This is a genomic window from Kitasatospora sp. NPDC088160 (assembly GCF_044741445.1).
Classification (GTDB): Bacteria; Actinomycetota; Actinomycetes; order Streptomycetales; family Streptomycetaceae; genus Kitasatospora.
Window position 1 is genome coordinate 1 of record NZ_JBIUSS010000016.1, and the last position, 54,984, is coordinate 54,984.

Annotated in this window: 55 protein-coding genes, 2 pseudogenes and 3 CRISPR repeat arrays (1 of these 60 only partly in view); of the genes and pseudogenes, 29 read left to right on the plus strand and 28 right to left on the minus strand. The window is 72.3% G+C overall.

Features of this window, described 5'->3' with window-relative positions; translation table 11 throughout:
• Positions 1-324 precede the first annotated feature (324 nt).
• Positions 325-1,065 (minus strand): hypothetical protein, encoded by a 741-nt coding sequence (locus ACIOGZ_RS24350; protein ID WP_363583301.1) that lies wholly within the window; start codon positions 1,063-1,065, stop codon positions 325-327.
• Positions 1,066-1,389: 324 nt separating this feature from the next.
• On the opposite strand from ACIOGZ_RS24350, the gene ACIOGZ_RS24355 reads away from it, so the two are divergent.
• Positions 1,390-1,695 (plus strand): hypothetical protein, encoded by a 306-nt coding sequence (locus ACIOGZ_RS24355; RefSeq protein ID WP_363583303.1) that lies wholly within the window; start codon positions 1,390-1,392, stop codon positions 1,693-1,695.
• Positions 1,696-1,732: 37 nt separating this feature from the next.
• Here ACIOGZ_RS24355 and ACIOGZ_RS24360 read toward each other — a convergent pair whose 3' ends face one another.
• Entirely contained in the window at positions 1,733-2,173 is a 441-nt protein-coding gene (locus ACIOGZ_RS24360; protein ID WP_363629924.1) for a hypothetical protein, read from the minus strand.
• Between the two features lie 139 nt (positions 2,174-2,312).
• Entirely contained in the window at positions 2,313-2,900 is a 588-nt protein-coding gene (locus tag ACIOGZ_RS24365; protein ID WP_400987241.1) for a TetR/AcrR family transcriptional regulator, read from the minus strand.
• Positions 2,901-2,979: 79 nt separating this feature from the next.
• Here ACIOGZ_RS24365 and ACIOGZ_RS24370 point away from each other — a divergent pair, with 79 nt between their 5' ends.
• Positions 2,980-3,873 (plus strand): NADP-dependent oxidoreductase, encoded by an 894-nt coding sequence (locus tag ACIOGZ_RS24370; protein ID WP_400987409.1) that lies wholly within the window; start codon positions 2,980-2,982, stop codon positions 3,871-3,873.
• Positions 3,874-3,920: 47 nt separating this feature from the next.
• Here ACIOGZ_RS24370 and ACIOGZ_RS24375 read toward each other — a convergent pair.
• A pseudogene (locus tag ACIOGZ_RS24375) lies at positions 3,921-4,364 on the minus strand (amidase family protein); the annotation flags it as partial.
• A 5-nt stretch (positions 4,365-4,369) separates the two neighbouring features.
• Between ACIOGZ_RS24375 and ACIOGZ_RS24380 the strand changes: the two are divergent.
• A pseudogene (locus ACIOGZ_RS24380) lies at positions 4,370-4,618 on the plus strand (TetR family transcriptional regulator); the annotation flags it as partial.
• Here the strand turns inward: ACIOGZ_RS24380 and ACIOGZ_RS24385 are convergent.
• From ACIOGZ_RS24385 to ACIOGZ_RS24395, 3 genes are all read right to left on the minus strand, one after another.
• Positions 4,608-4,988: a CBS domain-containing protein gene (locus ACIOGZ_RS24385; RefSeq protein ID WP_363583313.1), complete on the minus strand. Its 381-nt coding sequence runs from the start codon at positions 4,986-4,988 to the stop codon at positions 4,608-4,610. The pseudogene ACIOGZ_RS24380 and the gene ACIOGZ_RS24385 sit on opposite strands and share 11 nt — an antisense overlap.
• A 222-nt stretch (positions 4,989-5,210) precedes the next feature.
• Complete coding sequence (locus ACIOGZ_RS24390) at positions 5,211-6,782, minus strand: DEAD/DEAH box helicase (RefSeq protein WP_400987243.1); 1,572 nt, start codon at positions 6,780-6,782, stop codon at positions 5,211-5,213.
• 371 nt (positions 6,783-7,153) lie between these two features.
• Entirely contained in the window at positions 7,154-7,357 is a 204-nt protein-coding gene (locus tag ACIOGZ_RS24395) for a cold-shock protein (protein ID WP_030918248.1), read from the minus strand.
• A 513-nt stretch (positions 7,358-7,870) separates the two neighbouring features.
• On the opposite strand from ACIOGZ_RS24395, the gene ACIOGZ_RS24400 reads away from it, so the two are divergent.
• The gene (locus ACIOGZ_RS24400; protein WP_400987245.1) at positions 7,871-9,925 is read left to right on the plus strand and encodes a transglycosylase domain-containing protein; all 2,055 of its coding nucleotides are present in this window, start codon (positions 7,871-7,873) and stop codon (positions 9,923-9,925) included.
• A 306-nt stretch (positions 9,926-10,231) separates the two neighbouring features.
• Here ACIOGZ_RS24400 and ACIOGZ_RS24405 read toward each other — a convergent pair whose 3' ends face one another.
• The 5 genes from ACIOGZ_RS24405 to ACIOGZ_RS24425 form a co-directional block, all read right to left on the minus strand.
• Entirely contained in the window at positions 10,232-11,131 is a 900-nt protein-coding gene (locus ACIOGZ_RS24405) for an LLM class F420-dependent oxidoreductase (RefSeq protein ID WP_363629932.1), read from the minus strand.
• Between the two features lie 177 nt (positions 11,132-11,308).
• On the minus strand, positions 11,309-12,124 hold the full coding sequence (locus ACIOGZ_RS24410; RefSeq protein WP_363583321.1) for an ABC transporter permease: 816 nt from the start codon (positions 12,122-12,124) through the stop codon (positions 11,309-11,311).
• Between the two features lie 13 nt (positions 12,125-12,137).
• Positions 12,138-12,992, minus strand: a complete 855-nt coding sequence (locus tag ACIOGZ_RS24415; protein WP_363630080.1) for an ABC transporter permease — start codon at positions 12,990-12,992, stop codon at positions 12,138-12,140.
• Positions 12,993-13,054: 62 nt separating this feature from the next.
• The gene (locus ACIOGZ_RS24420) at positions 13,055-14,323 is read right to left on the minus strand and encodes an ABC transporter substrate-binding protein (protein ID WP_400987247.1); all 1,269 of its coding nucleotides are present in this window, start codon (positions 14,321-14,323) and stop codon (positions 13,055-13,057) included.
• 62 nt (positions 14,324-14,385) lie between these two features.
• On the minus strand, positions 14,386-15,396 hold the full coding sequence (locus tag ACIOGZ_RS24425) for an ABC transporter ATP-binding protein (protein ID WP_400987249.1): 1,011 nt from the start codon (positions 15,394-15,396) through the stop codon (positions 14,386-14,388).
• A gap of 416 nt (positions 15,397-15,812) precedes the next feature.
• Here ACIOGZ_RS24425 and ACIOGZ_RS24430 point away from each other — a divergent pair, with 416 nt between their 5' ends.
• Complete coding sequence (locus ACIOGZ_RS24430) at positions 15,813-16,475, plus strand: GDSL-type esterase/lipase family protein (protein WP_400987251.1); 663 nt, start codon at positions 15,813-15,815, stop codon at positions 16,473-16,475.
• 129 nt (positions 16,476-16,604) lie between these two features.
• On the opposite strand, the gene ACIOGZ_RS24435 is transcribed toward ACIOGZ_RS24430, so the two are convergent.
• The 3 genes from ACIOGZ_RS24435 to ACIOGZ_RS24445 form a co-directional block, all read right to left on the minus strand.
• Positions 16,605-16,934: a deoxyxylulose-5-phosphate synthase gene (locus tag ACIOGZ_RS24435; protein WP_400987253.1), complete on the minus strand. Its 330-nt coding sequence runs from the start codon at positions 16,932-16,934 to the stop codon at positions 16,605-16,607.
• Between the two features lie 123 nt (positions 16,935-17,057).
• The gene (locus tag ACIOGZ_RS24440; RefSeq protein WP_400987256.1) at positions 17,058-18,497 is read right to left on the minus strand and encodes a carboxylesterase/lipase family protein; all 1,440 of its coding nucleotides are present in this window, start codon (positions 18,495-18,497) and stop codon (positions 17,058-17,060) included.
• A 104-nt stretch (positions 18,498-18,601) separates the two neighbouring features.
• Complete coding sequence (locus ACIOGZ_RS24445; protein WP_363583526.1) at positions 18,602-19,519, minus strand: MBL fold metallo-hydrolase; 918 nt, start codon at positions 19,517-19,519, stop codon at positions 18,602-18,604.
• Positions 19,520-19,741: 222 nt separating this feature from the next.
• Between ACIOGZ_RS24445 and ACIOGZ_RS24450 the strand changes: the two genes are divergently transcribed.
• The 7 genes from ACIOGZ_RS24450 (at position 19,742) to cutA (ending at position 25,946) form a co-directional block, all read left to right on the plus strand.
• A complete protein-coding gene (locus ACIOGZ_RS24450; RefSeq protein ID WP_363583331.1) occupies positions 19,742-20,650 on the plus strand; it encodes a helix-turn-helix transcriptional regulator in 909 nt (302 codons plus the stop codon).
• A gap of 414 nt (positions 20,651-21,064) precedes the next feature.
• Positions 21,065-21,697, plus strand: a complete 633-nt coding sequence (locus ACIOGZ_RS24455) for an HAD family hydrolase (RefSeq protein WP_363583333.1) — start codon at positions 21,065-21,067, stop codon at positions 21,695-21,697.
• Between the two features lie 98 nt (positions 21,698-21,795).
• On the plus strand, positions 21,796-22,980 hold the full coding sequence (locus ACIOGZ_RS24460; RefSeq protein ID WP_400987258.1) for a helix-turn-helix domain-containing protein: 1,185 nt from the start codon (positions 21,796-21,798) through the stop codon (positions 22,978-22,980).
• Between the two features lie 258 nt (positions 22,981-23,238).
• On the plus strand, positions 23,239-23,712 hold the full coding sequence (locus tag ACIOGZ_RS24465) for a hypothetical protein (protein WP_400987260.1): 474 nt from the start codon (positions 23,239-23,241) through the stop codon (positions 23,710-23,712).
• Complete coding sequence (locus ACIOGZ_RS24470; RefSeq protein ID WP_363583339.1) at positions 23,709-23,897, plus strand: hypothetical protein; 189 nt, start codon at positions 23,709-23,711, stop codon at positions 23,895-23,897. The genes ACIOGZ_RS24465 and ACIOGZ_RS24470 overlap by 4 nt, the downstream gene beginning before the upstream one ends.
• A complete protein-coding gene (locus ACIOGZ_RS24475; protein WP_363583341.1) occupies positions 23,873-24,313 on the plus strand; it encodes a hypothetical protein in 441 nt (146 codons plus the stop codon). The genes ACIOGZ_RS24470 and ACIOGZ_RS24475 overlap by 25 nt, the downstream gene beginning before the upstream one ends.
• Before the next feature lie 381 nt (positions 24,314-24,694).
• Positions 24,695-25,333: a CRISPR direct-repeat array (repeat unit 29 nt; unit sequence GGAGCAATCCCCGCGAGCGCGGGGCCGAT).
• 289 nt (positions 25,334-25,622) lie between these two features.
• Entirely contained in the window at positions 25,623-25,946 is a 324-nt protein-coding gene (cutA, locus tag ACIOGZ_RS24480) for a divalent-cation tolerance protein CutA (protein ID WP_363629948.1), read from the plus strand.
• Here the strand turns inward: cutA and ACIOGZ_RS24485 are convergent.
• On the minus strand, positions 25,894-26,472 hold the full coding sequence (locus ACIOGZ_RS24485) for a hypothetical protein (RefSeq protein WP_400987263.1): 579 nt from the start codon (positions 26,470-26,472) through the stop codon (positions 25,894-25,896). The two genes, cutA and ACIOGZ_RS24485, sit on opposite strands and share 53 nt — an antisense overlap.
• 463 nt (positions 26,473-26,935) lie before the next feature.
• Here ACIOGZ_RS24485 and ACIOGZ_RS24490 point away from each other — a divergent pair, with 463 nt between their 5' ends.
• Positions 26,936-27,229 carry a DUF6087 family protein gene (locus ACIOGZ_RS24490; protein WP_363583347.1) on the plus strand — a complete coding sequence of 98 codons (294 nt, stop codon included), beginning with the start codon at positions 26,936-26,938 and terminating at the stop codon, positions 27,227-27,229.
• A 30-nt stretch (positions 27,230-27,259) separates the two neighbouring features.
• Here the strand turns inward: ACIOGZ_RS24490 and ACIOGZ_RS24495 are convergent, their stop codons facing one another.
• Entirely contained in the window at positions 27,260-27,406 is a 147-nt protein-coding gene (locus tag ACIOGZ_RS24495; RefSeq protein ID WP_363629954.1) for a helix-turn-helix transcriptional regulator, read from the minus strand.
• Positions 27,407-27,410: 4 nt separating this feature from the next.
• A CRISPR array of direct repeats spans positions 27,411-29,331; the repeat unit is 29 nt; unit sequence GGAGCAACCCCCGCGAGCGCGGGGCCGAC.
• A gap of 171 nt (positions 29,332-29,502) precedes the next feature.
• On the opposite strand from ACIOGZ_RS24495, the gene cas3 reads away from it, so the two are divergent.
• From cas3 to ACIOGZ_RS24540, 9 genes are all read left to right on the plus strand, one after another.
• On the plus strand, positions 29,503-32,406 hold the full coding sequence (gene cas3 / locus ACIOGZ_RS24500; protein ID WP_400987265.1) for a CRISPR-associated helicase Cas3': 2,904 nt from the start codon (positions 29,503-29,505) through the stop codon (positions 32,404-32,406).
• 225 nt (positions 32,407-32,631) lie between these two features.
• Positions 32,632-34,344 carry a type I-E CRISPR-associated protein Cse1/CasA gene (gene casA, locus ACIOGZ_RS24505; protein ID WP_400987267.1) on the plus strand — a complete coding sequence of 571 codons (1,713 nt, stop codon included), beginning with the start codon at positions 32,632-32,634 and terminating at the stop codon, positions 34,342-34,344.
• Complete coding sequence (casB, locus tag ACIOGZ_RS24510; RefSeq protein ID WP_400987269.1) at positions 34,334-34,972, plus strand: type I-E CRISPR-associated protein Cse2/CasB; 639 nt, start codon at positions 34,334-34,336, stop codon at positions 34,970-34,972. Before casA ends, casB begins: the two co-directional genes overlap by 11 nt.
• Before the next feature lie 51 nt (positions 34,973-35,023).
• Complete coding sequence (gene cas7e, locus ACIOGZ_RS24515) at positions 35,024-36,169, plus strand: type I-E CRISPR-associated protein Cas7/Cse4/CasC (RefSeq protein ID WP_400987271.1); 1,146 nt, start codon at positions 35,024-35,026, stop codon at positions 36,167-36,169.
• Complete coding sequence (cas5e, locus tag ACIOGZ_RS24520) at positions 36,169-37,065, plus strand: type I-E CRISPR-associated protein Cas5/CasD (RefSeq protein WP_400987273.1); 897 nt, start codon at positions 36,169-36,171, stop codon at positions 37,063-37,065. Before cas7e ends, cas5e begins: the two co-directional genes overlap by 1 nt.
• A gap of 4 nt (positions 37,066-37,069) precedes the next feature.
• Complete coding sequence (gene cas6e / locus ACIOGZ_RS24525) at positions 37,070-37,846, plus strand: type I-E CRISPR-associated protein Cas6/Cse3/CasE (protein ID WP_400987275.1); 777 nt, start codon at positions 37,070-37,072, stop codon at positions 37,844-37,846.
• Between the two features lie 3 nt (positions 37,847-37,849).
• Positions 37,850-38,872 (plus strand): type I-E CRISPR-associated endonuclease Cas1e, encoded by a 1,023-nt coding sequence (cas1e, locus tag ACIOGZ_RS24530; RefSeq protein ID WP_363629968.1) that lies wholly within the window; start codon positions 37,850-37,852, stop codon positions 38,870-38,872.
• Entirely contained in the window at positions 38,869-39,147 is a 279-nt protein-coding gene (cas2e, locus tag ACIOGZ_RS24535; RefSeq protein WP_331744407.1) for a type I-E CRISPR-associated endoribonuclease Cas2e, read from the plus strand. Before cas1e ends, cas2e begins: the two co-directional genes overlap by 4 nt.
• 18 nt (positions 39,148-39,165) lie before the next feature.
• Positions 39,166-39,495: direct repeats of the CRISPR family, unit length 28 nt; unit sequence ATCGGCCCCGCACGCGCGGGGATTGCTC.
• Between the two features lie 71 nt (positions 39,496-39,566).
• Positions 39,567-39,956: a RidA family protein gene (locus ACIOGZ_RS24540; protein ID WP_363378571.1), complete on the plus strand. Its 390-nt coding sequence runs from the start codon at positions 39,567-39,569 to the stop codon at positions 39,954-39,956.
• A gap of 86 nt (positions 39,957-40,042) precedes the next feature.
• On the opposite strand, the gene ACIOGZ_RS24545 is transcribed toward ACIOGZ_RS24540, so the two are convergent.
• Positions 40,043-40,669 carry a UbiX family flavin prenyltransferase gene (locus ACIOGZ_RS24545; RefSeq protein WP_400808409.1) on the minus strand — a complete coding sequence of 209 codons (627 nt, stop codon included), beginning with the start codon at positions 40,667-40,669 and terminating at the stop codon, positions 40,043-40,045.
• Between the two features lie 85 nt (positions 40,670-40,754).
• Positions 40,755-42,194, minus strand: coding sequence for a UbiD family decarboxylase (locus ACIOGZ_RS24550; RefSeq protein ID WP_363583365.1), 1,440 nt, complete (start codon positions 42,192-42,194; stop codon positions 40,755-40,757).
• Between the two features lie 214 nt (positions 42,195-42,408).
• Between ACIOGZ_RS24550 and ACIOGZ_RS24555 the strand changes: the two genes are divergently transcribed.
• Positions 42,409-43,467 (plus strand): Lrp/AsnC family transcriptional regulator, encoded by a 1,059-nt coding sequence (locus ACIOGZ_RS24555; RefSeq protein ID WP_400808406.1) that lies wholly within the window; start codon positions 42,409-42,411, stop codon positions 43,465-43,467.
• Between the two features lie 165 nt (positions 43,468-43,632).
• Here the strand turns inward: ACIOGZ_RS24555 and ACIOGZ_RS24560 are convergent, their stop codons facing one another.
• Positions 43,633-43,845, minus strand: a complete 213-nt coding sequence (locus ACIOGZ_RS24560; protein ID WP_363583369.1) for a cold-shock protein — start codon at positions 43,843-43,845, stop codon at positions 43,633-43,635.
• 273 nt (positions 43,846-44,118) lie between these two features.
• Here ACIOGZ_RS24560 and ACIOGZ_RS24565 point away from each other — a divergent pair, with 273 nt between their 5' ends.
• The 5 genes from ACIOGZ_RS24565 to ACIOGZ_RS24585 all read left to right on the plus strand — a co-directional run bounded on the left by ACIOGZ_RS24565 (position 44,119) and on the right by ACIOGZ_RS24585 (position 49,507).
• Positions 44,119-45,132, plus strand: a complete 1,014-nt coding sequence (locus ACIOGZ_RS24565) for a 3-oxoacyl-ACP synthase III family protein (protein WP_400987278.1) — start codon at positions 44,119-44,121, stop codon at positions 45,130-45,132.
• Positions 45,129-45,872: a glycosyltransferase gene (locus ACIOGZ_RS24570; protein ID WP_363583373.1), complete on the plus strand. Its 744-nt coding sequence runs from the start codon at positions 45,129-45,131 to the stop codon at positions 45,870-45,872. Before ACIOGZ_RS24565 ends, ACIOGZ_RS24570 begins: the two co-directional genes overlap by 4 nt.
• Positions 45,873-45,987: 115 nt before the next feature.
• A complete protein-coding gene (locus tag ACIOGZ_RS24575; protein ID WP_363629978.1) occupies positions 45,988-47,460 on the plus strand; it encodes a class I adenylate-forming enzyme family protein in 1,473 nt (490 codons plus the stop codon).
• Positions 47,457-48,596, plus strand: a complete 1,140-nt coding sequence (locus ACIOGZ_RS24580; RefSeq protein ID WP_400987280.1) for a cytochrome P450 — start codon at positions 47,457-47,459, stop codon at positions 48,594-48,596. Before ACIOGZ_RS24575 ends, ACIOGZ_RS24580 begins: the two co-directional genes overlap by 4 nt.
• Positions 48,596-49,507 (plus strand): NAD-dependent epimerase/dehydratase family protein, encoded by a 912-nt coding sequence (locus tag ACIOGZ_RS24585; RefSeq protein WP_400987282.1) that lies wholly within the window; start codon positions 48,596-48,598, stop codon positions 49,505-49,507. Before ACIOGZ_RS24580 ends, ACIOGZ_RS24585 begins: the two co-directional genes overlap by 1 nt.
• A gap of 85 nt (positions 49,508-49,592) precedes the next feature.
• Here ACIOGZ_RS24585 and ACIOGZ_RS24590 read toward each other — a convergent pair whose 3' ends face one another.
• The 3 genes from ACIOGZ_RS24590 to ACIOGZ_RS24600 form a co-directional block, all read right to left on the minus strand.
• Positions 49,593-49,775, minus strand: a complete 183-nt coding sequence (locus ACIOGZ_RS24590; RefSeq protein ID WP_363629982.1) for a hypothetical protein — start codon at positions 49,773-49,775, stop codon at positions 49,593-49,595.
• Positions 49,776-50,069: 294 nt separating this feature from the next.
• Positions 50,070-51,035 carry a hypothetical protein gene (locus ACIOGZ_RS24595; RefSeq protein ID WP_400987284.1) on the minus strand — a complete coding sequence of 322 codons (966 nt, stop codon included), beginning with the start codon at positions 51,033-51,035 and terminating at the stop codon, positions 50,070-50,072.
• Positions 51,032-51,364: a PadR family transcriptional regulator gene (locus tag ACIOGZ_RS24600; protein ID WP_079136622.1), complete on the minus strand. Its 333-nt coding sequence runs from the start codon at positions 51,362-51,364 to the stop codon at positions 51,032-51,034. Before ACIOGZ_RS24600 ends, ACIOGZ_RS24595 begins: the two co-directional genes overlap by 4 nt.
• 249 nt (positions 51,365-51,613) lie before the next feature.
• On the opposite strand from ACIOGZ_RS24600, the gene ACIOGZ_RS24605 reads away from it, so the two are divergent.
• The gene (locus tag ACIOGZ_RS24605; protein ID WP_363629986.1) at positions 51,614-52,126 is read left to right on the plus strand and encodes a GNAT family N-acetyltransferase; all 513 of its coding nucleotides are present in this window, start codon (positions 51,614-51,616) and stop codon (positions 52,124-52,126) included.
• Here the strand turns inward: ACIOGZ_RS24605 and ACIOGZ_RS24610 are convergent.
• From ACIOGZ_RS24610 to ACIOGZ_RS24630, 5 genes are all read right to left on the minus strand, one after another.
• The gene (locus ACIOGZ_RS24610) at positions 52,101-52,274 is read right to left on the minus strand and encodes a hypothetical protein (protein ID WP_400987286.1); all 174 of its coding nucleotides are present in this window, start codon (positions 52,272-52,274) and stop codon (positions 52,101-52,103) included. The two genes, ACIOGZ_RS24605 and ACIOGZ_RS24610, sit on opposite strands and share 26 nt — an antisense overlap.
• A gap of 66 nt (positions 52,275-52,340) precedes the next feature.
• Positions 52,341-52,499: a hypothetical protein gene (locus ACIOGZ_RS24615; protein ID WP_363583385.1), complete on the minus strand. Its 159-nt coding sequence runs from the start codon at positions 52,497-52,499 to the stop codon at positions 52,341-52,343.
• A 2-nt stretch (positions 52,500-52,501) separates the two neighbouring features.
• A complete protein-coding gene (locus ACIOGZ_RS24620) occupies positions 52,502-53,032 on the minus strand; it encodes a GNAT family N-acetyltransferase (protein ID WP_400808386.1) in 531 nt (176 codons plus the stop codon).
• Between the two features lie 109 nt (positions 53,033-53,141).
• Positions 53,142-54,482, minus strand: a complete 1,341-nt coding sequence (locus ACIOGZ_RS24625; RefSeq protein WP_400987288.1) for a hypothetical protein — start codon at positions 54,480-54,482, stop codon at positions 53,142-53,144.
• A gap of 449 nt (positions 54,483-54,931) precedes the next feature.
• Positions 54,932-54,984 carry the 3' end of a class I SAM-dependent methyltransferase gene (locus ACIOGZ_RS24630; RefSeq protein ID WP_363629992.1) on the minus strand. 796 nt of this gene lie beyond the right edge of the window, so only the last 53 of its 849 coding nucleotides appear in the window; its start codon lies off the right edge, out of view; the stop codon is at positions 54,932-54,934.

The following is a 54,984-nucleotide window of genomic DNA, read 5'->3' on the forward strand; positions in this document are numbered from 1 at the left end:
CTATCAGTTCCGAACTGGGCCAACCATCGATTCCTGCGGGATCCTCCACCAGCACCGATCGACGGGTCAGGGGCCAACAACCGATTCCGGTCTCAACGGCGGTCGGCAGGGCGGCGGAGCCCAGCGCACGGGCGGCCAGAGCCTGTTCGAGTGCGGTCGTCAGGCAGGCTGCGAGCCTGCTGCTGACGCCGGCGTGGGCGGCGGGGCCGCGCGGGGAGCGGCCGCCTCCGGCTTCACTCGTTCGGCTGGCCGGGCGGTCCAGGAGGTTTCCGCCAGCGGCCCGCCGGCGGGTTCCTGGGCATTCATAGCACGACCTTGTCATGTTCACATGTTGGCGCTGATCTCACCGCCGGTGCTGAGCACCATGTACACGCCGTTGGCGACGGCTCCGGCGTCCTGCTGGTTCGCCTCCAGCGTGCCGTTCACCGCGCCGTCGTTGCCGAGGATCTGCGCGCGGTAGTGGAGTTCGCCGATCTTCGTGACCTTGGCCGTCCAGCCGCCCGCGAGCTTGAACGTGCCCGGCCCCTGGTGTCCGCCGCCCATCCAGGAGTGGGCCGTGCCGTCCATCGAGAGCACGATGAACATGTCGTTGAAGTCGACCCCGGCGTCGGAGTCGTGCGTCTCCAGCGTGCCGTATTCCGTACCGTTGTTGACGATCTTGGCGACGTAGTTCTGGTTGCCGGTCGCGCGGATCTCGGCCGTGCTGCCGTCCACCAGCTTCTGGGTGCGGACCGGGGACGTCCCCTTGGGCGGGGCGGCCGGCGGCGTGGTGGTGTGGCGCGCGGTGGGCGTGGCAGCCGGTGGGGCGGTGCCGGGCGCGGGGGGCGCGGCCGGCGTGCTGGCCGGCGCGGTGGCGTCGGGAGGGGTGGGAGCGCTGGGCGCAGCGGCCGGTGGGGTGGTTCCCTGCGCGCTGGGCGTGGTGGGCGTGGCGGCCGGCGCGGCGGTCTGGTTCGCGGGGGACGGGCTGGAGCAAGCTGTCGCGGTGGACACCAGCAGGGCGGCCGCCAGGGCGGAACCGGCCAGCGTGCGGACGGCGGACGAGCGGCGGTTCGTTAAGGTCGACATGCGGTGCTCCTGAGCGAAGTACGGGTGAGGAACAGCGAGTTGCCTGTGGCCCCTCCTGCGGGGACAGGAGCAACGTGGCTGTGTACAGGAACGAAGTTAGTGTGAGCAGTCGACGAAACAGACCCTGCTATGTCACCAGACTGCTACGCCCTCCCCGCACCCTCATCTGCACCGCAGGCCCTCACCTGCACTGCAGGTCGACGCGCCACCGAACCGAAGCGGAAGGGTCCGGTTTCGGCCAGTTGTGCTGTTCATGTATACACGCATTCACATCTTCGGAATGCTGACCGCACATGCTGTCGGATCTACGGCAAGGAGAAGGTCATGCGTCGAATCGCAGCCATCGGCACCGGGGCGGCACTGCTCATGGGAGCGGGGCTGATCGCCGCGCCGTCAGCCTCGGCGATCTCCTACTGCGTCACCAACCAGGGCCAGAACTGGGGCTCCGTCAACTGCCAGACCAGCGCCCCGAAGAACCACTGGCAACTTGTCCTGATCTGTGAAAGCGACAGCGTCAAGGGCATCCGGCAGACGGTCAACGGCCGCTGGCACACCGGCGACGGCTCTGACATCCTGTACTGTCCCACGGGCTACAGTGCCGCCCTCGCCAACGTCAACAGCGACAACTGACTGGTGGGGGTGTGTACATGAGTGGCTTCCCGGGCGATCAGCGATCGCGGGCCGGGGCGTCACGCAATCCCTCCTCGAAGGCCGAGTGCGGGTACTGGTCGGTGCCGAATCCGGGCATTTCGAGCTTCTTGAGCTGCCCGCCGACGACGTGGGACACCAGCGGCACGGGCAGGGCGTCCGGCCAGAGGCCGGTCCGCTTGCCCTCGGAGAGGACGCGGCGGAACGCGCCGGTGGATCCCCGCAGGCTGCGGCCGTTCGCCTTGAGCTCCTCTGCGGCACACTCGCCTTCGCCTTCGACGACCTGAAGCAGGATCTGCTGCGCCCGGGGCGGCAGGCGGTCGTAGTACGAGCGGGCCCGCTCCGGTGTCCAGCGGTCATCGGGCAGCGCCGTCACGACGGCGTCCGGCATGGTGGCGAAGGCGAGCAGCTTCTCCAGCGCCTCGGGGGTCGGATTCTCCACGGTGATCGTGATCCTCATGGTTCGACACCCTTGCAGCCCCGGATCCTGAACACAAATAACCGCCGTAGATGTGTTGCAGACAAGAAGGCCCCTCCGAAGGCCCCTTCGAGTTGTCGAAGGGGCCTTCAGCGCGGTTGTGGGGCTGCTCCGAGACGTTTCACGCGCGTCGAGCAGGGCCGGTGACCTCCCAGGCCGCCTCGATCATCCGGAAGATCTCGTCCACCGCGGCCTCCGGATCGGCCGCCTCGCGGGCCAGCGTGTAGGCGTCGATCGCGAACCTCGCGATCGCCCGGCAGGCCGTCGTGGTCTGCGGCAGGCCGAGGTCGGTGGCGATGGCCGTGGCCAGCGAGTCCGCGTGGCGCAGCCTCATCGACTCCTCGTACTCCCGCAGGGCGGGTGATTCCTCGATCATGCGCCAGATCGGGGCGGCGGCGTCCGCCGTGCAATGGCGCACCAGGGCGTGGATCTCGTGGCGCAGCGCGGGGACGAGCGGCTCGTGCGGCGCCCGGGTGGTGGCCGCCCGGGTGAGGCGTTGCTCGAAGTCGTCGTCCCGCTCGAACACCAGGGCCTCTTTCGAGGCGAAGTGGGAGAAGAGCGTGGTGACGGCCACGTCGGCTTCGGCGGCCACGTCCCGGATTCCCACCGCGTCGTACCCGCGTTCCAGGAAGAGCCGCAGGGCGGTGTCGGCGATCTTCTCGCGGGTCGCGGCCTTCTTGCGTTCGCGGCGTCCGGGCGGCACGGTCATGCCCTCACGCTAGCAGATACGAAGGTGGAACAGTTCCTAAACGCTAACCGTTAGTGCTACGGTCGGCCGCATGAAGAACATGAAGAAGGTGAGCTTCGCCGAGTTCGGCGGGCCGGACGTTCTGCAGCTCGTCGACGCCGAGCGGCCCCACCCGGGCCCCGGTCAGATCCGCATCGCCGTACGGGCGGCGGGCGTCAACCCCGTCGACTGGAGGATCCGCGAAGGCCAGTTCCTCCAGGCTCATCCGACCGAGTTGCCCTCCGGCGTCGGGCAGGACGCCTCGGGGGTGGTGGACGAGGTCGGCGAGGGCGTCGAAGGGATCGAGGCCGGCGACCACGTGTTCGGCGAGGGCTTGAGCACCTACGCCGAGTTCGCCGTGCTGTCGGCCTGGGCCCGGATGCCCGAAGGGCTGACGTTCGAAGAGGCGGCCGGCTATCCCTCCGTGGTGGAGACCGCGCTGCGCATCATCCGTCAGGTCGGCGTGCGGCCCGGGCAGACGCTGCTGGCTAGTGGCGCTTCCGGCGGAGTCGGCTCGGCGGTGCTGCAGATCGCCCGCGACCGCGGCATCACGGTGATCGGCACGGCCGGGGCCGCGAACCAGGACTACCTGCGCAGCCTGGGTGCCGCCGCCACGACGTACGGCGAGGGCTGGGTCGAGCGGGTGCGGCAACTCGGCCAGGTCGACGCGGCGCTCGACCTGGCCGGTTCGGGCGTGATCCGCGAACTCGTCGAGCTGACGGGGGATCCGCAGAAGGTGATCTCCATCGCCGATCTCTCGGCGCCGCAGTTCGGCGTCCGATTCTCCGGCGTGGCCGGGAGCATGCCGGAGGCGCTCGCCGAGGCCGTCGACCTCATCGCGCGGGGCAGGCTCCACATCCCGGTCGAGAAGTCGTACACGCTCGCCGAGGCCGCGGCGGCGCACATCGACAGCCACGCCGGCCACACGCGGGGGCGCCGGGTCGTGCTCGTCTGAGCCGATTTCCGCGCAGTCGTACGACCCGGTTCCCCCAGAGGCGTTCGTCAGCGGCCCGGGGCGTTCCCCGCCCACACGGAGGGCGTGCGGTGCGACCACGGGCTCGCTTGTTCGAGTTGTCCGGCGAGGCGGAAGAGGCGGCCTTCGCGGCCGTACCCGGCGGCGAACTGCATGCCGATCGGCAGTCCCGTCTCGGTGTCGGCCGTCAGCGGTACGGACATGGCGGGCGTGCCCGCCACGTTGAACGCCGCGGTGAACGGCGAGCGGTCGAGGAGGCGGTCGATCCAGCCGACCATGGCGGTGAGATTCGCCGCCATCAGACGGGCGTTGGCCAGGACGAACTCCTCCCAGCCGCCCCCGAGGTCGACCTCGGCCTCCTCCACCTGGTGTCCGAGGGATTCGAGCAGGCGCACGGTTCGGGAGAGGGCGTCGGCCACCGGTGCGGTGGTCCGGCGTCCTCCCCACGCCTGGGTGAGGACGCCGATCCGCAGCGAGCATCAAGTCCGTCGCCGAACTGCCCGACCGCTCCGACCCGGCACGGCAGGTGATCGAGGAGCACAAGGCCCGCCAGCTGCGCAGGCTGGTCGCCATGTGCGCCGAGGCCCGGCTGCCCGACCCGGCGCAGACCGCGGCCGAGATCACCTTCGTGCTCGAAGGGGCGCAGGTCTGCGCGCAGAACGGAAGTGTCGACCAGGCGGGGGAGCGCCTGATGAGGATCGTCGAGGGGATCGTGTCTAGAGGCTGAGCAGGCCGATGACGCGGCCGTCGTGGTCCACCACCGGCCACGCGTCCAGGCCGCGGGAGCGCATGGCGGCGGCCGCCGCGGTGGCGGGCATGTCGGTGGTGGCGAAGGGGGCGCGGTCGAGGACGATGTCGCGCACCGGGGTGCGCTCGGTGTACCAGGACCGGGCCTGGAACGGCGCGAGGTGCAGGCGGGTCAGCAGCCCGGCGCAGCGGCCGTCGTCGTCGCGGACGAGCAGGTGGTCGGTGCCGGAGCTCTGCAGGATGTCCATCGCGGTGTCGACCATGACATCGTCGCTGATCTGCAGTTCCGGGCCTTTCATGAGGTCGCCGACCGTGGTGGTGCTTGCGGGGTGGTCGAGGGCGATGGTCATGGGCGGACTCCTTCGTGTCGCTTCCGCCGGGGTCGGCGGTGATCGGGGCACTGGCGGAGGGGCGAGTGGGGGCTGGCGGCGTGCGTCGGAGCGGACCGCAGGGCCGGTTCCGGCTTCCGGGGTCGGCGGTCGCGGGAACCGGCGTGCCTCGGAGGGCCTGGGAGGGCCTGGGAGGGCCGCGCGGGCCCGGTGCGCACCGGGCGTCGGGCCCGCGTCGGGGTGCTACGCGGCGAGGGCGACGCGCCTGGGCGCCCGGCGGCGGCCGGAGGAGCCCTGGTTGTCGCGGCCGGAGGCCGCGCGGGTGTCGCCGCCGGTGGAGGCGGGGCGTCCGCGGCGGCCGCGGTTCGCGGCTGCGCTGCGGCGCGGACGCTCGACGACGGGGTCGGCGATGACGACGGGCACGCCGGTGGGGACGCGGGCGCCGGTGATGAGGGTCAGGTCCTCGTCGCCGGCGAGGACCCTGGTGGTGACGGGGGTGATGCCGGCGGTGGTCATCATGCGGGCCATCTGGCGGCGCTGGCTGGGCAGGACGAGGGTGACGACGGTGCCGGACTCGCCGGCCCGGGCGGTGCGGCCGCCCCGGTGGAGGTAGTCCTTGTGGTCGCTCGGCGGGTCCAGGTTGACGACGAGGTCGAGGCCGTCGATGTGGATACCCCGGGCGGCGACGTTGGTGGCGATCAGCGCGGTGACCTGACCGGTGCGGAACTGCTCCAGGGTGCGGTTGCGCTGGGGCTGGGACTTGCCGCCGTGCAGGGCCGCGGCCTTGACCCCGTTGGCGAGCAGGTCCTCGACCAGCGCGTCGGCACGGTCCCGGGTGTCGGTGAACATGATCACCCCGCCGTCGCGGGAGGCGATGTGGGCGATCGTGGTGTTCTTGTCGTGGTTCTGCACGTGCAGCACGTGGTGCTCCATGGTGCTGACCGCCGCCGCGGACGGGTCCACCGAGTGGGTGACCGGGTCGTTCAGGAACTGCCGCACGAGGCGGTCGACGTTGCGGTCCAGGGTGGCGGAGAACAGCATGGTCTGGCCGCCTTCGGCGACCTGTTCGAGGAGCTCGGTGACCTGGGGCAGGAAGCCCATGTCGGCCATCTGGTCGGCCTCGTCGAGGACGGTGACGCCGACCCCGTCCAGCTGGCAGTCGCCGCGCTGGATCAGGTCCTTGAGCCGGCCGGGGGTGGCCACCACGACCTCCGCCCCGCGGTTCAGCACCTGCGCCTGGCGGCCGATCGACATCCCGCCGACCACGGTCGCCATCCGCAGCCGCACCGAGTGCGCGTAGGGGGTGAGCGCCTCGGTGACCTGCTGCGCGAGCTCGCGGGTCGGGACCAGCACCAGGGCCAGCGGGCGGCGGGGTTCGGCCCGCTGCCCGGCGGTGCGGGCCAGGACGGCGAGACCGAAGGCGATGGTCTTGCCGGAGCCGGTGCGGCCCCGGCCGAGGACGTCGCGGCCGGCCAGCGAGTTCGGCAGCGTCGCGGCCTGGATGGGGAACGGCGAGGTGACGCCCTGGCGGGTCAGCGTCTTCAACAGGGCCGCGGGCATGTCCAGTTCGTCGAAGGACTCGACGGCCGGCAGCGCCGGGGTGGTGCTCACCGGCATCGCGAACTCGCCCTGCGGGGAGGAGTCCTGGCGGCGGCCCCGATCGGAGGGGCGCCGGCCGCCGGCCGGACGGGAGCCGTAGAAGGAGCTGCCGCCGGAGCGGGAGCCGGAACCGGAGCCTGAGCGGGAGCCGGAGCGGGAGCCGGCGGCGGAGCGGGAGTTGGCGTTCTGGTACGAGGAGCGACTGGAGCGGTTCACGTGGAAACCTTCCTCAGGGCGGCGCGTCACGAGGAAGGCCCCGTGGCGCGGGGCGCCGACGGAGACCGCAAGGGAACGGGCCGGAAGTGTGACGGGCGGGGCGTGGACGGTAGAACCGTGCGGCACGTCACCTACGGTCGGCGCTCACCGAGAGGGGTGGGAGCGAACGACCTCGAACCGTGAGCTGTCACGGCAGGGCGCCGATCCGGACGCGGCGCTGTGCGTCTCGCGTGGGGATGGCTGCCGGTGGCGGAGCCAGGGGGCCTGAACGGCCGGGAATGCGTTGTGACGCAAATGCCGAGGGGCCCGCACCGGGCAACATGTACGCGGTGCGGGCCCCTCGCTGCTAGGCGGGTGCCGTGGCAGAAAAACTACAGCGGACGAATGTTCTCGGCCTGCGGGCCCTTCTGACCCTGCGTGACGTCGAACTCGACCTTCTGGCCCTCGAGCAGCTCACGGAAGCCGTTGGCGTTGATGTTCGAGTAGTGGGCGAAGACGTCCGGGCCGCCACCCTCCTGCTCGATGAAGCCGAAGCCCTTTTCCGCGTTGAACCACTTCACAGTGCCATTAGCCATAAAAAAATCTCCTTCAAGGGGCTGTCCGAAGCCCGCACCATGCAGGCTCCGAGTCGCCGCGATGAGCACCCACCCGGGGAAGAGCCGGGAAACAAAAATGCGCCTGCGAAACATCAGCAGGCGCACACAAAGTTCATGGGAACCACTACTGCAACTAAAACGACTCTAGCAGGCTCCGGCCCGCCATGGGCGAATATTTCACCCCGGGTTTCGCGGGAGCCTCCCCCCGGGGGCCGCCGGCTTCGGAAAGACCGCCCTTGCGCTCTCGGGCGCATACGGCAGGAAGTGTCAATTCTGCCGTCTGAATGACGGGCTACGGGGAGTTCGCTCAAGCCGCACGGGGTGTTCCGAGACTTCGCACCTCCGGGTCCAGGTGATCAAGGCGCGGCCGGGTCTGCCGGCGGCGCCGGGAGCACGGGGGCGGTGGCGCGGCAGGTTGTCACGCGGCTGTGACACGGCGGGGCCCACGTCCCAAGGAGTTCCTCATAACGCGCCCGTAGGGTCGCGCACGACATGGCGGAGAAGCGGGAGGCGATGGAGATGCGGAAACTGGGGCACGGAACGCGGCTGATCGGGGTGAGCGTGATCGCCGGGATCGTGGCGGCGGGCATAGCCCTGCCCGCGGTGGCGGCCGTTGGGCTCGGCGCCCAGTCGGCGGCCGACGACTTCCAGAGCCTGCCCGACGACTTCAAGACCCCGGCGCTCTCACAGGCCTCGACGATCCTCGACGCGCAGGGCGGCACGATCGCCACCGTGTACGACCGCGACCGCACCGTCGTCCCGGCGGACCAGATGTCCCCGCTGGTGAAGACCGCACTCGTCGACATCGAGGACAACCGCTTCTACGAGCACGGCGCGATCGACCTCAAGGGCGTGCTGCGCGCCCTGGACAAGAACGCCACCTCCGGCGGCACCGCGCAGGGCGCGTCCACCCTGACCCAGCAGTACGTGAAGAACGTCTTCGTCGACGAGGCGGGCGACGACCCGCAGAAGGTGGCCGAGGCACAGCGCCAGACGATCGGCCGCAAGATCCAGGAACTGAAGTACGCGATCAAGGTCGAGGAGACCCTGAGCAAGGACCAGATCCTCACCAACTACCTGAACATCACCTTCTTCGGGGAGAAGGCCTACGGCATCGAGTCGGCAGCGCGGCGCTACTTCGGCGTGCACGCCAAGGACCTCACCTTGCCGCAGGCCGCGCTGCTCGCCGGCCTGGTGCAGTCGCCCACCGGCTACGACCCGACGGTCAACCCGACCGCGGCGAAGGACCGGCGCGACACCGTGCTGCGCAAGATGGCCGAGTACGGGCACATCACCGAGGAGCAGGCCCAGCAGGCCATCGCGACCCCGCTCGGGCTCAACGTCCAGGCGCCGCAGCAGGGCTGCATCCTGGCCAAGCAGGGCGAGGGCTTCTTCTGCGACTACGTGCGCCAGACGGTGCTCACCGATCCGGCCTTCGGCAAGTCGGCGGCCGAACGGCAGGCGGTGTGGAAGCGCGGCGGCCTCCAGATCCACACCACGCTCGACCCCAAGGCCCAGGCCTCGCTCTACGCCTCCGTCACCGCCCACGTGAACGCCGGCGACCAGGCCGCGACCGCGATGAGCATCGTCGAGCCGGGCACCGGCAAGATCCTCGCGATGGGCCAGAGCCGCCCGTACGGCGTCGACGGCAAGCAGCACCAGACCCAGATCAACTACAACGTCGGCAAGGCCATGGGTGGCGGGCTCGGCTTCCCGACCGGCTCGACGTTCAAACCGATCGTCGCCGCGGCGGCCCTGGAGAACGGCATCTCGCCGAGCCAGAGCTACACCACCGACTACAGCATCCCGTGGCCGGCGATGACGGACTGCTCCGGCGGCCGGTTCCGCTCGGCCGGGCAGGTGCACAACGACAGCCAGAGCCTCACCGGCCAGTTCGACATGAAGACGGCCATGGCACAGTCGGTCAACACCTACTTCGCCAAGCTGGAGGGCGACGCCGGGCTCTGCAACGTCGCTCGGATGACCAACGAGCTCGGCATCACCCAGCAGGCGGGCGGTGAGAAGCTCCAGGTCGTCCCGTCGATGACGCTCGGCAGCAACGACCTGACCCCGCTGGAGATGGCCGGCGTCTACGCGGCCTTCGCCGCCCACGGCACCTACTGCGCGCCGACCGCCATCGCCTCGGTGACCGGCCCCGACGGCAAGCAGCTCGCGGTGCCGCAGGCGAACTGCTCCGCCGTGATGTCGAACACGACCGCCGACACCGTCACCGCCATGCTCAAGGGCGTCGTCGAGGACGGCACCGGCCAGACCGCCGGCCTCAGCAGCCGCGACAGCGCCGGCAAGACCGGGACCACCGACGCGAGCCGCCAGGTCTGGTTCGTCGGCTACACCCCCGAGATGGCCGGGGCCACCGTCGTCAGCGACACCGACAACCCCAAGCCCCTGGACGGCCAGCGCATCGGCGGCACCGTCGTGGGCCAGGCCTTCGGCGGCACCCTGGCCGGCCCGATCTGGCGCGACGCCATGAACGGCGCCCTCGCCGACACCCCGGCCGGCACCTTCACCCCGGTGCAGCTGCCGTAGCGTGCTCGTTCTGAGCGGGGCCGCGCCGCCGGAATCCGGCGCGGCCCCGGCACCCGGCGGCGACCCCCACGGCCGCCTCCCGGCGGGTGGCCGCGCGCCCGCGTGGCGGCGTCGCCCGCCCGCAGGGGCCGAACGGGTCGTAGCGGCACCGGTCCAGCTTCCGGATGCCGTTCTGTCGCCCGTGCCCCGTCGATGGCGCCGGAATCCGTGAGCTCAGGCCCGAGGCTCGCCGGAATCCGTGAGCTCAGGCCCGGGGCTCGCCGGAATCCGTGAGCTCAGGCCCGGGGCTCGCCGGAATCCGTGAGCTCAGGCCCGGAGCGGCAGCCTCTGGGCGATCCGGGCCAGGTGGTCGAGGTGCTCGCCGCCGTGGTACCCGGCGTGCATGGGGTCGACGACCAGGTGTGTGGCGCCCGCCTCCGCCCACCTCCGGGCCCGCTCCTCGATCCCTTCGAGGCCGTACCGGAGTTCGACCGCGCCCTCCACTCCGATGTCGTCGGCCCGGCGACCGGCTCGCTCGGCGGCGGTGGCGATCGCCTCGATCTTCTGGGGGACGTCCGGCTTGAACTCGCCTCCGTGGTACCAGCCGTCGGCCATCCGTCCGATGCGGTCCAACACGATGTCGCTCCACCCGCCCATCCAGATCGGGATCGGTTGCTGGAGCGGCCGCGGTTCGAGGCCCACACCGACGACGCGGTCGAAGTCGCCTTCGAAGTCGACGATCTGACGGGTCCACAGGGCCCGGAGAAGCGACACCTGTTCCTCGATCCGCCGTCCGCGCGTCCGGAAGTCGGCGCCCATCGCCTCGTACTCGACCGGGTTCCAGCCCACGCCGATCCCGAGCCGCAGCCGGCCGCCGCTGAGGATGTCGGCCTGTGCGGCCTGCTTGGCGACGAGCGCCGTCTGCCGCTGTGGGCAGACCAGGACGCCGGTGGAGAAGCCGAGGTCCGGGCAGAGGGCCGAGAGATGGGCGATGGTGGTGAGCGGCTCGTGGAACGCGGTGTTGATCGAGTAGGCCGCCGCCGTCCGTTGCGCGCCGCCCGGGAACCGGGCGCCGTAGTCGGGCCGCGAGTCCGGGTCCACCCCCACCACGTGGTCGTTCACCACGAGGTAGGAGAAGCCGGTCCCGGCCGCTTGCAGGGCCCAATCGCGGATGACCGCACGATCCGAACCGATCTCCTGCGAGGGGAACCTGATGCCAGTCAGCATGGTCACTCCTGAGCGCTTCGTCTCGAAGACGTGCACGCTGCCGCGGAAGCGCGAACAGCGCCGTGACACGGTGAACAGGGCCGGTGGCCGTCGGGGGAGGGCCTCCGACACCCGCAGGCAGCCTGCGTAATCCAGGATACGACGATGTCAACGGCGCCTCTCCTCGGCGGTGCCGACTCAGAGGCCGCGCCCCTCCAGCGGCTCGCCGGACAGGCGCTGCGCCAGGTAGACCGGCACGACCGCCAGGACGATCAGCACCGAGGCCACGACGTCCACCACCGGGCCCTGGTTGGGCCGGGCCAGATTCTCGAAGATCCACAGCGGCAGCGTCCGGGTGCCGGGGCCCGCGGTGAAGGTGGTCACCACGATCTCGTCGAAGGAGAGCGCGAAGGCCAGCAGCGCCCCGGCGAGCAGCGCGCTGCGCACGGCCGGCAGCGTGACGTACCAGAAGGTCTGGAAGGTGTCCGCCCCGAGGTCCGCCGACGCCTCCTCGACCGACGGCGCGATGCGCCGCAGCCGCGCCGACACGTTGTTGAACACCACCACGATGCAGAAGGTGGCGTGCCCGACGACCACGGTGAACAGGCCGAAGCCCACCCCGAGCGGGGTCAGCACGGTGCGGAACGCGGCGTTGAGCGCGATGCCGGTGACGATGCCGGGCAGGGCGATCGGCAGGATCAGCAGGAAGGAGACCGACTGCCGGCCGAAGAACCGGTACCGGGTCGCGGCGAAGGCCGCCATGGTGCCCAGGACCAGCGCCACCGCGGTCGCGCCGAGCCCGGCCTTCAGCGACGTGGCCAGCGCCTCGCGCAGCCCGGTCTCCTGCCAGGCGGCCGTCCACCAGCGGGTGCTGAAGCCGGACGGCGGCCAGGCGAAGGAGCGCGAGGCGTTGAAGGAGTTCACCAGGACCAGCAGCAGCGGGGCGTAGATGACGGCGAACCCCAGGGCCGTCGCCGTCCGGAGCAGGATCCGGGCACCGCGGGAGAGTTGCATCAGGGCCTCGGCCTCACAGACTGTCCAGCGCGCCGGTGCGGCGCACGGCGAGCAGGTAGCCCACGATCAGCAGCACCGGGACGCAGGACACCGCGGCCGCCAGGGGCAGGTTCAGCGTCACGTTGGACGCGATGACGTTGCCGAGCATGGACGTGGTGCCGCCGACGATCTGCACCGTCAGGTAGTCGCCCAGGCTCAGCGAGAAGGTGAAGACCGACCCGGCGATGAGCGCCGGCCTGGCCAGCGGCAGTACCACCGTGCGCAGGGTCCGCCAGGGGCCGGCGCCGAGGTCCGCCGCCGCGGCGAGCAGGCTGTCGGGCAGCTGCCCGAACGCGGTGCACAGCGGCAGCACCATGTAGGGCAGCCACAGGTACGCGAGCACCATGACCACCGCCGGAACGCCGAAACCGGGGGAGTGCCCGCCGAAGGGGGCGGCGACCCAGTCCAGGGCACCGCCGTGGCTGAGCATCACCCACCAGGCGTAGGCCTTGACCAGGTAGCCGGCCCACAGCGGCGTCAGCACCGCCACCAGCAGCAGGCGCCGGCTCCCTGGCCGGGCCACCCGGGCGATGAAGAAGGCCATCGGGAGGGCGGCCACCGCGTCGATCACCGTCACCGACACCGCGATGCCCAGCGTGCGCACGGCGACCGTCCGGTACTGCGGATCGGTCAGCAGCGACCGGAAGTTGTCGACGGTCCAGCGCTGTTCGACGGCGGAGGTGAACGCGTTGGTGCTCCAGAACGCGGACAGCAGGAGGACCGCCAGCGAGCCGAGGTACGCCAGCACCAGCCAGGTCATCGGCGCCGCCAGCAGCGCCGCGAGCCGCAGACCGGGGCGCCGGTCCAGCAGCCCGGCCAACCGGCGCATCGGGGTGCGCGTCGGAGTGCGCGCGTCGGTGTGCGCCGGGGTGCGTGCCGCGGCGGGGGCGCTCACGAGCTCTTGATCCCGTTCCAGGCGGTGACCCACTGGGCGTACGCGGTGCAGTCGTCGCGGCCGCTGCCGTCGGCGCACTGCGCGGTGGGCGTCGTCCAGTAGTAGACGTCCTTCCACCAGTTCTCGTCGGTGGCGTGGTAGTCGGCGCAGAAGCCCGGGTTGTCGGTGATCTGCGCGCAGGCCTTCGAGTTGGCCGGGGCCTCGCCGAAGTACTCGGCGACCTGCGCGTTGGCCGACGGCGAGACGATGTAGTCCATCCACGCGTAGGCGCAGTTGGGGTGCTGGGCGTGCGACGAGACCATCCAGGTGTCGGACCAGCCGGTGGAACCCTCGACGGGCAGGATCGCCTGCGTCCTCACCCTGCCCTCGGCGGCGACCGCCCGCTGGATCACCTCCCAGGTGGTGCCGATCAGGGCGTCGCCGGAGTCGAACGCCGCCTGCTCCTTGGTGTAGTCGCTCCAGTAGGAACCGACCTGCTTCTTCTGGACCTTGAGCAGCGCCACCGCGGCGTCCAGTTGGGAGGAGGTGAGGGCGTAGGGGTTCCTGATGCCGAGCTCGGGCTTGGTCCTCATCAGGTACAGCGCGGCATCGGCGATGTAGATCGGGCTGTCGTACGCGGTGAGGTGCCCGGCGTAGGGCGAGTCCGGGGTGAAGACCGCACCCCAGGAGGTCGGCGCGGGGGTGACCTTGTCGGTGTTGTACATCAGCAGGTTGGCGCCGCGCCCGTGCGGGATTCCGTACGGCACGTCCTTGACCGAGTTCCACGGGCGGTTCTTCAACCCGGGATAGACATCGGCGTAGTTGGGGACGAGCGCGGTATTGACCGGCGCGACGTCGCCACCCGCGATCAGGCGCAGCGTCGCGTCGCCGGAAGCCGAGACGGTGTCGTACTGGCCGGTCTTCATCAGCGCGACCATCTCGTCCGAGGTGCCCGCCACCTTCAGGTTCACCTTGCAGCCGGTCTGCCGGATGAACGGGGTGACCCAGTCGACGGCCTTGTTGTCCTGCCCGTACTCGACGTAGCCGGCCCAGGCGACGATGTTGACGGTGCCCTCGCCCGGACCGAGGGACTTCTGCGCGGGGATGTCCGGTGCGGTGAACCCGCTGCCCGTGCCGCCGCCGCCACCGGAGTTCGACGCGCACGCTGCGGTCAGCAGCAGGGCGGTCGCGGCCGCCAGGGCGCTCAGGGGGCGGCGGCGGACGGGGTGGCGGCGGACGGGGCGGCGAAGCAGGGTCCGGCGGCGTAGGGGGCGTGTGGTGCTCATGAACTCGATCGCTTTCGTCAAGGGTTGTTCGTCAAGGGTTGAGGGTCAGGAGTTGACGCGGGTCAAGGGTTGATACGGACGGTGTGCTGTCGCCGCCAGGCCAGGAGGACGCTCGCCCCCCGGTGGCGGGAGACGTCGGCACCGGAGGCGTCGGTACCGGAGTTGTCGAGACCGGAGCCGTCGTGGTTCTGCCGGACGGCCACCAGCCGCCCGCCCGCCGCCAGGTCGACCAGGAAGCGGGTCTGCGCGCCGGCGTAGACGACCTCGCCGATCGTCCCGGTGACGCCGTACTCGTCGGGCCCCGTCAGGTCGTCCGGACGGGCGATGCGGATCTTCTCGGGGCGCACCGAGTACGTCCCGGGCCGGCCGAAGACCTGCTCGGCGCAGGCGCCCCGGAGCAGGTTCGAGGTGCCGACGAAGCCCGCCACGAACGCGGTGGCCGGTCGCTCGTACACCTCGGCGGGAGTGCCGACCTGCTCGATCCGGCCGGCGTTGAGGACCGCGATCCGGTCGCTCATCGTGAGCGCCTCGTCCTGGTCGTGGGTGACGAGGACGAAGGTGATCCCGGCCTCGCGTTGGATCTGCTGGAGTTCGAGCTGCATCTCCAGCCGGAGCTTCAGGTCGAGGGCGCCGAGCGGCTCGTCGAGCAGCAGTACGGACGGGCGGTTGACCAGCGCCCGGGCCAGCGCGACCCGCTGGCGCTGCCCGCCGGACAGTTCGGCGGGGCGCCGGTCACCGAAGGAGGGCAACTGCACGCTCGCCAGCGCCTCGGCCACCCGTGCGGCCCGCTCCGCCCGCGGCACCCGCTTGACCTTCAGCCCGTACTCGACGTTCTGCCACACCGACAGATGCGGAAAGAGGGCGTAATCCTGGAACACCGTGTTGACGTCGCGGTCGAACGCGGGCAATCCGGTGACGTCGACCCCGCCCAGCAGCACCCGGCCGGCGCTCGGCGCCTCGAAGCCCGCGATCATGCGCAGTACCGTGGTCTTGCCCGACCCGGACGGCCCGAGCATCGAGAAGAACTCGCCCGGCCTGATCTCCAGATCGATCCCGTCCACAGCGCTGACCACGCCGAACGCCTTGCTGACCCCGGACAACGCGACCGCACCGGGCGCGGGCGGACGGCCGGCCGAGCGGCCCGACGAACGGCCCGACGTACGCTCCGGCGGGCTCGGGAAGGAACCGGCGGACGGACTGGGAACTGGGCTGGACGTCATCCGCACCTCGGTCTCGCGGTCTCTGCTGTCGGATCCGCGACTGCTGAATCCTCTGAATCTTCGACTGAAGCAGAAAAGCCACCGGCCCGGGTGGCGGCGGCCCACCGGCCTCGGGGGCCGTCAGCGCGATGACGGTGGCGTGCCGGTGATTGTCAGCCCGATGACGGCGAGGTCCGACACCTTCGAGAGGTCCGGCCTTGCCCCTCCTCACCCGAATTCACGTTCACATCAGCCGAATTCACGTCCACGCCCACGTCCAAGGAGCGCACATGACGATCACCATCCGACCGGGAAGCACCGTGATGTTCACCGGCGACTCGATCACCGACTGCCAACGGCAGCAGAGCGAAGACGGCCTCGGCTACGGCTACCCGCTGCGCGTCGCGGGAGAGTGGGGACTCCGGCACCCGGACCGGCCCGTGACCTGGCTGAACACCGGGAACGCGGGCGACAAGGTGATGAACCTCGAAGCCCGCTGGCAGACCGACGTGCTCGACGCCCGACCGGACGTGGTGTCGATCCTCGTCGGAGTCAACGACATGGGCTGGCACACGCTGGACCCGGAGGGGCGCGTGATCCCCGCGGAGGAGTTCGAAGCGGGCTACGACCGCCTGCTCGCGCCCCTCGCCGAGGCGGGCGCACAGCTGATCCTCATCGAGCCGTTCCTCCTGCCGATCCACGACGTCATCGAGGCCGGCGCCGCCCTCATCGGAGCGGAAGAACGACGGCAATGGCGCACCGACCTGGACCCCAAGATCCAGGCCGTGCGCCAACTCGCCCGCACCTACGGCGCGCACCTGCTCGCCGCCGACGGCATGTTCGCCGAACTCGCCGCCGCGGCCGGCCCGGAGCACTGGTCCGAGGACGGCGTCCACCCGACGCCCGCCGGCCACGCCGCACTCGCGGCAGCCTGGCTGCGCCTGGTCGCCTGACCGCGCCCCGCGACCACCCGCGACAGCGGCGGTCGCGGGGAGATCCAAGGGCTCCAGGCCGGCCTCACCAGAGCCAGGGAGGAACGCCGTTGCTCGCCCAGACCTGAATGCCCGTGCGGGACAGCTTCGTCAGGGAAGCTCGCGGCGCACCAGCACACGGGCAGCAGGCTCCCCGGTGAGCCGGGCGTGTGCCATCCGTTCGCGCACCTCGCCGAGCGTGCGTGGCCGGTAGCCGGGGCCACCGCAGCAGCCCTTGTGGAATCGGACCCCCGCGTGCAGCAGCACGGAGAGCGTCCGCCAACCGGCGGCGTCCCGTCGACGCGGTGCCGCGAAGGCGGACCCGACGTGGATCAGAGCCTCGCTGCAACGCGGGCAGCGCCGTTCGCGCGTCCCGGGGTAGGGCTGCTTGTACGAGGCCCGGCAGGGCAGACAGACGTACGAGGTCCTTGCATGGGCCATGAGGCCAGACTATGCGTCGGCGGCCGTCGAGCCGACCGGATTTCCTCCTGTCCGGCCTCAGGGGAGCCATGTCTCGGGCGGTTCCTGGCGGTCCCCGCGGTCCCCGGCTGTCGCTGGCGGCGCTCAGCCGCCGAAGGCCTCCGCCACGGGTCGCCGCAGGTCGTAGGCGCCCCAGCCCGGGTCCCCGGTGCCGGCGAACGCGACCCAGGCACCGTGGACCCGGGCTGCGAGCCCCGCCGGGGCGGGGTCGGGGCCGAGCAGCCCGGTGTCCCCGTGCAGCCACGGTTCGTCGGCGACGTCGAACACGAAGGGCAGTTCGACCGTGTGGGCGGCGCCGAGCCGCCCGCCCAGAGCCGTCGAGCGGTACCCGAACGAGTAGCGGTGCGTACGGCCGCCCGAGATCCGGGCGTGGGCCTGTGCCAGACGCGCCGTACCGGCCTCGAACAGGGCCCGCCCGAGCACGGCGGAGCGCAGCTCGCCCGGTGTCGCGCCCGGCCGGGCCGCGCGGTGCGCGGCGAGGGCGGCCTCCGGGTCCGCGTGCACCCAGGCGGCGACGGCTAGCACGTCGGCGTCCGTGGTGGACTCCAGACCGCCCTGCGGGACGACGTAGAGGTGCCCCTCCTCGGTGTTGGTGCCGATGAGCAGATCGACGTCGGCGGCCGGGCCGTCGGCGAGGGCGTCGGCGGGCTGCGCCGGCAGGACCAGGCTGAACGGGCTGAGCCCGGCCAGTGGGTCCGAAGCGGTGCCGGTCCGCAGATCCAGGCCGGCCAGCGCGGGCAGGACCGCCACGAAACGCTCGTCCGGGACCAGGGCGAACGCCTCCACGGTCGGCTCGACGCCCAGCGAGGCCGCCACCGCGGCGGTGACCCGCTGCGCCTGCTCCGGGGTGAACGCGCCGCAGCCGTTGCCGCTCTGGACGATCGCCCGCCGGAACAGACCGGCGGCCGCCGGAGTCGCGAGCAGCGCACCGACGAGCGTGGCGCCCGCGGACTGGCCGAAGACCGTGACGTTCCCCGGGTCGCCACCGAAGGCCGCCACCGAGCCCCGCACCCACCTGAGCGCGGCGAGCACGTCGAGCAGCCCGCGGTTGGCCGGAGCACCCGCCAGCTCCAGGAACCCCGGCACGCCGAGACGGTAGTTCACCGTCACCAGGACGACGCCGTCGCGGGCGAACGCGCCGCCGCCGTAGAGCGCCGCGCGGTTCGAGCCGGTGACGAACCCGCCGCCGTGCACGAAGACCATGACGGGGCGCCCGCCCCCGTCGGCGGCCGGCGTGTGGACGTCGACGGTCAGGTACTCCTCGCCGGGCACCCAGCCCGGCCCGAAGTAGGGGCTCATGTCGAGCCGGCCGAAGTCCCGGGCCGGCTGGGGGGCGGTCGGCGAGGGCCTGCCGCCGTCACGGACACCCGGCCAGCCCGGGTGCGGCACGGGCGCGGCGAACCGGCCGGCACCGACCGGCGCCGCCGCGTACGGGAGGGCGCGGAAGCGCTCACCGGACTCGTCGCGGACGCCGCGCACGGCGCCCGCCGGGGTTTCGACGACCGGATCTGCCTGTCGGGGCACGGGATGACTTCCTCTCTGGAAGGGAGCGAAGGGGACATCGATCGGGGGAGCTTCGGACGGGACGTCGGGACGTCGGGACGTCGGGACGTCGGGAGATCGGGAGATCAGGAGATCCGGGAGAAACCCGCCCACTCCTTGACCGCGAACTTCGACCCGCTGCGCGCGACCTCCATCGCCCCCCGGCCGCCGAAGTGCGCCGGGAGGACGAGCGCGTTGTTCTCGGCGGCGCGGCCGAGCAGCTTGCGCCGGGTCGCGCGGGACTCCGCCGGGTCCTCGCAGAAACAGGAATTGGTCTCCGGCTCCGCGATCTGCAACGCGGTGTGCACCAGATCCCCGACGAACAAGGCCTGGTCGCCGCCGGACTCCAGGGTGAGCACGGACGAGCCGGGAGTGTGCCCGGGAGCGAGATCGAGCCGCAGGTTCCCGTCGATCCGGTACGTCCCCTCCCACAGGTGCGTCAGCCCCGCCGCGTGGACCGGCGCGACGCTGTCCTCGAACACGTTCTGGTTCCCCCGGCCGAACACGCTCCTGTGCCCGTTGGCCGGGTCCCAGAACTCGAAGTCCCGCCGGGGCATCAGATACGTGGCGTTCGGGAAGGTCGGCACCCAGTCCCGGCCGTCGAGGCGGGTGTTCCAGCCCACGTGATCGACGTGCAGATGGGTGTTGACCACGACGTCGACGTCCTCGGGCCGCACGCCGGCAGCGGCGAGGTTGTCGAGGTAGCCGGTGTCCAGGCGGCTCCACACCGGCGCGTAAGGGCGGTCCTTGTGGTTGCCCACGCCGGTGTCCACGAGGATCGTGCGCCCCTCGCTGCGCAGCAGCCAGGACTGGATCGCCGTACGGCACTCGTCCGTCTCCGGGTCCCAGAAGTCGGGCACCAGCCAGTCGCGGTGCTCGTCCCACGAGCCGTCGGGGCTGTCCGGGAAGAACTGGCCCGGCGCCAGCCCGGCCGAGCCGTAGAACTCCTTGACGCGGGTGACGGTGACGTCGCCCAGGGTGATCTGTTCGGGGTCCTGGCCCATGTGCTGATCCATGTGCTGGCCCATGCGCTGATCCATGTCGTGATCGATGTTCTGGTTCATGTCCTGATCCATGCGGTCCGTCCTCGGGTCCGGGATACGCGGCCGAATCGGCGGCCGACTGAGACCGATCCTTGACACCCGGACGGGCACCAGCCACTCCCGGCTTGTCCTACCCCTCGCAGGGTGTGGCAGGGACCGGGCGGCCCGTCGAATACTGGGGCGATGAACGGACCAGGCCCACTCGGCGCCTTCCTCCAAGCCCGGCGGGCGCAGCTGCGGCCCGAGGACGTCGGCCTGCGCGACCTCGGGCCCCGCAGACGGGTGGCCGGGCTCCGGCGCGAAGAACTCGCCCAACTCGCGGGCGTCAGCGTCTCCTACTACACCCGGCTGGAACAGGGCCTGTCCCGCGGGGCCTCCGCCGAGGTGCTCGACGCCATCGCCGGCGCCCTCCTGCTCGACACCCACGAACGCGCCCACCTCGACCGGCTCGCCGACACCGCCCGCCACACGCCCCGGCCACGCCGCCCACGGCCCGAGAAGCTCGCCGCCGAAACCCGGGACCTCCTCCGCGCCGTCGACGGCGTCCCCGCGATCGTGCTCGGCCGCCGCACCGACGTCCTGGCCTGGAACACCCTCGGACACGCCCTGCTGGCCGGCCACCTCGACGTCCTCAGCCCGGACGACCCGGCCCGACGCCCGAACATGAGCCGGATGCTCTTCCTCGACCTGCACTGCCGGGAGCTGTACGCGGACTGGGAACGCAAGGCGCGCGCGGTGGTCGGCAACCTGCGCATCGCCGTCGGCAGACATCCGGAGGACGCGCTGCTCGCGGAGTTGATCGGCGAACTGACCATGAAAAGCCCGGAGTTCGTCGCCCTGTGGGCAGACCACCGCGTAGTGCCGTGCGACGCCTCCTCCTACGAGCTGCACCACCCCGTCGTCGGCACGGTCACGGTGACCCAGCAGACCCTGTCCATCGCTCGCTCACCAGACCAGGCGCTCATCGTGTGCACCACCCCCGCCAACTCCCCCTCCGAGCAGGCCCTCACCCTCCTCCGCCACGCGGCCGCCAGTTGGGCACCGCACGCGTGCGGCGCGGGCGCTGCCGAGGAGCCGCGTCGGCAGACGTAGGCAGGGCAGCGCTACGGTAGCCGGGCCCGTTGTAACGGCGCCGCCTCGGCCCCTGCTACGCGGGACGCAGCAGGGCTCGCGGTCTTCCCCAACCGCCAGCACCGACACGGCCAGGCAGACACAGGCCCGCAAGAGCCCGCACAAGGCCAAGGGCACCAAGCGGACCTCGAAGGAGCGCAAGGACCCGAAGGCCTCCTACGACCCGTGGCAGGAACTCGCCAGCGACCGCCCTCATCGGCAGTAAGAGGCACCACTGGGAAGCCGATGACCCCACGCGGACGCCGACCGTGAACAGAGTTGAGCAATTCCCGCCAGCGCGGGGCCGATCCTTCGGTGGTGCAGTACCCGGCGATCGGGCTGGAGCAATCCCCGCGAGCGCGGGGCCGATGACCGGGTCGGGCGTAGGCTCGGTCCATGCCCATCCGCTCTGTGGTGTTCGACATCGGCGAGACCCTGACCAGCGATACCCGGTACTGGGGCGGCTGGGCCCGCTGGCTTCACGTTCCCACGCACACGATGTCGGCCCTGGTCGGGGCCGTACTGGCTCAAGGTCGGGACAATGCCGACGCGATCCGCATCGTACGCCCGGGTGTGGACGTGGCCGCCGAGTGGCGCGCCCGGCAGGCAGTTGGCCAGGGCGACTACCTTGACGAGGCCGACCTCTACCCGGACGTCCGTCCGGCGCTGGCCCGACTCCGGGAAGCGGGGCTGTGGGTCGGGATCGCCGGCAACCAGAACGCCGCGGTGACCGAGCTGCTGTACGACCTCGACCTGCCGGCCGATGCGATCGCCACGTCCGGCGAGTGGGGGGTGTCCAAGCCGAACCCCGGCTTCTTCGCTCGGGTGACGGCGTGGGCGCCTGGTGAACCTCACGAGATCGTGTACATCGGCGACCATCCGACGAACGACGTGACACCTGCCCAGGCTGCCGGCCTCCGAGCCGCGCACCTTCGCCGCGGTCCGATCGGGCTCACGTCGACCGCGCCCACTGCGGACTGGACCGTGAACTCGCTGACCGAACTGGCCGAGGTGCTGGTCGGCCAGTAGCAGGACCGCCCCGGCGGCGTGACCGCCGGGGCGAATCCGCCCGACGCCGTACAAGCGCCGGTACCGTTCCGAGTGCGACCACGGAACGGAGCCACACTATGCCCGTAACCACCGCCACCGCACTCGGTCAGCGAATCGAAACCGCCCGCCTGGCCAGCGGGTTGACGCGTCGACAGCTGGAGACGTTGTCCGGCGTCTCGTACAGCACGATCCGCAAGGTCGAAGGCGGCGAGCGGTCCCCGGGTGACGGAATCCTGGAGGCACTGGCCCGTGCTCTCGACCGCACTCCGGAGGATCTGCTGGACGGCCCCGGTCGTACCGACAGCCGGGTGCACGACGCCATCCCCACCCTGCAGCGCGCGATCGCCGCGTACGACCTGCCGGAGGACGGCCCGGTCCGGTCGCTGCCGCTACTCGCGGCCGACGTCGAACGGGCAGTCGAGGACCGCGTGCAGTCGCGGTACGCACATCTCGCCGAACAGATGCCGCAGTTGCTCAGCGAGTTGTTCCGCGCAGTGGACCAGGCTCGGGGAACTGACCGCGAACGGGCCGCCCGCCTCCTCGCGCTGGCGATCAGGTCGGCGGACGCGGTGGCCTATAAGTACGGCTACGGCGACCTCTCGGGCCGACTGACCGAGCTGATGAGATGGGCGGCATCGATCGCCGCTGATCCCGCCCTCGAAGCCGCCGCGGCGTACGTACGTATGGAGACGTTCTTCTCTGTCGGCCAGCTCGGCCCTGGCTTGCGGTTGCTTCGGACCGCCGTCGACCGGATGCCAGCCCCGACGACGGAGCCGCTCGCTGCGGCTGCTGCCGCCCTGCACATGCGCGCGGCGGTTGCTGCCGGCCGTATGCGGCGCGCGGACGAAGCGCGTGAGCACCTGCGAGACGCCGAGGCGCTGGCCAGCCGGGTGCGGGAGCGGCTCTACGACGGTACGGCGGTCGGGCCTGACAGCCTGGAGGTCCACCGGCTTTCGGTGGCCGTGGAGCTGGGCAAGCCGAAGGATCTCCAGGACGCGGTGGTGGCGGCGGCCCGCTGGGCACCACCGCGCGAACTGCCAGCTGAGCGCCGGTCGCACTACTACATCGACCTCGGCCGGGCCCAGATGCTCCTCGGGCAACCGCAGCACGCGAAGGAATCACTGCTGGTCGCGAGGCAAATCGCCCCGCAACACGTTCGCGAACACGGTCAGGTGCGGACGGAGTTGGCCACGATGGTTCGGCTGTCGCGCGGCCGGGACGAGCAACTGCTCGCTTTCGCTCGGTGGGCCAGGGCTCTGTAAAAGGGGGTGCCACAGGTTGTGGCACTTCCGGGGGTGCCCGACAGGGACGCTTAGAGGCGTGACAGGGACACCGACGCCACAGGTTGTCGAACCGGGGTCAATAAGCCCCGCTCGACTCCACGGAGAAGCGTGTATCGACTGTGGCTCGCCCGAACCGCCTCTGGTAGCGGCTGGTCACGTCTACACGTCGACTGGCCCGACCACGGCGCCGCTCGGCTGGCCGGTCGCGGCTCACCCGAAGTGCAAGGAGACGGCATGTTGACCGACGAACTCACGGTCTCGGTGGACGGCCACTTGGAGCCGGTCACCGCGCCGGCACTGCAGGCACTGGACATCCTGTGGCTGACGGTACGCGAGCTGCCGATGGACAGCCTCCAGATGTGGGCGATGAAGCGGCTGTTTGGCAGCCGCAGCGCGAGCGAGCTGGAACACAGAATGAACGGCGACGAGATCATCGACGTCACGGTCAGCCTGAACGACGGCAGCCTCGTGATCGCGCGGGTGTCGTGCGGCGACGGGCTGACCTGCCGGCAGCGCGTTGCGGCCCGCTACCGCCCGGAGCGGGTGGAGCGACCGGCGGGCCGCCCTGATCAGTGGGTCGTCCTGGACCTGGTGACCGGCTACCCGGCCACCGATTGGTTGTCCTCCGAGTCCGCCGCCCACGAGTGGATCCGCCGAAAGGTGCAGAACGCGAACTACCAGACCGGTCCGGCCCGACGGACCGCCGAGTGAGCGCCGTCGGCGGTACACCGGTCGCGGCCGAGGACCGGATCGAACGGGGTCTGTGTACCGTCTGCGGGCGCGAGGTGGCCGGCCGCGTCCTGCGGGCCCTCACCCCGTACATGGCCGAGGTCGAGCACTGCCCGCCCCTGGACGCCCCGAAGGTTGCGCTGTGCAGGACCAAGACCCGGCGCTGACCGCCATCGACGACCAGCTCACTGCGGCGAGCGCCGATATCGACCAACTGCTCACTGTGGCAGGCGTACGTAGGGGCCCGGCCGTCGACATCGGGGCGGCCCCAGCCTGGGTGCAGACCTCCATCGCGGCCATGGGCCGTGCCATCGACGACGGCACGCTGCAGGTCTGCCGGCACCTCACCGGCCCACAGCCGTGCGCCCTTCAGGCCGAGGTCCCAACCCGCATGATCTGCCTGACCTGCTTCGCGCAGGCGCGGGCCTACCGCACCTGCGCGTCCTGCGGCGCCCCGGCCGGGGCGCCGCCCCCGTACGGCGGGGTGGAGGACCTCATGCGGGTCTGGGTCGTACTGCACTCCCGGGTCCTCTGCATGTCGTGCGCCCGTCCCACCGGGATTGGCGGGACGTTCGGCAGCTAGGCCACTGGCCACGTCACGATGGTGACCCCCAGCAGGAGGAGGACGCGATGGGCGGCACAGTACCCCCAAACGCACAGGGCCGGTGGCAAGAGAAGGGCCGCGGCTCCCGAGGCCCGACCCGGGTACACAAGCGCCCCACCATGCCGCCGGACGATATCCCGGCGGTACCGGAGGTTGAGGAGGACGAGATGAACCCGCAGAAGGACCCCAGCGGTGGCTCGGGCGGGATCGGTGGGCCGAAGTCACCGCCGGCCGCCCCGAAGACCCCGCCCCCGCCGAACGACCCGCCGCCGAACCCCGAGAAGTGACTCCCTGGCCGGCCGTACGGCGGTGCGACCGGCCAGGGCTTACCCGTGGAACAGGCGCCAGAGTGGCACACCAAGAGCAATCCCCGCGAGCGCGGGGCCGATGCCCGTCCCGAACGCGGTTTCCATGACTGCGCGGAGCAATCCCCGCGAGCGCGGGGCCGATCGGGCCCGGGAGGCGAGCATGCCCGCGGTCTCGGAGCAATCCCCGCGAGCGTGGGGCCGATAGCCGGCCCGTAACCGGAGCCCGGCGGGTGGCGGAGCAATCCCCGCGAGCGCGGGGCCGATGAGCTGGAGACCCTCAGCCCGGAGGAGCTGGAGGAGCAATCCCCGCGAGCGCGGGGTCGATCGATCCGGGCCTCGGCCGCGACCGCGACCGGTGGAGCAATCCCCGCGAGCGCGGGGCCGATATGCGGCTGAGGTCAGCCTCGCTGTACGGCAAGGAGCAATCCCCGCGAGCGCGGGGCCGATCGCGCGGCGAACCGTGAAGTCCGAGATTCCTCGGAGCAATCCCCGCGAGCGCGGGGCCGATGCCACCCTCCGCGAGGTCATCCGAGAGAAGTGGGAGCAATCCCCGCGAGCGCGGGGCCGATTTCTTGTGCAGCCGTGCCAGTCGGGCACCGGTGGAGCAATCCCCGCGAGCGCGGGGCCGATAACGCTCTGGTCGAGCGGACGGCAATCGCATCGGAGCAATCCCCGCGAGCGCGGGGCCGATACTTCCTGACCTGCGGTGATTAGCGGGCGAGGGGCCTGATTGATTCAGTTCGATTGGTAGAGGGCTCGTCGAACAGCCGATGCGTTGTTGCCATCTCTCCTTGTCCCAGGGCTGGTTGTCGGTGTCGTGGCCTACGCTCTCGAAGCGTACTCGTACGTGGAGGTTGAGACGATGCTTGAGGACCGTTGGCAGTGGTATCCGCCCGAGGTCAGGGGCTGGCTGGGCGCGTTGTGGGGTAGGTCTGCCGGGCAGAGTGGGGGCGGCGGTTGATGCCGGGTACCGTCACGGTATGACGACCGGTGACTTCGTTGTGGTGACGACGACCCATGACGACGAGACGAAGGCCCGTGAGCTCGCCTCGGCGGTGATCCGTGACCGCCTGGCCGCGTGTGCGCAGGTCTACCGCGTCCAGTCCGTCTACTGGTGGGACGGCAGGGTGCAGGACTCCGCCGAGTGGCGGATCGACTTCAAGTCCCGGGCGAACCTGGCTGATCGGCTGTCCGCGCGCATCGTTGAGCTGCACTCCTACGACACGCCGGAGGTCGTCGGGGTGCCGGTGATCACTGGATCCGCCGCCTACCTGGACTGGGTGGCCGCAGAGACGCGAAGCTGATCGGCAGTTGCTCCAAGGAGGCCCGGATCTCGTCTCGAAAGGCCTGGGCCGCCGGCGATGCCGGGAGTTGGTCGGCCAGTGCGGACAGCCGTACTCGACCCATGGTCGTCTGGGCTTCGAGCGTGGCGGCGAGGGCGCGGCGGCCGATCTCGACGGCCTGGTCGACGGCGCCCGCCGTGAGGTAGCCGGCCGCGACGTCTCCGAGCACTGCGACCCTGATCTTCCGGTCGTCTTCGCCCGGGTCGGCCAGGGTCTGGTCTGCGGCCGCGCCGAGGTCTCGGTGTCGCAGCTTGGCGTAGGTCGCCACCGTCATTGAGCTGAGGCGTGCTTCGCCGAAGAAGGAAAACCAGGCCGGAGCGGTGTCGGGCTCCGCGTAGTCGAAGGCAGTCCGGGCGCGGTCCAGTGCACGCAGTGCCGACTCCCTGTCGTCGTCCGCTGCGGCCTCCTCGGCTTCCCGTGCGGCGAGCCAGGCCCGGGCCGCTTCCAGGCCTCGGCCCCGGACATTCTCCTGTGCAGCGGCGAGCATCTGCCGAGCCGTTGCTGCATCCACCCCGTACGAGGCGTAGCCCAGGGCGAGGGCATGCAGCGGGCCGTGTCCGGCGCGGTCGGCCGCGAGTCGAGCCGTCCGGTAGTAGTGACCGGCGCGCGAGTAGTCGCCGAGGTCCCAATAGGTCCATCCGGCCAGAGCCGCGGTCTCTCCAGCGGCGATGGTGAGCGCGCCCCGGTGGGTGACTGCGTTCGGCAGGACCGCAGTGATGTGGTCGATATGCGTGGACAGGTGCGCGGCGAGCAGTCGAGCCGGGATGTGTTCCTCGTCCCCGAACTGTCGAACGCTGGGAGAAGGTCGGTAGCCCGGGACAGGCCGCGTTCGGCCTCATGGTGAGCGGCGAGGACCAGCGGGTCTGGATCGGGGATCCGAGCGGCCCGAGCTGGCTCCTCCCCGGCTGACTGCCGGTACTCTGGGCTGCCCCGTCGCGGAGGAGGACCAGATGGACGAGGACGAACCCCTGGGGCAGTGGGCAGCGCGGCGGGACGCGCGGCGTCGGCCGGTCGGCGAACTCAAGGCCGCGACCATCGGCCACGAGACCGCACCGGCCCACCTGTACCAGGACGCACCTCGACTCATCTCCTGCTGGGACGGCTACCAGTGGGTACCGGAGACGATCGCGCCGAACTACGCTGCCGCACAGCGCCTCCTGCACGGCATCGACGGCGACGGGGTGATTCCGATGTCTTCGGCTCGACCTCCGAAGAAGCCGGCGGGGAAGCATCGCAAGCCCTGACCGGCCGTACCACGGTGCGGCCGGTCAGCGTCATCCATCACGGAGCAGTCGCCGGAGCGGCACCCCGATCGCACGGGCGATCGCGCTGAACTTGTCGAGCGTGGGCGGCACGGGCCCGTTCTCGAACCGGCCGACGGTCCGCCTGTCCAGTCCGGCCTGCTGCGTCTCTATGGGCACACACGGGGGAGCCCCCGTGAGCGCGGGGTCGACGCCAGCTGAGCCCGGGTCTCCGCGAGTTGCCGGGAGCAATCCCCGCGAGCGCGGGGCCGACGGCTGGCTCGCTGCCTACTCCGACGGCGGCGGGGAGCAACCCCCGCGAGCTCGGGGCCGACGGCGCTGAATGCTGGGGCAGCGACACCGAGCTGGAGCAACCCCCGCGAGCGCGGGGCCGACATGGTCCACGGGGCGAGGCCTGCGCGGCTCAGGGAGCAACCCCCGCGAGCGCGGGGCCGACCGTACGCCACCCGCGCACGCAAGTGGCAGCCGGGAGCAACCCCCGCGAGCGCGGGGCCGCCCTACTCCCGGCTGCTCAAGCTGCTGACCCACCCGGAGCAACCCCCGCGAGCGCGGGGCCGACCAACTGCTGGCGCTGGTGGAGTACGACCGCACGGAGCAACCCCCTCGAGCGCGGGGCCGACTGCCACGGGTACGGCGTCCACCGATCCCAACGCGAGCAACCCCCGCGAGCGCGGGGCCGACCCCGCCTGCTGCTCGCCGCATCGGCCCTCGCGGGAGCAACCCCCGCGAGCGCGGGGCCGACATCCGGCCGCACTGCGGGCACGCGGACGCACCGGAGCAACCCCCGCGAGCGCGGGGCCGACTGGTAGGTGGTGGGGTTCAACTCGGTCTCCCTGGAGCAACCCCCGCGAGCGCCGGGCCGACGTGGTAGCGGACCCAGAATGGGGCCGCGCCGTGGAGCAACCCCCGCGAGCGCGGGGCCGACGGAGTGGCCTCCGCCCCCGATTGCGGGGCGCAGGAGCAACCCCCGCGAGCGCGGGGCCGACGTCACCAGCACGTTCAGGCCCGAACGAACCGTGGAGCAACCCCCGCGAGCATGGGGCCGACTGCTCCACTCCGGGCCCGTAGAGCTCCCACAGGGAGCAACCCCCGCGAGCGCGGGGCCGACCACGGCGGTCCGGTGCCGCCGGAGGTGACCGGGGAGCAACCCCCGCGAGCGCGGGGCCGACAAGTCTCGGTCCCCGGCGGGATCCTGCAACACAGAGCAACCCCCGCGAGCGCGGGGCCGACGCAGGTGGCGACGATGGTGTGGAGCCGGGGGAGGAGCAACCCCCGTGAGCGCGGGGCCGACGCCTCTGCCTGTGACTCCCCGTACGTCAGGTCGGAGCAACCCCCGCGAGCGCGGGGCCGACTCGCGCGGGTTGAACGGCGCGAGGTCGCCCTCGGAGCAACCCCCGCGAGCGCGGGGCCGACGTGCCGTAGAGCGCGCCAAACCGGTCCTTGCCCGAGCAACCCCCGCGAGCGCGGGGCCGACGTCATGCGGTCATCCTCCCGAGTGGGTCGACTGGAGCAACCCCCGCGAGCGCGGGGCCGACTCCGACTATGCGGTGACGTTGCTGCTGACCTGGGAGCAACCCCCGCGAGCGCGGGGCCGACCTTCGGCCGACCATGATCACGGTCATCACACCCGAGCAACCCCCGCGAGCGCGGGGCCGACGAGGTGCTCTCCGCCCTCCAGCGGCACCGCCAGGAGCAACCCCCGCGAGCGCGGGGCCGACGACTTGTGCCTGTCGGGCTTGACGGGCCTCATGGAGCAACCCCCGCGAGCGCGGGGCCGACGCGGCCGGTCCGGCAGGGGCGGGGAGAGGTGGGGAGCAACCCCCGCGAGCGCGGGGCCGACTCATCGACCAGCAGCACGGGCTCCTTCGGCTGGGAGCAACCCCCGCGAGCGCGGGGCCGACCCCGGGTGCTGGAGCTTCCAGGCGAGGACGGCGGAACAACCCCCGCGAGCGCGGGGCCGACCAGCACCGCGGTCAGCTCCGGTTCGCCGAGCGGGAGCAACCCCCGCGAGCGCGGGGCCGACCCGAACCCGGTGACCAGCGAGCCCACTCACCGGGAGCAACCCCCGCGAGCGCGGGGCCGACACTTTCTGACCTGCGGTGATTAGCGGCCGAGGGGCCTGATTGATTCAGTTCGACCGGATGACGGCCCGGAGGGGAGCTGATGTATGACCGTCATATTTCTTTGCTCCGAGGTGAGTTGTCAGTGGGGTGTCCTAGGCTCTCGAAGCGTACCTGCGTGTGGAGGTTGAGGCGATGGTTGAGGACCGTTGGCAGTGGTACCCGCCCGAGGTCAGGGGCTGGCTGGGTGCGCTGTGGGGTAAGTCGGCCGGGCGGGCCGGGGGAACGGCCAATCTCCTGCTGTCGCACATGCTGGACACTGCGGCGGTGGCAGAGATCCTCTGGGACCGCTACCTGCCGCCGGTGACGCGGTGGCGTCTGGACGCTCTCGCGGGGGGCACGGGTAAGGGGCGGCGTCTGTTCGCCTGGTTGTGCGGGATTCATGACTGTGGCAAGGCCACCCCGGTGTTTCAGCATCTCGACGCCGCTGGTGAGGCTGCGGTCCGTCAAGCGGGGCTTACCTGGGACAAGTACGCGGTGAAGGGCTCGTCTTGGCGGCATGACAAAGCCGGTGCCCGGGTGCTGAGGGCGCTGCTCACTGACGCGAAGTGGAGCGAGGAACAGGTCGGCTGGGTCTGGCCGCTGGTCGCCGGCCACCACGGGCTGATTCCGACGTTGGGGCAGCTGAGCCCGCCGAAGAAGAACGAAAAGCTGCAAGGCAGCAGCCGGCCCTGGAAGCTCGCGCAGTCGGCGCTGGTGGAGGTGTTCTCGCGGGAGCTCGGCTATGAGGGGAAGTCGCCGCTGGCCGCGGCGGAGCCGGTGCTGGTGCCGAGCCGTGCGGCGCAGCTCCAGCTGTCCGGCTTCGTGGTGATGGCGGACTGGATCGCCAGCGACGAGCGGCACTTCACGGGTGTGTCCGACCTGGCGAAGGTGACGTTGCATCAAGCGCGGCAGCGGGCTGCGGCGGCGTGGTCGAGGCTCGAACTGCGCGGTGGATGGGGAGCGTTGGCGGCGCCCGGCCCGGAGACGTTTCGGGACCGGTTCGGCCACGGGACCAGGCCCTCGCAGGAGTTGGTCCTCGACGTGGTGCGTCGGATGGGCGGGCCCGGTCTGGTGATCGTCGAGGCGCCGATGGGGGAGGGGAAGACGAAGGCGGCTCTGGCGGCGGCCGAGCTGATGGCAGCGCGTCACGGTGCGGACGGGGTGTTCCTGGGCATGCCGACCCAGGCGACGGCGGACCCGATGTTCACCCAGGTCCGGTCGTGGCTGCGCGAGGTCGGCGATGGGCTGGAGGGCCAGGTCGCGCTGCTGCATGGCAAGCGGATGTTCAACAAGGAGTGGCGCGGCCTGCTGGAGGGCGCGGGGGAGTGGGGGCAGGACGCCGACGACCCCTTCTCGTCGGTGGGAGAAGACGAGTTCGGCATGCAGACCGACTGCTTCGACGGTTGTGTGGACGGGGAGCGCAGGGCCCCCGCCGAGTGGTTCCTCGGGCGTCGCCGTGGTCTGCTGAGCCCGTTCGCGGTCGGCACCATCGACCAGCTCCTCTACGCCGCCACCCGTACCAAGCACGTGATGCTGCGGATGGCCGGGCTGGTGGGCAAGGTCGTGATCCTCGACGAGGTCCACGCCGCCGACGTCTACATGTCGCAGTTCCTGCTGGAGGGCCTGTGGTGGCTCGGGCAGGCCGGCGTGCCGGTGGTGCTGTTGTCGGCGACGCTGCCGCCGGAGCAGAGGCGTCGCCTGGTCGCCGCCTACCTGGCCGGTACGCAGTCGGCGGAGGTCTCGGCGGCCCTGGAGCTTCCCGAGCCGGAGGGCTATCCGAGCGTCACGGCGGCCTGGGCGGGGCCGGACGGGCAGCCGGAAGTGCTGGTGGAGGGCACCGCGTCCTGGCGTGAGGACCTTCAGGTGCGGGTCGAGGTGCTCGACGAGCAGCCGACGCGGACCGACGCCCAAGTCGCGCAGGATGCCGCCGTGGTCGACTATCTGAGGGAGCGGCTGGTCGACGGTGGGTGCGTCCTGGTCATCCGGAACACCGTGGCCCGCGCCCAGTCCGCGTTCGAGGCCCTTCACAAGGAGTTCGGCGCTGATGTCCGGCTCCTGCACGGGCGCCTGCACGCCGGCCACCGGGCGGACCGTACGCAGGAGGTGCTGAAGCTCCTCGGACCGCCGGCCGCGGGATCCGGGCGTCCCGGCAGGATGATCGTCGTCGCGACCCAGCTCGCGGAGCAGTCCTTCGACGTCGACGCCGATCTGTTGATCACCGACCTCGCTCCGATGGACCTGCTCCTCCAGCGCATCGGACGCCTCCACCGCCACGACGGCGCGCAGCGCCCCCGCCGGCTGTCCCGGCCCACCGTCGCCGTCACCGGCGTGCACTTCGACGACGACGGCGCGCCGCAGATCCTGCGCGACTCCGAGGGGATCTACGGCCGCTACCTTCTGCTGCGCACGGCCGTCGAGGTCGAGCGGACGGCGAAGGCCGACGGAGGCGCGTGGAGCATCCCCGGCCAGGTGCCGGAGCTGGTCGCCCGGGTCTACGGTACCGACCCCGTCGTCCCGGCGGAGTGGGGCGAGGCCGAGGCGCAGGCCCGGCAGGACTGGGAGGAACGGCAGGCCAAACGCCGCGAGGAAGCCGCCCAGTACGTCCTGACCCGCGCCGGGGAGCACGGTTCGCAGACTCTGGCCGGTCTGCACTACGGAGCCCACGGCACGCTGACAGAGGGACAGTTCGAGGCACTCGTCCGGGACGGGGACCGGAGTGTGGAGGTCGTGCTGGTGCGCCGCACCGGGGAAGACTTCCACGCGATGACGGGCCGTAAGATCGGCCCCAACGGGACGGTCGCGGCCGAGATGGTGGACGACGTGCTCTCCGGGACGGTGCGCCTGCCCACCAAACTGACAAAGACTGCCGAGCAGGCGCTCGGTCCGCTGTCGGGCTGGCGCGACCATCCATGGCTGCGATACAGCCTGGCCCTCGAACTCGACGAGCACGGCGAAGCAGCCCTCGGTGACTTCCAGCTGCGCTACGACGACCTGCTCGGCCTCGTGGTGATCGGAGGGCCCCAGCGCGCCCCAGTACCGATAAAGGCGAGGGGGTGAGTCGAACAGGCGTCGACCCACCCCCTCAACCCCGCGCCCCCTCAACCCCGCGACCGCGGGGCCGACTTGCGGCCGACCTGGGCCGGAAAACACGGCCACGGGCCATCCCCGCGCACCGAAGCCGCGGGGCCGGGGGCAATTCAAGCATTCACCCCACAACAGGCATCCGCCGGTGCCACGATGCATCAGCAACAAGCTAAACATGGCTAGTTGGGAGATCAGCGCATGCCTGGGTACAACCTTGTCGAGGAACCGTGGCTGACGGTACGACCCGTCGGTGGCGGGCCCCCCGTGCAGGTGGGGATCGCTGAGGCCCTGGCCCGGGCCCACGAGTTCGAGGGCCTCGTCGTGGAGTTCTCCACCCAGCTGCCGGCCGTCCTGCGCCAGGTCCTGCTGCCCGTCGTCGCCGACGCCACCGGCGCGCCCCGGAACCCCGGGGAGAAGGGTGAGCGGCTCACCCGGGGCGGATTCACGAAGGGCGAGCTGGGCAGCCTGGAGACCTACCTCTCCGATCACCACGCGAAGTTCGACCTCTTCGACCCCGCCGCCCCGTTCGGGCAGGTCGCCGGGCTGCGCACCGCCAAGGACGAGACGAAGGGCTCCGCCGCCCTGGTGGCGACCGCGGCGAGCGGCAACAACGTCCCGCTGTTCGGCACCCGTACCGACGCGGATCCGCTCGACCTGACGCCGGCGCAGGCCGCCCACTGGCTCGTGCACGCCCACTGCTGGGACACCGCGGCGATCAAGACCGGCGTCGTCGGTGATGACCAGGTCAAGGCGGGCAAGACGACCGGGAACCCCACCGGCCCGCTCGGCCAGCTCGGCGTCATCATCCCCACCGGGCGCACCCTGTACGAGACCCTCCTGCTGAACCTTCCGCTCACCCCGCCCGACAACCTCGGCCTCCCGCAGTGGAAACGCGCCCCGCACGGCCCCGCCTGGCAGCCCCGCGCGGCCGAAGGCCTCCTCGACCTGTGGACCTGGCAGGCCCGGCGGATCCGCCTCATCCCGCACCAGGACGAGGCCGGGCAGCTGAAGGTGGCCCGGGTCGTCATCAGCGCGGGGGACCGGCTGACGCCCATGCCCGAGCAGGAGCCCCACACCGCCTGGACCTTCACCGCCCCCGCCAAGAAGTCCGCCTCCGCCCTGCCCGAGCGCAGGCCGCGCCGCCACACCCAGGGCAAGGCCGCCTGGCGCGGTCTGGAGGCCCTTCTCACGCCCACTCGCCAGGGCCCCGACGGCGGCTTCGAGACCAGCATCCTGCTCGACCAGATCAGCGCCCTGCAAGAGGACGACCAACTCCCCGCCGACTACCCGCTCCAGGTCGAGACCTTCGGCATGGTCTACGGCACCCAGTCCGCGATCGTCGAGGACGTCATCCACGACGCCATCCCCCTGCCGCTGCTCGCCCTCCAGCAGGACAGCGAGGCCCAACTGCTCCTCCTGGACGTCGCCGAGCAGGCGGAACGACTCGCCCAGGCCGTCAGCAACCTCTCCGCCGACCTGCGCCGGGCCGCTGGAACGGACCCCATCCCGTGGGACAAGGGCCAGCGACCGGGCGAACTCCTCCTTCACACCCTCGACCCCCTGGTGCGCCGCCTGCTCGCCGGCGTCTGCACCGCCGGCGCAGACGATGAGGCTCTGGAGCGGGGCCGGCTCGCATGGGAACAACTCGCCCACCGCCAGGCGTGGGACCTGGCGAACACGCTCCTGCTGGCCGCACCCGCCACCACCTTCGGCGGCCGCACGATCAGCCAGGGCGGCAAGGCGGGCAAGACGCAGACCTACAGGCTCGGCACCGCGGGCGCCAACTTCCGGCGCCGACTCGACGAGATCCTTCCCCGGTACGCCGATGCCCTACGGGAAGCGGCCGCCGCGCGGGCGACCGAGACCGGCCCCGCCCTCGACCACGACCCCGGAGCGGACTTTGACGACTGAGCACACCGCCGCCGCTGAGCACACCGCTGCGACTGGGAACGCCGCCGCCCGACGGCGCCGGTACTGGGACGAGTTCACCGGCCCCGACCACAACTGGCGGTACGACCCCCGCACCAAGCAACCACGCCGGCCGCCCGGCGAGGACCTGGCGGCCCTGCGCTCCGGCCTCGGGCGCCCCGTCATGGACAGCCCCAAGATGTGGCCGCTCTACAGCTGCGAGGTCAACGACGTCCTCGCGCTGCGCGACGAGGTCTCCGACGAGCAGAAGGCCGAGCACGCCGCGCTGGCCCTCTACGGCCTGCACCAGCAGAGCCAGTCCAAGCCGATGCACCGCCGTGGCGTCAAGCTCGGGGAGGCGCTGCGAGTGCTGCGCCGGAGCGGCAAGGTCAGCGAGGAGGCGCTCGACACCCGGGTCGCGCAACTCGCGGGCGCCACCAGCGTGTCCGCGCTGCTGGTCCACCTACGTGGCCTGATCACCCAACTGCGTTCCATCACACAGCCGTTGGACTACAGCCACCTGATGGCCGACATCCAGGCCTGGCACAGCACCGACCGGCGCCCGCAGGTCCGCCTCAAGTGGGCGATCGGCTACCAGGCGTGGAAGGACAAGACGCCCGCCGACAGCTGATCACCCCCCGCCGCACCCGTCGCCGGCACCACCACCCCCGAGGAGAAGCGCATGACCGCCCGCCTCTACATCGACGTCCACATCCTGCAGACCGTCCCGCCGGCCAACCTCAACCGGGACGACAACGGCAACCCCAAGGAGGCGTACTTCGGCGGCAAGCGCCGCTCGCGCGTCTCCTCCCAGGCCTGGAAGCGTGCCACCCGCATCCACTTCGCCGAGAGCCGCGACCGGCAGGACCTCGCCACCCGCACCAAGCGGATCGCCGCCCAGCTCGCCAAGGGCATCACCGAGCGCACCGGCATCGAGGCCGAGGACGCGCAGCGGATCGCCGACGCCCTGATCAAGTCGACCGGGATCTCCGCCGGCAAGAAGGAGGGCGACACCGCCTACCTGCTCTTCTACGGGCGCCGCCAGCTGGACGGCATCGTCGACCTGGTCGCCGACACCGCCGCCGCCCTCGCCGCCCTCGACGCCAAGGCCCTCGACGAGGCCGTCAAGGCCCTGCCGGTCAAGGAGCAGCTGCAGAGCGGCCACCCGGCCGACGTCGCGCTCTTCGGCCGGATGGTCGCCGACATCCCCGGCCTGAACGTCGACGCCGCCACCCAGGTGGCGCACGCGATCTCCACCCATGCCACCGAACTCGAGTTCGACTACTACACGGCCGTCGACGACGAGAACACCGCCGACGAGACCGGCGCCGGCATGATCGGCACCATCGGCTTCAACTCCGCCACCCTCTACCGCTACGCGACCGTGGGCCTGCACCAGCTGCGCGGCAACCTCGGCGACGACAAGGCCGCCGTCGACGCCGTCGACCTGTTCGTCGACTCCTTCGCCCGGTCCATGCCCACCGGCTACGGCAACTCCTTCGCGCACCGCACCCGCCCCAGCCTGGTGGCCGTCGTCGTGCGCGCCGACCAGCCCGTGAACCTCGTGTCCGCCTACGAGAACCCCGTCCCGGCGAGCCGGGGCATCGTCGCCGAGTCCGCGCGCCGCCTCGCCGTGGAGTTCGCCACCGCCACCGAGCAGTGGGGAGACAGCCCGCTGTACGTCGGCATCTGCCACACCCTCGGCGCGGACACCGGCGTCGACGAGCCCGTGCAGCAGCTGGCGGAGGCCTTCGGCGCGAACCGCACCTTCACCGAGCTGCGCGACGGCCTGCGCACCGCCCTCACCGAGCGGGTGAACGACAACTGATGCCCGCCGACCCGACCCCCACCACCACCCCCGCACCGGCCCCGGAGCAGGCGGAGGACCAGGCGGTCCTCGTCCTGCGCCTGGCCGGGCCGCTCCAGTCCTGGGGTGACCGCAGCGCCTTCAACCGCCGCGACACCCCGCCCCAGCCGACCAAGTCCGGCGTCGTCGGCCTGCTCGCCGCCGCCGCCGGACTCCCCCGCGAAGCGGACATCACCGGCCTGGTCGGCCTGCGCCTGGGCGTGCGCATCGACCAGACCGGCACGCTGCTGCGCGACTACCACACCGTCAGCGACTACCGGGGCCGCCCGCTGCCGCAGAGCGGCGTCAACGCCAAGGGCATCCAGAAGCCGACCTCCCCGGCCAAGGACACCCACGTCACCCACCGCTACTACCTCCAGGACGCGGTGTTCGTCGCCGCCGTCCAGGGTCCGGCCGGCCTCGTCGCGACGCTCGCCGAGGCGATCCGCCGCCCCGCCTTCCCGCTCGCCCTCGGCCGCCGCTCCTGCGTCCCCACCCAGCCGATCGCCCTCGGCGCCGTGCGCACCGGAGCCCTGGAGGACGTGCTGGCGGACGAGCCCTGGCAGGCGGGCACCGCCGTCAAGGCCGCCTACCGCCGCCGGGCCGAACGCGGTCCGGATCCGTTCTCGCCGCACCGGATCGACCTGGCCGCGACCTTCGACGACCCGGCCGGCGACGACACCTCGCAGGACGTCCCGCGCTCCTTCGCGCCCCGCGAACGCGGCTTCACCACCCGGCGGATCCGCCACGCCTGGCTCAACGTCCCCACCGGCCTCGCCCCGTCCGCCCTGTCTGCCGCGTCCACCCCGCCCACCACGACCGCCCAACCGGCCACTGCGGCCGGCGGCCACGACCCGTTCGCCCTGCTGGGCTGGTGACCAGATGACCTACCTCTCCCGCGTCCGCATCAACCCCCTGCGCGCCGCCAGCCGCACCCTGCTCGCCAACCCCCGCGCCCTGCACGGCGCCGTCACAGCCGGTGTCCCCGACATCGCCCCCGGCGACCGGATCCTGTGGCGCCTCGACACCGACCACCCGCGCCGCCCCATGCTGCTGGTCCTCACCCCCTCCAAACCCGACTGGACCCACATCGTCGAACAGGCGGGCTGGCCCGACGCCGAAGGCGAGCACTACGCGGTCCGCGACTACAGCCCGCTGCTCGCCCAGCTCGCCGTCGGCCGCGAGTTCGCCTTCCGCCTCAAGGCCAGCCCCGTCCAGAACACCTCCAAGCCCGCCAAGACGAGCCCCCACCGCACCAAGACCGCCGCCGAACTCCACCACCGCTCCTACCGCATGGCCCACCGCACCGCCGCCCAGCAGCTCACCTGGTTCCTCGAACGCACCCAGCGCTGGGGCTTCACCATCCCCGAAGCCCGCACCGACAGCGCGGCACCGGGCCTCGAACCGTCGGCCCCGGACACCCCCGCAGAGGCGCAGCAGCCCGCGCGGGAGGCCCGGATCACCGACCGCAGCCGCAGCACCTTCACCAAGCCCGGCACCCGCACCCCGGTCACCCTCACCACCGCCACCTTCGAAGGCCGGCTGCGCATCACCGACCCAGGCCTCCTCCAGACCGCCCTCCTCGGCGGCATCGGCCCCTCCAAGGCCTACGGCTGCGGTCTGCTCACCCTCGCCCCGCTGTCGACCGGACACCACTGACCGATGGCCGACATCTGGTGGAAAGCCCACCCCCACGACCTGCACCGCCTCGCCGACCGCGTCTCCAGCGTCTACGTCGAGCGCAGCCACATCGACCGCGACGAGAACGCCGTCGTCGTCATCAACAAGCGCGAGACCGTCCGGGTCCCGGCCGCCATGGTCGCCGTGATGCTCCTCGGCCCGGGCACCCGCATCACCCACGGCGCCGTCAACCTGCTCGCCGACTCCGGCACCACCGTGTGCTGGGTCGGCGAGCAGGGCGTGCGGATGTACGCGGCAGGACTCGGCCCCAGCCGTGGCGCGGCCCTCCTCAACCGGCAGGCCTGGCTGGTCAGCCGCACCAAGGAACGCCTCGCCGTCGCCCGGACCATGTACCGCATGCGCTTTCCCGGCGAGGACGTCAGCGCCGCCACCATGCAGCAACTGCGCGGCCGCGAGGGCGCCCGTATCCGCAAGCTCTACCAGGCCGAGTCCCGGCGCACCGGCGTCCCCTGGAACGGCCGGGTCTACAAGGCGGGCGACGCCTACGCCGCCGGCGACGACCTCAACCGCCTCCTGTCGGCCGGCAACGCGGCCCTCTACGGGATCTGCCACGCGGTCATCACCGGCCTGGGCGCCAGCCCCGGCCTCGGCTTCGTCCACACCGGCCTGGCGACCTCGTTCGTCCTCGACATCGCGGACCTCTACAAGGCCGAATACACCATCCCCCTCGCCTTCGACCTCGCCAAGCAGGGCCACGCCGAGGAACGCGACGCCCGGCTCGGCCTGCGCGACCGCATCGCCCAGGACAAGCTGCTCGGCCGCATCGTCCACGACGTCAAGGCCCTCCTCAGCCCGGACGGCACCGACATGCCGGACCTCGAGGTCAACGAACTCTGGGACGAACGCGTCGGCACGGTCCAGGGCGGCGTCAACTGGTCCGGGACGGAAGGCACACCGACGCCCCCAGTCTCCGACCCGGGCATGGGAGACGAACACCTGGCCATCATCGGCCCGGAGTTCACCCAGAACACGGACAGCCCATGACCGTCATCATCCTCATCGCCGCCCCCGAAGGCCTGCGCGGCCACCTCACCCGCTGGATGGTCGAAGTCAACGCCGGCGTCTTCGTCGGCACCCCCAGCCGCCGCATCCGCGACCGCCTCTGGGACCTCCTCGCCACCCGCATCGGCGACGGCCAAGCCGTCCTCGTCGAACCCGCCACCAACGAACAGGGCTGGACCGTCCGCACCGCCGGCAAGGACCGCTGGAAGCCCGTCGACTTCGACGGACTGATCCTCTCAGCCCGCTCCCGCCGATAAACCCGCAGGTCACGAAGCATCGGCCCCGCACGCGCGGGGATTGCTCCCTCTTGACGTCGTCCAGGGCCGTTCGGATCGGATCGGCCCCGCACGCGCGGGGATTGCTCCGCCCCCAGCACCTCGTCCAGGGTCAGCAGGCGATCGGCCCCGCACGCGCGGGGATTGCTCCCCCGAGGGGTACGTGCAGGAGCAGGCCGGAGAATCGGCCCCGTACGCGCGGGGATTGTTCGGTCCGCAAGGCCGCCGACCCGGAGACCGGCGAATCGGCCCCGCACGCGCGGGGATTGCTCGTTCGATACCGACACCGGCTGACCAGCGACCTTATCGGCCCCGCACGCGTGGGGACGGGCTGCTTCAGGGGCGAAGTGCCCGGTGGAGGGCCTGTTTTCAGATGTGCGGTGCTCTGGGAGCATGGTGCGATGGATCATCGGCAGATAGTCAGTTCCGGCTCGCCTCTCGAACCTCAGATCGGCTTTTCCCGGGCAGTCCGCAAGGGGTCACACGTTGCAGTCGCGGGGACTGCTCCCATCGGGGACGGTGGGACGACGGTGGGGAAGGGCGATGTGTACGCCCAGACTGTCAGGTGTCTGGACATTGCGGAGGCCGCGCTGAAGGAGGCGGGGGCGTCGTTGGGGGACGTTGTGCGGACCCGTCTCATGCTCACTGATGTGACGCGCTGGAAGGAGGCCGCGCGAGCGCACGGGGAGCGGTTCGCGTCGGTCCGTCCGGTCTGCACCGTCGTTGAGGTTTCACGTTTCATCGATCCCGAATGGCTCGTTGAAGTGGAGATCGACGCCATCCTCGACTGATTCCGAAGAGCGCTGGTCGCGGCCACACGTGGGTGGCTGCGACCAGCGCTGTGGTGTTTCGTAGCGGGGGGGTGTGCCGCGCGATGCTAGGGGTGGTGGCGGCGGGTGTCGGCCAGGCCCTGCCAGCGTTCCGCGATGTCGGCGGTGCCTGCGGGGAGGTCGAACTGGTCGAGGATGCGCATGACGATGTGGTCGACGAGGTCGCCGATGCCGTTCGGGATGTCGTAGAAGGCCGGCATCGGGGGGACGATGCGTACGCCCATCCGGGAGAGCGCGAGCATGTTCTCCAGGTGGATCTCGTTGAGGGGTGTCTCCCGGGGCACAAGGACCAGCGGGCGCCGTTCTTTGAGGGTGACGTCGGCTGCGCGGGCGATGAGGTTGTCGGCCATGCCGTGCCGGACGGCCGCGAGCGTCTTCATGCTGCACGGGACGATGGCCATGCCCGCGACCGGGTAGGAGCCGGAGGAGATGGTGGCGCCGAGGTCGCCGAACTTGTGTGTAACGTCGGCGAGTTCGGCGAAGCGCCGGGCGCTGTAGGGCGTCTCCACCTCGATGGTGGAGCGGGCCCAGGTGCTCAGGACGAGGTGGGTCTCCACCTGCGGTACCTCGCGCAGGACCTGTAGCAGGCGGACGGCGATCGGGGCGCCGGTGGCGCCGGTGACTCCGATGACGAGGCGGGTGGCGGGGGGTGTGGTGGGGGGTGTGGCGGACACAATGTGCTCCTGGCGTAGGGGGGAAGGGCCGGAGGGGAGGGTGAGGGAGGGGGCGCGCCGCTGCTCCCTCACCGCCCCCGGCGGGCTACAGCGCCAGGACGCCCGCCCAGCGTTCGCGCAGTCGCTCGCGGGTGGCCTGGTCGACGCGGTTGGCCGCCGGGTACCGGTCCTTCCACGCGAACGGCTTGCACGCGTCGATGAGCACGATGCCCATCGACAGGTCGCCGGTGGCGAGTCTGTCGGGTGCGAGCCGGGGGTCGATGGCGGTGGTGGGCGCACGCAGGACCTGGATGGACTCGGTCGGGTGGACGCGGGTGAACATCGCCCACAGGACGTGGTTGATGTCGGTGATGTCGATGTCCTCGTCGACCACGACGAAGTACCGTTCCATGCCGCCGGTGCGCTTGCGCCCGGCCGCCGCCAGCAGCGCGTGCATGGCGTCCCCCGCGCCGGTCTGCTCGATGGAGACGACCATCAGGAGCTGCCGGGCGTAGGCCCACACGCCCTTGACGTTCTGCACGCCGGACGCTTCCAGGTGGTCCCAGGTCAGCGACGCCGAGTAGAGCGGAACGGCCTGGTCGCCGGCCGGGATGGTCGGCAGCATGGGCGGGGCGCCCAGGATGATCGGGTCGTCGCGGTGCAGGATCCGGGTGACCCGGACGACGGTCTCCTGGCCCGAGTGCGTGTAGTAGCCGGTCCACTCCCCGAAGGGGCCCTCCAGGACGGACTCCTCCTCGACCGGCGGCAGTTCGCCCTCGATCACGATCTCGGCGTGCGCCGGGATCGGAAGCTCGCTGCCCGGCGCGTACAGGACCTCGACGCCCTCCCCGCGCAGCCCGCCCGCCAGGTCGTACTCCGACATTCCGGACGGTGCGGCGATCGCGGCGGCGGTCGACAGGATCGGGTCCTGGCCCACCACCACGGCGATCGGGCAGGTCTGGCCGCGCGCCCAGTACTTCTCGGCGATCGCCTTGGCGTGCCGGTTGCCGAGCATCCACAGCGACAGCCGGTCGCGGCCCTGGACGCAGGCCCGGTAGGTGCCGACGTTGACCCAGCCGCTGTCGGGGTCGCGGGTGATCACCATGCAGGCGGTGCCGATGTAGCGGCCGCCGTCCCTGTCGTGCCAGCGCGGGGTGGGGAAGATCCCGAGGTCCACGTCCTCGCCGACCAGGACGTTCTCCAGGACCGGGCCGGTGGCGACCTCCACCGGGGGAACGGGCTCGATCCGCTTGCTGAGGTCCTTCCAGGCCCGCACGATGTCGAGCTTGGGGGTGTCGTGCGGCAGCCCGAGCGCCACCGCGGTGCGGGCGGGCGTCCCCATGAAGTTGGTGAACACCCGGTACCCCGTGGGGAATCCCGGAATGTTGTCGAACATCAGGGCGGGGCCTTCCCGCTCCGCCAGCAGTTCGGTGATGCCTCCGATGTCCAGGTCCCGGTCGGCGCCGTCGATCTGGAGGACTTCGTCCTTCCCGAGGGCCTCGGTCAGGTGGTCGATGTAATGCCGAAGATCACGGAATGTGCTCATCTGTCGTCGGGGAGCCGGGTGGTGTGCCCGGATCTCCCCTCCTCCTCTTCCTCGCGGGTGGCGGCCGAGCCTCGGCGCGGCCGTCACGGGGATCGCAGTTCCGCGCGGACAGGCGCCGCGTCGGCCTGCGCACCGATGATCCGGATCGGCCGCGAGCGGACGCAACGAGTCCGGACGTAGGTGCCGGATACCGCCCCGGGTAGGGTCTGGATCCGTGGAATCCCTCAATCTCCGGCTGATCCACGCCCTGCAGATCGACGGGCGCGCCCCCCTGCGCCGGATCGCCTCGGTGCTGGGCGTCTCCGAGCAGGTCGTCGCCCGCCGCTACGCCGCGCTGCGCGAGAGCGCCGGGCTGCGCGTCATCGGCCGGCTCAACCCCCGGCCCGTCGGGCAGACCGTGTGGGCGCTGCGACTGCAGTCCGCCCCCGGCGCGTCGCTCGGCCTGGCCCGGGCCCTGGCCGCGCGGGAGGACACGCGGTGGGTCCAGCTCGCCTCCGGCGCCACCGAGATCATCTGCCATCTCGTGGCGCACCGCGACCGCGCCCAGGACGCGCCGGTGCAACTGCTCGACCGGCTCCCGGGGGTCACCTCGATCACCGCGCAGCGCGTGCTGCGGCTGTTCAAGGGCGGCCCGACCACCTGGGGCGCCCTGACCTGCGCGCTGGACCAGGACCAGCGGGACGCGCTCGCCCCCGCGTTCCCGCCGCCTGCCTTCCCACCCCCGAGGCTCCCGCCTTCCGACGCCCGGCCGTCGTCGCCGTCCTGGGCGCCGTCGCTGGAGCCCACCGGGCTCACCGAGCTCAACGACCTCGACCACACGCTGCTCGCCGCGCTGGCCCGCGACGGCCGTACGACGTACGCGGCGCTGGCCGCCGAGGCCCGCTGCCACGAGTCGACGGTGCGCCGCCGGATCGCCCACCTGCGCGCGGCCGGAGCGCTCTTCTTCGTCGTGGACGTCGACGAGCGGCTACTGGGCAGCCCGACCACCACCGCCATCTGGATGTCGGTGCGGCCCTCGCACCTCGCCGCCGTCGGCGCAGCCCTGGCGGAACACCCCGAAGTCGCCTACGCCGCCGCCACCACGGGGCGGACCAACCTCCTCGCCGCCGTCCTCTGCCCCGACGACGAGTACCTGTACGACTACCTGACCGACCGTCTCGGCGCCCTCCCGGGCATCGACACGGTCGAGACCGCCCCGATCGTCCGGACCCTCAAACGCGTCGGCACCGTCGGCCGCCACCGCAACCGGCCGGCCGGCACCCGGCGCGGCTGAGGACCGTCGAGACGTCGGGCGGCTGACCGCCCGGCGAGCCGGCCAGCCGTTCAGAACGGCTTGGGCGGCCCCGATCGAACGGAGGCCGCCCAGGGCGTGATCTCCCGCATCTCCCGCATCTCCCGTTCGGACCGGGGCCCGGGGGAGGAAGGGGAGGAACTGCTACTACCCCACCACCTGGACCTCGTCGGCCTGGAGCCCCTTCTGGCCCTGGACCGCCACGAAGGTCACCTTCTGGCCCTCAACCAGGGACTTGAAGCCGCTTCCCTGGATCGCCCGGAAGTGAACGAACAGGTCCGCTCCGGACTCCGGGGTGATGAAGCCGTAGCCCTTCTCGTCGTTGAACCACTTCACCGTGCCGTTCTGCCGCTCTGCCACAGCCACTCCTGTTTTCCGAGGATCGAGGATCTACGAGACGCAACATGCCGATCATGACAGGGCTCGGGGTCTCGGCGGGGCTGTAACGCGAAGTTGGTCGGCCGCTGCGGCGAGTAGCCACCCGGACCGGTGACGGCACCACGGGTGCTGCACGCGCCGGAGTCCCGGCAACCGTCCACCGTCCATCTGCGCAGACGTGATCGGGTAGCCCGGCGGGCCGGCCTGAGTACCCGTACTCAGGTCGGCCCGGCCGTGCCGCCGGAGCATGGGGGCATGCACACAGCAGCAACACCGAGGATCGGCATCACCGCCGTCGGCTCCCACCTGCCGGCCCGCCGGCTCACCTCCCAGCAGCTCCAGGACGAGGTCACCGCCGGCGGCCGACTCGCCCTGCCGGAGCGGATGTTCGAGAAGGCGACCGGCATCCGCACCCGGCACTTCGCCGCCGACGGCGAGTACGCCTCCACCCTGGCGGTCGGCGCCGCCCGACGCGCCCTCGCCGCCCGTGCACTGCGCCCGCAGGACGTGGACCTGCTGCTGTTCGCCTCCGCCACCCGGGACGTGTGCGAGCCCGCCACCGCCCACATCGTGCAGGCCGAACTCGGCACCCGTGCACACGCGTTGGACGTCAGCAACGCCTGCAACAGCTTCCTCAACGGAATCGACCTGGCCCGCGCGATGATCCTGGCCGGCCGGGCCCGGCGTGCCCTGGTCGTCACCGGCGAGACACCCAGCCGGGCCATGCTCCGCACGCCGTCCTCCCCGGCGGAGTTCCGGGACGGCTTCGCCGGCTACACCTTCGGCGACGCCGGGGCGGCCGTCGTCGTCGAGGCCGTGGAGCGGGGCGGCATCCTCGACGTCGGGACGGAGACGGCCTCCGAGCACTGGCCGGCCGGCGGCATCCCCGGCGGCGGCTCCCGCCACCCGCGCGGCGACGAGTACAGCTACTTCCGGGGCGGCGGCAAGGAACTGCGCGGCATCTTCGAGGAGATCGGCCCCGCCGCCCTGGCCCGGCTCGCCGCCCGCACCGGCCTCGGCTGGGACGACTACGCCCGGGTGCTGGTGCACCAGGTGACGGTCCCCTACCTGGAACGCTTCGTCGAGCTGACCGGGGTGCCGGCCGGGAAGCTGGTCCTGACCGTGCCGGAACTCGGCAACGTGGCCAGTGCCACGCTGGGCGTGCAACTCGACCGAATACGCGGCACGTTGGCGCCTGGCGAGAAGGTGCTGCTGATCGGTCTCGGCGGTGGCGTCAGCCTCATGACCATGGTCTGGGAGGCTTCGTGAGGACCGACCTGTGGGTGGTGGTCCCCGCCTACCAGGAGGAGGCCCGGATCGAGGGCGTGCTGCGCGCCCTCACCGGCCAGCGCGACCGTAACTTCACCCTGCTCGTCGCCGACAACGGCTCCACCGACGGCACCGTCGCCCTGGTACGGGCCTTCGCCGCCCACGCGCCGTTCCCGGTCGAGGTGGTGGTCGAGCGGGAGAAGGGCGTCGGCTCCGCGGTGGACACCGCCTTCCGGTACGCCATCGCCCACGGCGCCACCCTGCTCGCCCGCACCGACGCCGACTGCCTGCCCGAACCGGGCTGGACGGCCGCGGCCCGCGCAGGGCTGGTCGCCTCCGGCGGGCTGGTCTGCGGCCGGGTCGCCGCCCGCCACGACGAGCACGGCCCGGCCGGGCGCGCGGTGTTCCTGGCACTGGTCGCGCTCGGCGCCTTCTTCGGCCGGATCCGGCCCGCGCACCGCCGCCGACACGGCTACCTGACCCCGTACCGGATGCACGCGGGCAACAACATGGCGATCACCGCCGAGCTCTACCTCGCCGTCGGCGGCATGCCCCGGCGGCCCTCACCCACCGACCGGGCGTTCCTCAACAGGGTCCGCCGGCACACCACGGCGGTGGTGCGCCGCCGCGACATGGTGGTGCAGAACTCCACCCGGCGCATCCGCGCGTACGGCGTGGTGGGCACCGCGCGCTGGTACCTGGAGCGCGGCGCGGGGCCGCGCGCCGTCGACGTGCGCTGACAGCCCGCGCGCCTCGCTCCTCACCGGCCCTTTCCCGACCGGACCCGCTCCGCTCCGCAGCCCGCAGCCCGCAGCCCGCAGCCCGCCACTCCGCAGCCCGCCGAAGGACCCCGCCATGCTCGACCGGCTCACCCACGCCCTGCGCACCGACCACCCCGACCGGCCCGCCGTCCTGCGCCACACCCGCCTGGGCACCGTCCGCCCGGTGATCCGCCGCGGCGAACTCGCCGACCTGGCCGACGGCTACGCCGCCGCGCTGCACGCCCACGGCCTCGGCCCCGGCGACACCGTCGGCGTCGCCGTCCGGCCCGGGCCGCGCGCACTGGCCGTCATGCTCGCCGCGCACCGGCTGGGCCTGCGCATCGCCGTCCTCGACCCGACCGCCGGGCCCGACGTGCTCGCCGCCCGGCTCACCCTGGCCAGCCCCGATCTCGTCCTCGCCGACGCCGCCGCCCAGGCCGTGGCCGGCTGGGCCGGGCCGCTCGCCCGCCGCGCCGACCTCGCCCTGCCCCGTCTCACCGCACTCGGGCCGGTCGCCACCCTGGGCCGCCGCCTGCCCGGCTGCGCGCCGCACCTGCGCCCTGCCGGCGCGACCCCGCCCGCCCGACCTGACGGCGGCCCGGAAACGGACGCGGTGATCGTCTTCACCTCCGGCACCACCGCGCGCCCGCGCGCCGTCGTCCACACCCGGGACGGGCTGGCCGCCGGGCTGCGCACCGTCGCCGACCTGGTCGACCCGCGCCCCGGGACGGTCGTCCTCGGCGGGACGTTCTTCGTCCTCGTCCCGGCCCTCGCCGCGGGCGCCGCCGTGGTGCTGCCCGCCCGCCGCCCCGCCGCGCTCGGCCGTCAACTCGCCCGCCTCGACCCCGCCCACACCTACCTCACCCCACCGCAACTGCGCGCCGCCCTCGCCGCCGGGGCCCGCTTCACCGGCCGGGTCTGGACGGGCTCGGCCCCGGCCGACGCCGCCCTGTTGCGCCGGGTCAAGCAGTCCGGCGCCCACCAGGCCTGGAGCGTCTACGCGCTCACCGAACTGTTCCCGGCCGCCGCCGTCGAGGAGGCGGACAAGAGCGCCCACGACGGGGACGGCGACCTGGTCGGAGCCCCCCTGCCCGGCGTCCGCGCCCGGATCGCCACCGGCGGTGAACTGCTGCTCACCGGCCCGGGCGCCCGCCACCGCTACCTCGGCGAGGACCCCGACCCCTGGGTGCGCACCGGCGACCGCGCCGCGCTCACCCCCGACGGACGGATCGTCCTCGCCGGCCGCCTCAAGGACATGGTGCTGCGCCGCGCCGAGAACATCTACCCCGGCCTGTACGAACCGGCGCTGCACCTGCCGGGCGTCGAACTCGCCGTCCTGGTCGGCGTTCCGGCCGGGGACGGCGACGAGCGGCTGGTCGCCCTCGTCCAGCCGGCGCCGGGCACCGACCCGCGGCGCCTGCGCGAGGCCCTGCGCCGACCGCTCGACCGGATGGCAGCGGCCCGGCCGGACGCCGTCCTGTTCGGCGAGGTCCCGCTCGCGGGCCGCTCCCGCAAGCCCGACCGGGCGGCGGCCGCCGCGCACTGCGCACGGGAGCTGGACCGGTGACCGACCCCGTGCCCGCACCGACGCCCGCATCGGTGCCCCCGCCGCCGCCCCCACCCGCCGCCGCCCGCCGGGCCCGCCGCCGGGACCGCCGCGTCTACCTGCGCAGCCACCCCCTGCTCTTCGCCCTGCTCGCCGCCACCCGCCGCCGCCCGGTGGTCCGGCTCGGCCGCACCGTGCTGGTGCACGGCACCGAGGCCTACCGCGAAGCGCTCACCCGGGTCCCGCTGGACCGCACCGCACCCGGCACCACCGGCGGCGCAGCGGCCGAACTCACCGTCGGCGGACTGCTGTTCGACCAGGACGGCGCCGAACACCGAAGCGCCCGCCGCGCCCTGGCCGGCGGCCTCGACACCGCCGCACAGCAACGGATCCGCCCGCACTGGCAGGCCGTGCTCGCGACGCGGATCCCGGACCTTGCCGCCGGCGAGCTCGAACTCGTCTCACTGGCGCGCGAGTTGGCCGGTGTCACGGCCGCCGCCCTGACCGGCGCGCAGTCCTGCCCGCACCGCCTCGCCCACGCCGCGGCCGAAGCCGCCGCCCACGCGGCCCGCGACCACCTCCCCGGCCCCCGCCGCCGCGGCCCGGACGCGGTCGCCGCCACGGTCGCCGCCGCGGCCCGGCTCGCCGCCCTGCTGCCCGATGCGCCCGACGCGCCCGACGCGCGTGACGCCATGGTGGCCGTCGCCGCCGTGAACACCACCGTCGCCGCACTGCCCCGGGCCGTCGCCTGGTGCTCCGACGCCGGGCTCTGGCCGACCGTGAGCGAGACGACCGCACCCCGCCTCGCCGCCGAACTCCTGCGCCTGACCGCCCCGTCCCCGCTGCTGCCCCGGGTCGCCGCCGCCGACACCACCCTCGCCGGGCACCCCGTACGGGCCGGTGACCGGCTGGTCCTGGTCGCCCGGCACGCCGCCCGGGCCCACCGCCGCGGCCCGGCCGACGATCCCGCCGCCACCCAGGCCGTCTTCGGCGCCGGCCCGCACGCCTGCCCCGGAGCCGGACTGGCCCGCGCCCTGCTCGCCGACCTCCTCCTGGCGCTCGCCCCCCACCACCCGGTCGTCACCCGCGCCCGGGTCGACCGCCGCAGCGCCCTGCCCGGCTACGCCGAACTCACCGTCCGACGGGGAAGATCCTGATGCACCTCGCCATCACCGGCGCCACCGGCTTCTGCGGCGCCCACCTCGCCCGCACCGCCGCCGCCCTGGGCCTCGAAGTCTCCTGCCACGGCCGCCGCCCCGGCCCGGTCGGCCGCCACCGCCCCTGGGACGCAGACGAGGGCGAGCCCGACTTCACCGGCGCCGACCTCGTCGTCCACTGCGCCGCCGCCGTCGCCGACCTGCCCCCGGGCGATCCCGCCGAAGCCCACCAGCACGCCGTCAACGTCACCGGCACCGAACGCGTCCTGCGCGCGGCCGGCGACCGCACCCTCGTCCACGTGAGCAGCGCCAGCGTCTACGACCCGCGCACCACCGCCCGCACCGCCCCCGCCGCCCCCGCCGCCGCCGTCACCGAGGACCACCCCACCGCCGCCGGCCACCTCAACGCCTACGGCCGCACCAAGGCCGCCGCCGAACGCCTCGCCCTCGCGGTCGGCGCCGTCGTCCTGCGCCCCCGCGCCGTCTACGGCCCCGGCGACCCCCACCTCGTCCCCCAACTGCTCGCCCGCGCCCGGCACGGCCTGCTCCCGCTGCCCGGCCGCGACATCCCGCTCAGCCTCACCGCCGTCGCCAACCTCACCGACGCCTGCCTGTCCGCCCTCGGCCTCACCGGCACCCCGCCCTGGCCGCCCGGCGCCTACAACATCGCCGACGCCACCCCCTACCGCCGCGACGACGCCCTGCGCCACGTCCTCACCGCCCACCGCGTCCCCGCCCGCATCGCCCACCTCCCCGCACCCCTCGCCCGCCTCGCCGCCCGCACCACCCGCATCCCCGGACTCACCCCCTACACCGTCGACCTCCTCACCCGCAGCGTGGTCCTCGACCTCACCCGCGCCCGCGCCCAGGGCTGGACCCCCACCCACACCCTCACCGACTACCACCCCTGACACCCGGCCGGGCCCGGTTGCCGCGACCGTGTCCATCCGACCCGCCGAGCCGTACCTCGCAGACCCTCTCCGCGCCAACGACTGGTCAGGTCAGCTCGACGAATCGGTGGACGCGGAAGCACGTGAGGTGGTCGGGCTCGATGCTCGCCGAGTCCACCCGGTGGCGGCCGGTGCCGAGATCGAGAACGGTGCTGTCCGCGAGCGTCCCGACCTCGGTGCCGAAGTAGGCGGCGTCGAACATGACGAGCTCGCTCGTGGTTCTCAGCACGGGTCCCTTCTCCCGCGACGGCCACAGCAGCGGACCGCCCACGGAGCTCGCCGCCACGTCCGGTCGCCCCGGTCGCGGATGGAGTCGGGTGGTGGTTTCTCGGTAGGCCGTCAGTTCCAGCAAGGGCGCCTCGACATCGGTGCTGTCGAAGCCGTGAGCACAACGGCTGTTCCGACAGACCGATGTCCGGACCTACCGACCTTGTTGCAGCACCTCGGCGCGTCGGCCTTCGCCGAGCTCCGGCCGGCCGGACTCACCGGGGGAGAGGGCCAGGGCGTCCTGGCGCGGAGCCGGTCAGGGGCGGGAGACACGGCCCCGTCGGGGGAGACGGTCGATGAGGAGGATCGCGCTTCGGGCCGTCAGGTAGCCGAAGGCGGACGGGATGAGGAGCTGAGGCAGCATCGCCGCGACCGACGCGTGGCCGCCGAGGAGTACGGGGGTGAGTACGGGCGGCGCCGCCAGGACGGTCGCGGCCAGGGCCGCGTTCCCGGCCGTCCGGGCGGTGAAGGCCAGGGCGGCACCGGTGGCGAGCGGGGCCCATGTGCCGAAGCCGGAGGTGAGGATCCGCTCGGCGGACTCGCCGGTGATCGTGGCGCCGATGCCCAGGGCCGTGACCGTGGCGGCGACCAGCCAGAGCCCGGCACCGGTCCTGCGGGTCCGGTCCGGCGGGGCGACCAGCAGGACGAGGGTGTTGAGCATGATCAGCCCGAACCCCCGGGGGCCGAGGCCGAGTTCGGCCGCGGTGCGGAAGTCGAGGTCGAGCAGCCCGAAGCGGCACATGGCGTAGAACAGCGGTGCCAGTACCAGCGACATCAGGGCCAGGGCCCGTGCGGCCGACCAGCGGCCGGCCACGACCGCGCAGGCCGTCAGCACAGCGGGGACGAGCAGCGACATCGCCGCCAGGAGCGCGCCTCCCACCGGGACTCCGGCGGGGAAGCCGGGGGACTCGGGGCTGATGGCGAGCCGCAGGTTCCGCCACAGGTAGGTCGCCGCGTACGTTCCGGCCAGCATCGCGGCGAGCGGCGCCGCGGTGGCGAACGCCCGGCCCGGCGGCCGGTGGGAGACCATCCCCAGCCGGAGCCGGGCCCCGTGCCCGGCGACGTCGGCCACCTCGCGCAGCCCCGCCGCGGAGCCGGAGCGGGCGATCCGGTGCTGGGCGAGGTCGGCGACCTCCGCGAGTGCACCGGCGCCGTAGGAAGCCGGGTACAGCCGGAGGGCCCGTTGCAGCAGGCGCGTGTTCAAGGGGTGCTTCGAGGTCATGCCGTGCCTCCTGCGGGACGGGTCCAGGTCTGCGTCAGGCGCCGGTCGGCCTCGCGCAGTGCGGAGCGGAGGCGTTCGGCCTCGTTCCTGAGCGACTGTTCACCGTCCGGGGTGAGGGCGAACACGCGCCGGGGGCGCCCGTCCACCGTCTCCTCGCGCTCGACGCGGATCAGCCCCTCGGCCAGGAGTCGGTCGAGGGTGCCGTACAGGCTGCCGGCGCCGAGCCGTACCCGGCCTTCGGAGATCGCGGCGACCTCGTCGCCGAGCGCGTAGCCGTGCCGGGGCCGGTCGGCCAGCGCGGTGAGGAGCAGGAAGGTCGGCTCCTGCATGGAGCGTTTGTTCTTCACGTTCCCCACCATAGTACGGTGACCGTAGTGTCTGGCAAGGCCCCTGTGAAACGGACCCGGGCTCACCAGGAGCTGCTGGAGCCGGTGGTGACGGCGTCGTCGACGGCGGGTGGCGGTGACGTTCGCCGAGCAAGGGGGTCGGCACTCCACGCGACGGAAATCCCGTGGCTGCTGTGGTCCACGAGGAGGAGGATCGCCCGCAGGCATGCCCACCCTCACCCCGGAGATCCCGTGTACGAGACCGAACGCCTGACCCTGCGCCAGTGGCGGCCCGCCGACCGCGACCGTGCGCTGGACATCTACTCCCGCTGGGAGGTCGCCCGGTGGCTGGGCGCGGAGCCGAAGGTGCTGGCGGACGAGGGGGCCGCGGAGGCGCTGATCGGGCGCTTCCGGGAACGGTCGGTGAACCCGCCGTTCGGGTGCTGGGCCGTGGAGCGGCGGGACACGGCAGTGCTGGTAGGCACGGTGCTGCTGGCGCCGATTCCGGACGGGGACGGCGCGGTGGAGGTGGGGTGGCACTTCCATCCCGACAGCTGGGGGAGCGGTTTCGCCACTGAGGCGGCCCAGGCTCTGGTGGCGGCCGGGTTCGCGAGCGGGCTGGCGGAGGTCCACGCGGTCGTTCGGCCGGGCAACGATCCTTCGATGGCGGTCTGCCGCCGGTTGGGGATGGCCGGGCGCGGACTGACTGACCGCTACTACGGGACCGAGATGGAGCAGTTCACCCTTTCGCGGCCTTCAGGATGACGAACGTCGGATCCACAAGGACCACCTGATCAGCGACGGCGGCGGCATCCCGTTCCGTGTGATCATCACCGCGGTCGACGTCAACGTCGTCACCCGGAGCCTCGCCCCGGCCGACGACGCCCCACCCGTCGCCGACCGGATCGGCCACCCCGCAAGCGGCCCCGACGTCCCGGTCCCTGCAAGGCTCCGGGCATCACCGAAGGCGCTGAGGCGGCTATGCCGCGCGGTGCAGTGCGTCCTTGTGCGCCGCCGCAAGCGCCTGCCCCGAGGTGGTGGCGAGGTCCGGCACGACACCCACGACTCGCTGGGGGAAGACGTACCCGGCCGTGATCCGGTCCAGGGCCAGGCCGATGATCTCCGTGTTGGTAGGCATGGTCACGGCCTCCACTCTTCGGCGAGGAGCCCGAGGACGGCCTCGTCCGCGAACTCGCCGCACACCCAGGCGGAGCGGCGGAGCGTTCCCTCCAGGGTGAAGCCGGCCCTGCGGGCGGCCGCGATCATCGGAGTGTTGTCGGCGAGGGTCTCCAGTTGCAGCCGGTGCAAACCGCGTACCGCGAAGCCGTACTGGCAGAGCACCCTGACCACATCCGTGCCCAGGCCCCGGCCGCGCAGGCCCGGGCGCAGGGCGATCCCGAGGTGGGCGGTGCGGTTGTGGGTGTCGATGCCCCAGAGCACGGCCTCCCCGGCCAACTCCCCCGAGGCCAGCTCCAGTACGGAGAAGCAGGCCGCTTCCTCCGAGGGCGGGGTCAGCGCGTAGGGGGACTCTGCCGCGCCCGGCGAGATGGGCCGCCAGGGGCGGGAGTCGGCCCGGGATCGGACGGCGACGTCGTCGTACAGTTCGGTCTGCAGAACGGCTACGTCGCTCTCGTGGCGTGCGCGGAGGGCGATCTTGAGTCCTTGTATCATGTCACATTGTTATCAGGGCCGTGTCGGCCGCTCAACCGAATTGGACCCTCTCCGGCGCGTTGCACCGTCGCCGTCATCGGGAGTGCCGGAGAGGGGAGTTCGACCGGAGTCAGAGTGGCGGCAGGCGGCGGGCCAGGAGCTCCGCGCCGGTTCCGTTCAGGGTGCTGAACAGGACCGTCGTGCCGAGGGCGTCCACGCTGGGGGCGGTGGAGGCGCCGGGGCGCTGGCTGCCGTCGGCCGCCGTGCTGACGCGTTCGGTCCGGCCGGTCCACAGGTCGCGGCGGAAGACGTCCGCGACGCCGTTGGTGTCGCCGGGGACGAGGGCGGCGGAGTCGGAGGCGAAGTAGACCCAGCGGTCGTCGGCGGTCATGACGGCGGGCTGGGAGTCGACGGCGGAGACCGTGGTCACCGTGCCCGTGCGCAGGTCGCGGGCGTAGAGGCGGACTTGGACGACGTCCTGCTCGCGCTCGAAGACGCGGAAGAGGGCGTAGCGGCCGTCGGGGCTGAGGCGTCCGGCCTTGGCGGCGTCGCGCAGGGTGCCGGCGGCGTCGATGCTGGCGCCCTGGATCCGGCCGGTGCGCGCGTCGTAGGTGTAGAGCGGGAAGAGCTGCCGCGCGGGCGGGGGCTTGGTGGCGGCCGTGGCCGTGGCCGTGGCCGTTGTGGCCGTCGTGGGCGCGGTCGGCAGCAGGTTGGTCGCCTTGGAGCGGAAGGCGACGGTCTGGCCGTCGGCGCTGAGTGAGGGCTCGACCGAGCCGCCGTCGGCGGCGGCGCCGTCGCGGCCGGTGCTGACCAGGCGGGTGGTGCCGGTCCGACGGTCCGTCAGGTGGATGTTCTGGACGCCGGGCTGGGTGCCGGGGGTGAGGTCGGAGCGGTCCGAGGTGTACGCGACGTACCGGCCGTCGGCGCTGATCGCCGGGTCGAGCGAGTTGCCGGCGCCGGTGCCCGCGGTGAGCGGTTCGGTGCGGCCGGTCCAGCGGTCGCGGACGTAGACGTCGAACCGGCCGCCGCCGTGCTGCCCCGGGACGACGTCGGCGGCGTTCGTGCTGAAGGCCACGTACCGGCCGTCGGCGCTGATCGCCGCCTGGTTGGTGGAGCCGTCGAGCTGGCCGCCGTCGTCGGCCACGCTCACCCGCTCGGTGTGCCCGGTCCACAGGTCGCGGACGAACACGTCGTACAGACGGTTGGTGTCGCCGGGCACCAGGTTGGCGGCCAGCGAGGTGAAGAGGGCGTAGCGGCCGTCGGCGCTCAGGCCGAGCGGCTCCGACCAGTCGTCGGCCGGGGTGCCGTCGGGGGCGACGTTCACCGTGACGGTGCCCTCCGGGAGCGGCGCGGCCTGGGCCTGGGCCTGGGCCTGGACCTGGGCCGTGGTGGCGGCCAGGAGTGCGGCTGCCAGCACGCTGCCGGCCCGTACCGCCCACCGGCCGCGGGTCCTCGCGTTCGTCCGTTCCACCTGAACCGTCCTCCCCTTGCCTCGGGCCGTACCGCCTCCCGCCCCCGCCGGCCGGCTCGGGCCGAGCCAACCGCCCGGCCGTACCGGCGGTCAACGGGGCCGGACCGGTCATGGACACGATTTCGCCAACTCCCCTCCACCTCCCGACCACGGCGAATGCCGGTCCGGCCGGACCCGGTGGGCATGCCACCTGCGGGATCCGGGAGTTCGGGAATGACCGTTGACGAACCCTTTGCCGGAACGCGCTGGACGTGGCGGCCACGGTCCCGCACATCCGCGACCTCCAGCGGGACGTCCCCGCCGGCGGCCTGGATTCGTTCACGTGAAGTGGCAGCGTCCGGGCGGCTGTTGGGCGGATCAGGCTCCCCTGGAACCGATGATCCGGGGAACCGCAGAACCGCAGAACCGGAGAACCGGAGAACCGGGGAACCGGGGAACCGGGAGGCGCCCTACCGGCGGACCGCCGAGACCAGTCCGCCGGGCTGCTCCTCGCGCTGCGCCG

Excerpts from the sequence above, each read along its gene's own strand:
- ACIOGZ_RS24350 (WP_363583301.1), bottom strand. The coding sequence starts at position 1,065 with ATGTCGACCTTAACGAACCGCCGCTCGTCCGCCGTCCGCACGCTGGCC.
- ACIOGZ_RS24355 (WP_363583303.1), top strand. The coding sequence starts at position 1,390 with ATGCGTCGAATCGCAGCCATCGGCACCGGGGCGGCACTGCTCATGGGA.
- ACIOGZ_RS24360 (WP_363629924.1), bottom strand. The coding sequence starts at position 2,173 with ATGAGGATCACGATCACCGTGGAGAATCCGACCCCCGAGGCGCTGGAG.
- ACIOGZ_RS24365 (WP_400987241.1), bottom strand. The coding sequence starts at position 2,900 with ATGACCGTGCCGCCCGGACGCCGCGAACGCAAGAAGGCCGCGACCCGC.
- ACIOGZ_RS24370 (WP_400987409.1), top strand. The coding sequence starts at position 2,980 with ATGAAGAAGGTGAGCTTCGCCGAGTTCGGCGGGCCGGACGTTCTGCAG.
- ACIOGZ_RS24385 (WP_363583313.1), bottom strand. The coding sequence starts at position 4,988 with ATGACCATCGCCCTCGACCACCCCGCAAGCACCACCACGGTCGGCGAC.
- ACIOGZ_RS24395 (WP_030918248.1), bottom strand. The coding sequence starts at position 7,357 with ATGGCTAATGGCACTGTGAAGTGGTTCAACGCGGAAAAGGGCTTCGGC.
- ACIOGZ_RS24400 (WP_400987245.1), top strand. The coding sequence starts at position 7,871 with ATGGCGGAGAAGCGGGAGGCGATGGAGATGCGGAAACTGGGGCACGGA.
- ACIOGZ_RS24405 (WP_363629932.1), bottom strand. The coding sequence starts at position 11,131 with ATGCTGACTGGCATCAGGTTCCCCTCGCAGGAGATCGGTTCGGATCGT.
- ACIOGZ_RS24410 (WP_363583321.1), bottom strand. The coding sequence starts at position 12,124 with ATGCAACTCTCCCGCGGTGCCCGGATCCTGCTCCGGACGGCGACGGCC.
- ACIOGZ_RS24415 (WP_363630080.1), bottom strand. The coding sequence starts at position 12,992 with ATGCGCCGGTTGGCCGGGCTGCTGGACCGGCGCCCCGGTCTGCGGCTC.
- ACIOGZ_RS24420 (WP_400987247.1), bottom strand. The coding sequence starts at position 14,323 with ATGAGCACCACACGCCCCCTACGCCGCCGGACCCTGCTTCGCCGCCCC.
- ACIOGZ_RS24430 (WP_400987251.1), top strand. The coding sequence starts at position 15,813 with ATGACGATCACCATCCGACCGGGAAGCACCGTGATGTTCACCGGCGAC.
- ACIOGZ_RS24435 (WP_400987253.1), bottom strand. The coding sequence starts at position 16,934 with ATGGCCCATGCAAGGACCTCGTACGTCTGTCTGCCCTGCCGGGCCTCG.
- ACIOGZ_RS24445 (WP_363583526.1), bottom strand. The coding sequence starts at position 19,519 with ATGGGCCAGGACCCCGAACAGATCACCCTGGGCGACGTCACCGTCACC.
- ACIOGZ_RS24450 (WP_363583331.1), top strand. The coding sequence starts at position 19,742 with ATGAACGGACCAGGCCCACTCGGCGCCTTCCTCCAAGCCCGGCGGGCG.
- ACIOGZ_RS24455 (WP_363583333.1), top strand. The coding sequence starts at position 21,065 with ATGCCCATCCGCTCTGTGGTGTTCGACATCGGCGAGACCCTGACCAGC.
- ACIOGZ_RS24460 (WP_400987258.1), top strand. The coding sequence starts at position 21,796 with ATGCCCGTAACCACCGCCACCGCACTCGGTCAGCGAATCGAAACCGCC.
- cutA (WP_363629948.1), top strand. The coding sequence starts at position 25,623 with ATGACGACCGGTGACTTCGTTGTGGTGACGACGACCCATGACGACGAG.
- ACIOGZ_RS24485 (WP_400987263.1), bottom strand. The coding sequence starts at position 26,472 with ATGCTCGCCGCTGCACAGGAGAATGTCCGGGGCCGAGGCCTGGAAGCG.
- ACIOGZ_RS24490 (WP_363583347.1), top strand. The coding sequence starts at position 26,936 with ATGGACGAGGACGAACCCCTGGGGCAGTGGGCAGCGCGGCGGGACGCG.
- cas3 (WP_400987265.1), top strand. The coding sequence starts at position 29,503 with ATGGTTGAGGACCGTTGGCAGTGGTACCCGCCCGAGGTCAGGGGCTGG.
- casA (WP_400987267.1), top strand. The coding sequence starts at position 32,632 with ATGCCTGGGTACAACCTTGTCGAGGAACCGTGGCTGACGGTACGACCC.
- cas7e (WP_400987271.1), top strand. The coding sequence starts at position 35,024 with ATGACCGCCCGCCTCTACATCGACGTCCACATCCTGCAGACCGTCCCG.
- cas5e (WP_400987273.1), top strand. The coding sequence starts at position 36,169 with ATGCCCGCCGACCCGACCCCCACCACCACCCCCGCACCGGCCCCGGAG.
- cas6e (WP_400987275.1), top strand. The coding sequence starts at position 37,070 with ATGACCTACCTCTCCCGCGTCCGCATCAACCCCCTGCGCGCCGCCAGC.
- cas1e (WP_363629968.1), top strand. The coding sequence starts at position 37,850 with ATGGCCGACATCTGGTGGAAAGCCCACCCCCACGACCTGCACCGCCTC.
- cas2e (WP_331744407.1), top strand. The coding sequence starts at position 38,869 with ATGACCGTCATCATCCTCATCGCCGCCCCCGAAGGCCTGCGCGGCCAC.
- ACIOGZ_RS24540 (WP_363378571.1), top strand. The coding sequence starts at position 39,567 with ATGGATCATCGGCAGATAGTCAGTTCCGGCTCGCCTCTCGAACCTCAG.
- ACIOGZ_RS24550 (WP_363583365.1), bottom strand. The coding sequence starts at position 42,194 with ATGAGCACATTCCGTGATCTTCGGCATTACATCGACCACCTGACCGAG.
- ACIOGZ_RS24565 (WP_400987278.1), top strand. The coding sequence starts at position 44,119 with ATGCACACAGCAGCAACACCGAGGATCGGCATCACCGCCGTCGGCTCC.
- ACIOGZ_RS24575 (WP_363629978.1), top strand. The coding sequence starts at position 45,988 with ATGCTCGACCGGCTCACCCACGCCCTGCGCACCGACCACCCCGACCGG.
- ACIOGZ_RS24585 (WP_400987282.1), top strand. The coding sequence starts at position 48,596 with ATGCACCTCGCCATCACCGGCGCCACCGGCTTCTGCGGCGCCCACCTC.
- ACIOGZ_RS24595 (WP_400987284.1), bottom strand. The coding sequence starts at position 51,035 with ATGACCTCGAAGCACCCCTTGAACACGCGCCTGCTGCAACGGGCCCTC.
- ACIOGZ_RS24600 (WP_079136622.1), bottom strand. The coding sequence starts at position 51,364 with ATGCAGGAGCCGACCTTCCTGCTCCTCACCGCGCTGGCCGACCGGCCC.
- ACIOGZ_RS24615 (WP_363583385.1), bottom strand. The coding sequence starts at position 52,499 with ATGCCTACCAACACGGAGATCATCGGCCTGGCCCTGGACCGGATCACG.
- ACIOGZ_RS24620 (WP_400808386.1), bottom strand. The coding sequence starts at position 53,032 with ATGATACAAGGACTCAAGATCGCCCTCCGCGCACGCCACGAGAGCGAC.